Below are 57,671 nucleotides of genomic sequence, written 5' to 3'. Positions count from 1 at the left end.
TAAACGTTTGAAAGCATTTGAATCACATATCGATTAATTTTTTCTCATATTATTAGTGTACTTTATCAGCCAAACAGAGTTAAGTTTGGCTTTTGTTTATTGTGATTTAGTTCACAAAATCCAATGGAAAATAACGATCCAACCCTAATCTGAATGAACCGGAAAAATAGTTGTAGAACCTCCTAATATTGGGGTATTCAATTATTTTTTTCTTGGCTAGAATCCTAATGGCCAGCCAAGATGGTGTTTAATTTCCAGTGGTTCACGTATAAAAATAAAAAATGTACGTTGAGGAAATTATTCTTATGCTGATCTTGTTCAGGCAATGCTATAGTGGATAAAAGGTAATTTTTATTACACATAATAATAAAGCTCTGTAGCGTTATCTGAATAAGCCGCCGAAGAAGGAATCACCGCCTTCTTCGGTTTTTTATGTGTTTTTTCTTTCTTTTTCTTGAGTCCTATATAGTATTGTTTATTATTTGATCTGGGTTAATAATGATACTTGTGTCAATTTTTATCATGTGAAGCTTGGCACAATTAGCAGACTTGAGACGGATATGTATTTTTTTACCGTTTAAATTTTATAATTATCAATATCTTGTGTTTATGGTTTTGTGCTATTTTCGCTTTGTTATACAGGGGTTTGGGGTTGAGATGTTTGCTGAGAAGCTAAAAGTAATTATTCTAATAATAGGGGTAGCGAGTTTAGTCGGTTGTAATAGCATGAACCGGTTGAAAACAGAGGTTTTACATCCTTTTGCCAGTCCTGACGAGCTAATTGCCAAACGGGCTTTAAATCAACGTGATGGTAGTGCAAAAGATTATATTTATCTTTGGGGGCAAGCACAGAAAAATAATACCACTCAGGCGATGTATCCTCGGTCCATACTGACGCAATATTGTCATGAACAGGGCGGTAAATTTTCTCTGCTGTACAAAAGTACTTTTAATGCTGTAGCAGATGTGGCTCAACGCAAACGATTGAGCAGCAATCGAGGTGTTGTCCAGGGAAGTGGTGCCTATCAGTGTCGTATGGATGATCTGACAGAAAGCTGGATTGTTTCGATTGAGCCGATTTCTGAGCGGCAGGTTGATAAAACCAGCCAGACGCGCAGTGTTCGATTACTCACCCAACTTATGAGTCTTTCCAAAGCCCAAAATTTTTATCGTCCTAAAGCCAAGCTTGCAGCTGAAAAAAATATGGCTTCCTCGCTCAAAAATACCACTACTAATAAAGCTTCTGCTGCAAAGAATACCAAGGAACTTAAAGAATTAGCGGTCAAAGATATGGAGAGAAAAGAAGTAGAGCGCAAAGAATTAGAAAGAAGAGAGCTGGAGAAAAAAGAAGCAGAAAAAAGACAGCTGGCAGCATCAGCTCGCGCTGTGGTGGCAGAAACACCTCAGCAACAACAGATGAAAAGTTATGTGGCGGCACGTCGTGATATTAACAGCGGCAAGAATCTTAACAATGCCTGTAACAACGCACAGCGTGCCTATAATTATGGAAAATTGCAGGGTACAGAAGGGACACGTGTCTATACTGAATCAGGGATGCTGGTCGCGCGCTGCCTGAACAGTATTCCGGTCTATGCCAGCCGTTTCCCGAATGCTAAAGCTCAATCCAAGCGGATTCTGCAAAATTTAGCCAATAACTATAATCATAGTGGTGCAAAAAATATGTTAAGACAGATCAAGTAACTTTAAGATCTTTTCGTGAAAATTTTAGTGCCTGAAAAAGAGAGCGTGTATCTCTTTTTCAGGCGATCGAAATGAAAAATAGTTTGATTTATGCTTATAAGCACCAAGATAGAGAATATTAAAAATAGCTCTAAAACTGATAAAATATTTTGCTTTTATGGGGTTAGAAAAATGAATAATGACTGCTATGGTGATATTAAAAAATTTAGCAGGCCAGAAATAAAAAGAAGCTTTCATATCAGGTAGTAGTCATTATCGGGAATTTATTTATTATTTCTGTTGATTAAATTTAAGATTATTCAACCATATATAATGAGTTATATTGGTACATCCTTTGCTTAAAACTATTCAGTTTTGAATATAGAGGACAATGCGTTAAAAAATAAAAAACCAATTGATTTCAACCATATAAAATAATGAGATTTATCGCTTGAGAAAATATATTTTAAGTCACTTGATTTTTATGGGTGCATTTATAGCTTCACCAATGAATCATGCAGTGACTACGACTTACTTAAAGTCAGCAATTGATCTTAGCTCTATTGATAGGACAGTAGACCCAAAGCAGGATTTTTATCAGTTCGTAAATGGAAACTGGCTGAAAACTGCAAAAATTCCTGAAGATCAGGCCCTATCAGGTGCATTTGCCGAATTGAGTATGAAGTCAAGTCATCAGTTATTTACCATTTTTAATGAACTGGCTAAAAAGCAGCATCCGCAAGGCAGCAATGAACAAAAAGTCGCAGATTTATACGCCAGTTATATGGATAGCAAACGTCTGGAGCACATTGGGTTAGCAGGATTACAACAAGACTTGCAGCGGATTGAAAATATCAGGACTAAAAAAGATCTGGCAGAATTCTTTGCCTATGCAGAAAAAATTGACCTGAACTTGCCATTTTCTACCGATTTTCATCAGGACCGAAAAGCGTCTTCAAGGGCTTTGATGTTTGTGGGGCAGGGTGAATTGGGCATGCCTGACCGTGATTTTTATCTGAGCGAGCAACCACGCCACCAAGAACTTCGGAATACTTATCTGCTGTATGTTGCCAATACCTTAAATTTTGCCGGTCAGCCCAAGCCGATTGAAGATGCACGCACCATCCTGGCTTTGGAAAAGGCATTGGCAAAAATTAGCTGGTCAGCCACGGAGTTACGCCATGATGAGGTGAAAACCTATATCTTTGCACCTAAAAATGTTATTACCTTCATGCCTTCTTTTGACTGGATGAGTTATTTTTCAGAACTAGGCCTAAAAGGTATAGGAAAAGAGGTTGCTATCTCTCAGGTTGATTATTTACGACAACTGGACGAATTATGGAAGGTCATTCCGATCGAAACCTGGCAAACCTATTTGAAATTTAATTTGATCAACAGTTATTCACCATATTTAACTGAAGTTTTTCAGAAACATTATTTTGACTTTTATTATACTGCTTTAAATGGAATCCAAACGCGTTCTCCACGTGATGTATCTGCTCTTGAACTGACCAACGGCATTTTAGGGAATATTCTTGGCAAGCTTTATGTAGAAAAGTATTTTGATGAAACACAACGCCCGGCCATGCTGGAAATGGTGGAAAATATCCGTAAAGCATTTCATCTAAAACTTGATCAAGCCAGTTGGATGGGAGCGGATACCAAAAGAGAAGTGCGCCATAAACTGGATAGTATTAATGTCAAAGTTGGCTATCCAAAAACATGGCGCGACTATTCAGCCTTGGAAATTCGTAAAGATGATCTGATCGGAAATATCCAGCGTACCCGAATATTAAATTTTCAACGTGAACTGGACAAGGTAGGACAGGCCATTGATCCGGAAACCTGGTACATGTTGTCGCAATCGGCAAATGCCTACTATAACGCCCAACTCAATGAAATCGTGCTACCAGCGGCAATCTGGCACCCTCCATTTTATTATGATACAAGCCATGATCCTGCGGTCAATTATGGGGCCATAGGCGCTGTGATTGCACATGAGATTAGTCATGGTTTTGATGATAAGGGCAGTCATTTTGATGCAAAAGGTAAGGGTGGAGAAAAGTGGAACGAGCATGACCGTAAAAAATTTAATGAACGTACCAAAGCCTTGGTCGAGCAATATAAACAGTATGAAGCATTACCCGGATACAAGGTAAATGCTGAATTAAATACAAGTGAAAATATTGCAGATAACCTGGGGTTAGGTGTCGCACATATGGCTTATAGATTATCCCTTAAAAGTCAGCCAGCACCTGTCATTGATGGCTTTAGTGGGGATCAGCGCTTTTATATGGGTTGGGCACAGGTATGGCGCAGCAAGAGTAATCCTGAATATCTGTTGAATAGTCTGAATCTTGCCCTCCATGCCCCGGAACCCGTGCGTGGAAATGGCGCTGTACGTAATCAACAGAGTTTCTATGAGGCTTTCGAAATTAAAGAAGGTGACAAGATGTATTTACCTCCAGAAAAACGGATATCCATCTGGTAACAGAATGAGAAAAATAGGTCTGTCAACCTGAAAAGAAACATGCCTGTTTTTCTTGAAAAAGAACATTATGTAGAGCAAAAACCTGTTTCAAAACTGGCATATATGCTGCTTATAAAGACTTAAGTGTTCGATGATGAAATCCACACATATTGATAACTCAACTGCGCAATGAAGCGCGAGGATAACAAGCTTTGAAAGTTTTTCTAAAATCCGCCCTGGTAAGTGCCTTGCTGGCAGTTTCCTCTGCAAATTATGCTTCCGATCAAACCGTTGTTACAGCACTTAGCTCAGGGGTAAGCCAACAGCATTTTAATAAAAAAATTGCACCACAACAGGACTTCTATCAGCATGTGAATGGTCACTGGCTAGACAATGAAGAAATCCCTGCTGATATGCCAAACTGGGGTGCATTTACCATTTTGCGTGAAAATTCGACCCAGCAGTTGCATGATATTGTCGAAGAGTTAGCAAAAAGCAAAGCTGCTGTGGGTAGCAATGAACACAAGGTCGGTAGCTTATATGCGAGCTATATGGACACTGACACTTTAAATCGTAAAGGTCTTGAACCATTGGCGCCTGAGCTGAATAAAATTGCAGGCATTAAAAATCAAAAAGATTTTACTTTAGTCTTGGCAGAGTTTGCTAAACAACATGTCACAACACCGTTTGATTTTGGTGTGATTCCAGATTTAAAAAAATCTGACCAGCATGCATTGTTCTTTGGTCAATCTGGTCTAGGTTTACCTGACCGAGATTATTATTTAAAAGACGATGAAAAACTAAAAAAAGCCCGTGAAGCTTATGAACAGCATATTGTTAAAGTATTGACCTTGGCGGGTGAATCACAAGCGGATGCTGCCAAACAAGCGGCATCAATTTTGGCACTTGAAACTGCCATTGCCAAAATTCAGTGGGATAACGTGCAAAACCGTGATTACGAAAAAATGTATAACATCTATACATTAAAGCAATTACAACAGTTAACCCCGGCATTTGATTGGAAAACTTACTTTAAAGCGACTAGTTTAGATAAGAAGGCAAAAACCTTTATTGTGACGCAAGAAAGTTACTTTAAAGACCTTAATACTATCTTAAGCAGTACACCACTAAGCGTTTGGCAAAGCTATTTAAAATTCCATGTTATTAATGGCAGTTCACCCTATTTAAGCCAAGCTTTTGCTGATGCAAACTTCGATATGTACAGCAAAACTTTACGCGGTGTCATGGAGCAGCGTGCACGTTGGAAGCGTGGTGTGGACTTAACCAATACCGTACTCGGTGAAAGCTTAGGTCAAGTTTATGTGGCGAAGTATTTCCAACCTGAAAAGAAACAGCGTATGGAAAAATTGGTCGACAACTTGATGTTAGCCTTTGAGCAAAATCTGTCTCAACTTGACTGGATGGGGGCAGAGACCAAAGCACAAGCGCACCATAAGCTCAAAAACTTCCGTGTGAAAATTGGTTATCCAAACCAATGGCGTGATTACAGCAAGCTTGAGATTAAAGAGGGTGACCTGATTGGCAATTTACGTCGTGCAAACGATTTTATGTATGACATTCAGCTCGGTAAACTGGCTAACCCCGTCGATCGTGAAGAATGGCATATGACACCACAAACGGTAAATGCGTATTACAACCCAATGGGCAATGAAATTGTTTTCCCAGCAGCCATTTTACAACCGCCATTTTTTGATATGGATGCCGATGATGCTGTGAACTATGGGGCGATTGGGGCAGTGATTGGGCATGAAATTAGCCATGGCTTTGATGACCAAGGCAGTCGCTTTGACGCTGATGGCAATATGAAAAACTGGTGGACTGAAGAAGACGAAAAAAAGTTTAAAGAGAAAACCAAAGCTTTGGTGGAGCAATACAACAGCTATGAAGCGTTGCCGGGTTATTTCGTAAACGGTGAGCTGACTTTAGGTGAAAACATTGCTGATAACTCTGGACTTGCCGTGGCGTATAAAGCATATCAGTTGTCACTAGATGGTAAGCCAGCACCGGTGATTGATGGTTATACGGGTGATCAGCGTTTCTATATGGGTTGGACGCAAGCATGGCGTGCCAAAGTACGTCCAGAATTGACCCTGCAATTGTTAAAAACCGACCCACACTCGCCAGCACCGATTCGTGGTCGTGCAACATTGCTGAATCAAGACCCATTCTATGAGGCTTTTGGCGTGAAAAAAGGCGACAAAATGTATTTGGAAGCGGATAAGCGCGTGAAAATCTGGTAAGCATATTATTGGATGAATAGATCCTGAAAAAATCCTGATAGATGTCAGGATTTTTTTATGCTTGATAGTCGGTTACAGACTCATAACAGGTTCGCTGCCCTTTTCCATGCTACAAAATAGTGTTTTGTTCAAGCAGATTGAACGGGTAAAAAAGGAGAGGGTTATGGGCGTGAAAAGTTTATCTGGTCTTCGTGCATTTTTCATGGCAACCGTATTATTGGGTGTAACTCAGCTGACATTGGCTGGTCCGACAGTCAACCAGCTCAGTGACTGTTTGATGAAATCCACTACAGCCACGGATAAAACCACGGTCTTGCAATGGACCTTTGTGGCATTGGGTAATCATCCGGACTTAAAGGCTTTTAGCAATGTAACCGCTACTCAAAAGGAAGCATTAGACAAGAATCTGGCGACGGTGTTGCAGCGCATTTTAGTTGAGCAATGTTCAGCACAAACCAAGGCGATGATTCAGGCTGAAGGTTTACAGGCAGTTGGAGACAGTTTTCAGGCTTTGGGCAAAACCACAGGAGAGGAAATTTTAAAGAATCCTGAAATCAATAACCAGCTCAAAGGTGTGCTGCGTTATATCGATTTAAATCGTGTGGTACAGACTTTTTTGACACCGGATTTGCTGAATAAGGTGGGACTATGAACTGGGATTCTTAATCACCTCTCCCTAACCCTTTCCTAAGAGGAGAGGGAACTTTCAATACTAAATTTATAACGGCAAATAATTTGTAATGAAAGCTCCTTCTCCCTGAACGAGCTTAAAGCACTGCTTTAAGCGAAGTGCAAGAGAAGGCGGGGGATGAGGGTACTAGTCACGTATAAAAAACGACTTTGAGGGATTGATACACTTAAGAGTTTTGAAATTAATCTTTAGAAAATTCATGGCTTTAATGTGTTTTATAAATAAGTTATTATTTGGTCAATAATTAATATTTCAAAATGAGTTTTTGTATGGTAGATCCTTCATTGTCAGCTCTATTTAAAGTGATAAATAAGCCACTTAATGATCTTTATGATTTTGTAAAAAAAGAAACCAAATTTCATCTTGAAAAACAAAAGTTGAATGATATTTCTGGGAAGTTAGAAAGTAAAATAGAGAATATAAAGAAGGTAAAAACAATCTATAAAGGAGATGAAGCTATTGATTTAAATTTATTTTATTATCCACCCTATATTAATAGCGATAAGGGGTATATAAAAGCTGAAACTATAGAAGATATTTCATTAAAAAATTTCGTAATTGAGGGTGTTGCAGGTCAAGGCAAGTCAATTTTATTAAGATATTTGACTTATAGGGAATATCAAGGGGAAAAAAGAATCCCAATTTTTATTGAATTAAGAAAATTAAATGAAAAAGCTGAGATTTTAAGTCATATAAAAGAAGCAATTAGTTCATGGGTTTTTTCAGTTAGTGATGAATTATTAAATTGGGTGTTAAAATCTGGAAAAATTGTTTTATTGCTTGATGGTTTTGATGAGTTAAAAGAAAAAGATGTATCAAATGTAATTAAAGATCTTGAGAGTATTAGTCAACAATATCCACAAACTCAAATCGTAATAACTTCACGACCAGATAATGCCATTCAATCGAGTAATTTTTTTAAGGTACTAAGTATAAGACCTTATGATGATGATGAAATAATAGGTTTAATTAGAAAACTTGTAGATGATGATGACTCATTCGACAATCTTGTAAATGCTTTGCAAGAAAGCCCATTAAAAGTTGATGAGTTATTAAAAACTCCTTTAATGGTTACTCTTTTTGTAATGACTTATAGAGCAAAATTAATTATTCCTGACAGTCTTTCCAAATTTTATGAAGAGTTATTTAGTGTTTTAATTTATAAGCATGATCGAACTAAGCCAGGATACCAGAGAGAATTTAAAAGTAATTTAAATGAAAGTGAGCTACAAGAGTGGTTTGAAATTTTGTGCTTTATTTCTAAAAATGAAAATAAATTAATTTTTAATAGTAGACAGGATCTTTTGGAATGTATTAAAAAATCAATAACTAAGAAATTCCCAAAAGAAGATCCTTCAGCTTTATTGGAAGATATTAGTAAAAATTTATGTTTAATTATTCGTGATGGTAATAACTACAGTTTTATTCATCGCTCTATTCAGGAATTTTTTGTGGCTTCTTTTTTTAAGAAAAGGCCTCAAGACTTAGCTGAACAGACTTATAAACTATTAGATGAAAAAGGAAAAAAATATAAATCTGAGATTAGATTTTTATCAGAAATTGATAGTTATAGATATAAAAAGTATTTATTAAAACCATCATTAGAGTGTTTTTTTGAAATTTATCCTAACCTTGAATCTTTTAAAAATAGCTTAAATGTTTCTTTAGAGGAGGGGTATGATGTTTATCATTTGGAAGCAGATTTAGATAATTCACATGAAACTGTGAACTATGTAGAAGCAACAATTTCGATGGTAGATATTACTCAAACCTTAGATGATAAGCATGGTAATTATTTATATCATTTATTGTATGATCACTTAATTTCGTGTCGGGAAGCATCAAGTGCAATTTTTATTAATCTTAATAATTATGGTGTAAATAGATTTATGCAAACTATGCCAATTTTAGATCATGAAATCAAAATAAATAAAGTGTCAAAATTTTTTCGTAATGAAAATAGTAACTTAATTGATAATATTTATAAAAAATTTGAAAAACAGCTGCAAGAATGTAAAGTTGAAATTGATAATCAGGAAGATCAAAGTTTCCTAGATTTAATATGAAAAAAACCCGCTCTAAAGCGGGTTTTCTTTTAAGAAAAAATCAGATTAACCAATCAATTTCTTCATTAATCCGTTCACTTGCGCAGGGTTCGCTTTACCTTTTGCTGCTTTCATGACTTGACCAACCAGACCATTGAAAGCTTTCTCTTTACCAGATTTATACTCTTCAACCATCTTCTCGTTGGCAGCAAGCACTTCCTTAATAATCGCTTCAATCGCACCTGTATCAGTTTCCTGTTTCAAGCCTTTTTCAGCAATAATCTCGTCCGCAGATTTGCCTTCTTCCCACATAAAGCCGAATACTTGCTTCGCGATCTTACCGTTAATCGTGTTATCCACAATACGCGCGATCATACCGCCAAGTTTTTCCGCAGATACAGGAGAATCCGCCAAATCTAAGCCTGCTTTGTTTAGCGCCCCTGAGAATTCGCCCATCACCCAGTTTGCAGACACTTTACCTTGTGCAGCGCCGCCAGCAGCAGCGACGACTTCTTCGTAAAACTCTGACATTTCACGTGTAAGCGTTAAAACGTGTGCATCGTACTCAGTCACACCAAAGTCCGCCACGAAACGTGCACGGCGTGCAGCAGGAAGCTCAGGCATGGTTGCTTTAATGGCTTCGATTTGCTCATCAGCAATCACCACAGGCAACAAGTCTGGGTCAGGGAAGTAGCGGTAATCGTTCGCTTCTTCTTTAGAACGCATTGAACGCGTTTCCATCTTTACCGGGTCGAACAGACGCGTTTCCTGATCAATGGTGCCATCCCAGTCCAGAATTTCCATTTGACGTTCAATTTCAACATTGATCGCTTGTTCAATGAAACGGAATGAGTTGAGGTTTTTCAATTCACAACGTGTACCAAACGGTTGACCCGGACGACGTAACGACACGTTACAGTCACAGCGGAACGAACCTTCCGCCATATTACCGTCGGAAATGCCTAACCAGCGCACAAGCGTGTGAATCGCTTTGATATAAGCAACCGCTTCTTCAACCGAACGCATATCTGGTTCAGAAACAATTTCAAGTAGTGGCGTACCGGCACGGTTTAAATCGATACCAGACATGCCTTCAAACTGGTCATGAATCGATTTGCCTGCATCTTCCTCTAAATGCGCACGGGTTACGCCAATGCGTTTAACCGTGCCATCTTCAAGCTGGATGTCGATATGACCCAAGCCCACAATCGGGTTGTCCATCTGGCTGATCTGATAGCCTTTTGGAGAATCCGGGTAGAAGTAGTTTTTACGCGCAAACACAGAAGCCTGGTCGATGTAAGCATCGATACCCAGACCAAAGCGAATCGCAAGATCAACCACTTCTTTGTTCAATACCGGCAATACGCCCGGCATGGCCAAATCAACCAGGCTGGCTTGGGTGTTTGGATCATTACCAAAAACAGTCGATGAACCTGAGAAAATTTTGGTATTGGTGGCAAGCTGAGTGTGAATCTCGATACCAATAACGACTTCCCAGCCATCAATCAGGTTGGATTTCGGTTTAGCCGATTTTTGAGCTTGAGCCATTATGCGTTCTCCTCAGCAATTGCAGCGCGTTGTGTATGCCAATCTGTGGCCTGTTGATACTGATGTACCACAGACAACAATTGAGATTCTGACCAGTAAGTACCAATCAGCTGTAAGCCAACTGGCAAGTTGTTCTGGTCAAAACCGACAGGCGCGTTAATCGCAGGAAGACCTGCCAGGTTTACCGCAAGCGTATAAATATCGCCCAGGTACATTTCAACTGGCGTTAAATCCGCACCAATTTTATAGGCAGTCGTTGGCGCAGAAGGTGCTGCGATGACATCGACAGATTCAAATGCTTTGAGGAAATCTTGCTGGATCAGGCGGCGTACTTTCTGTGCTTTTACATAGTAAGCATCGTAATAACCTGCAGACAGGGCATACGTACCAATCAGGATACGGCGTTGCACTTCTGCACCAAATCCTTCTGAACGTGAACGCTTGTACAGGTCCATCAGGTCCACCGGGTTTTCTGCACGGTAGCCATAACGCACGCCGTCATAACGTGACAGATTCGAAGAGGCTTCAGCAGGCGCGATCAGATAGTAAGTCGGCACATAGCTTTCTGTCATATCGAGATCAATCTCAACCAGAATTGCGCCCATGTCTTCCAGTTTTTTTAAGGATTCTTCAACCCGTGCTTTTACGTCTGCATCCAGACCTTCCACATTGAAGTATTGCTTTGGAATACCGATGCGCAAACCTTTTACAGATGTGGCGTTCAGATTTGCCACATAGTCATCAACGTCTTTGTCCATTGAGGTTGAATCTTTGGCATCATGGCCGGCCATCACATTCATCAGGTAAGCACAGTCTTCTGCCGAACGTGCCATCGGACCGCCTTGATCCAGTGATGAGGCATAGGCAATCATACCGAAACGTGATACTCGGCCATAGGTCGGTTTAAGGCCGGTCAGGCCACAGAATGACGCAGGTTGACGGATAGAACCGCCGGTGTCAGTACCAGTTGCAAACGGAGCAAGATCGGCTGCTACAGCTGCTGCAGAGCCACCTGAAGAACCGCCAGGGACATGACCCAGGTTCCAAGGGTTAGCCGTTGCGCCGTAGTATGAGTTTTCAGAGGTCGAACCCATTGCGAATTCGTCCATGTTCACTTTACCTAAAGTGACCAGGCCCGCAGCTTTGCCTTTCGCTACTACGGTCGCATCGTAAGGAGAGATAAAATTGTCCAGCATTTTAGAACCGGCAGTGGTCTTGATGCCCTGGGTACAGAAAATGTCTTTGTGGGCAACTGGCACACCAGTCAGGGCAGAGGCATTACCAGATTTGATTGCAGCATCGGCAGCATCAGCTTCAGCCAATGCCTGTTCAGCAGTTACCGTCACATAAGCCTTGACCTGTGCATCAATTTTTGCAATGCGCTTTAAGTAGTGTTCAGTCAATTCGCGAGATGAAAACTGGGCATTTGCCAGACCTTCACTAAGTTCACGAATAGATAAGCGATGTAAATCTGTCATGAGAAATAATTCTTTACGTTTAATTTAATAAAAAGAATGAACTGGGTAGTAATTACTCAATCACGCGCGGTACGAGGTACAAGCCATCCTGAACAGCTGGTGCAACTGCTTGGTATTGCTCACGATGATTGGTTTCGGTAACCACGTCATCACGTAGCGGCTGAGGGTGGTCGAAAGGGCTTTTCAGGGGTTCAACACCATCGGTATTGATGCCTTTCAGGGTTTCCATCATGCCTAAAATTTTATTTAAACTTTGAGCATATTCAGCAGATTGCGTATCATTGAGAGATAACCGTGCAAGGTTGGCAATAGCTGAAACTGTTTCTGCACTTAAATCTGCAGAATGCTGTGCATCCGATGTAGACATAATATTACCTAATCAGTATTAAAAAAATTCAAATTATCATGCGTTATGATAAGCGATTGACTTGTCCAAATCATCACATTTAGTTAAAGTGGCCACCTTGCGTCCATATAAAGTTTAACTGAGAACGTCCCCGTGATTCTAAAACGACTAATAGGCTTGTTTTCGCCCGATCTTGCCATTGATTTAGGTACAGCAAATACACTTATTTATGCGCCAGGACGAGGCATTATATTAAATGAACCGACGGTTGTAGCCATCCGTCATAGTGGTTCACATAAAATTGTTGCGGCAGTCGGTCTTGAAGCGAAGCAAATGCTAGGTCGTACCCCAGCCAATATCTCAGCGATCCGTCCGATGAAAGACGGTGTGATTGCGGATTTTGAAGTCACTGAGACCATGCTGAATCAGTTCATTCGCAAAGTACATGAAAACCGTTTATTTACTCCGGCACCGCGTGTCGTGGTCTGTGTGCCATGTAAATCGACCCTGGTTGAGCGCCGTGCCATTCGTGAAGCCGTGTTTAATGCGGGTGCACGTGATGTGCGTTTAATCGAAGAGCCAATGGCAGCAGCGATTGGTGCAGGGATGCCAGTCGAGCAGGCTTGTGGTTCGATGGTGGTTGATGTGGGCGGTGGTACCACTGAAATTGCAATTATCTCGCTGCAGGGTTGTGTTTATGCCGATTCTTTACGTATTGGCGGTGATGTATTTGATGAGCAGATCATTAACTATGTGCGTAAAGCGCATGGCTGTGTGATCGGCGAAACCACGGCTGAAGTGATCAAAAAAGAAGTGGGTATGGCGTTGCCAGATGAAGGCGCTAAACCGCTTGAAATTGAAGTTCGTGGCCGTAACCTCGCAGAAGGTGTGCCTCGCGCAATCGTGGTTAATTCTGACGAAGTTACCCAAGCCATTTCTGATCCATTGCAAAATATCGTTGCTGCGGTGAAATCGGCACTAGAACACACGCCTCCTGAGCTTTCTTCGGACATTGCCGAACGCGGTATCGTGTTAACCGGTGGTGGTGCATTGCTGCGTAACCTGGACAAGCTGCTGGCTAAAGAAACCGGTTTGCCTGTTGTGGTTGCAGAAGATCCACTGTCTTGTGTGACACGCGGTGGCGGCAAGGTCCTCGAATTTTTCGACAACCCAAATCATGACATGTTATTCGTAGGCTAAGAAAAGGATCCGGCGGGTGCAAGCACATCTGTTTTCTCGACAACCGCCATCTTTTCGCTCTTTTATCATTGCATTGGTGACATGCCTGGTGGTGCTTTTCTTTGATTGGCGCATGCCACATGTTGTTCAACCTGCAAGGGATGTCTTGTACGCTGCTTATAATCCTATTTATGCGGTGGCCAGTTATCCGGTATTGTCGCGAGAGTGGTTAAATCAACAAACCAAGTCTGAAGCTCAGTTGCGCCGGGAAAATACCGCGATGCAGGCCGAGCTGTTACAGGCACAGGTACGCTTACAAAAAATCTCTGAACTTTCTGCCGAAAATACCCGTTTGCGCGGTCTATTGGACACACCGCTAATCATTGATGGACGTATCGAAATTGCGGAAGTGATTGGCACCGATGCCGATCCATTGCGGCATATTATCGTGATCAACCGGGGTGCTAAAAGCCAGCTAAAAGTCGGGCAAACGGTACTGGACGACAAGGGTATCATGGGACAGATTATCAATGTCTATCCGCATAGTAGCCGGGTCATGCTGCTGTCTGATAAAGAGCATTCACTGTCAGTGCGTCTGGAACGTACGGGCATGCGTGCCATTGTCTCGGGCACAGGTGATCTGGGACGTTTGAAAATGGAATATGTGCCGACCAGTGCCAATATCAAGGTCGGTGAAAAAGTCTATAGTTCGGGCTTGGGACAACATTTTCCGGCAGGTTATCTGGTGGGGCAGGTGTCTAAAGTACAACGGCATAATTCCGGAGAGTTTGCCCAGATTGATGTCACACCTGCCGCCCAGCTGGCCGGTGGACATCACGTGGTGGTGTTATTTTCCGATTCATTAGCGATGGAGCAACCGCATGTCAATCGCTAGGATGAAGTCTAGAAAGCATCGTGATCCTTTAATGGCTATTGTCATTTCGGTGATTGTAGCTTCCATTTTAATGGTCTATCCACTTTCCTATAATCTCTCGGGCTGGCGTCCGCTGTTCATGCTGATGATCATGCTATTCTGGGTGCTGTGCCAGCCAACCTGGTGCGGAATCTGGTTTGCCTTCGGCACCGGTATTTTTATGGATTTGCTGCTAGATGCCCCCTTGGGTCTGAATGCACTCAGCTTTATCATTATCGCCTTTTTAGCCCGTTTTCTGACCCGCGAACGCCGTATCCTGACCTTCAATAATCTCTGGGTGATTATGGGGCTGGCGATTGTGGCGTATTTGCTGATAATCTTTTTTGCCCAGATTATGGCCGGGATGCAATTTTCTTTTGCACGGCACTGGATTCCGATGCTCACCAGTATTCTGGTCTGGCCAGTAATTTATTATATGCTGAAAAAATGGCGCATATAGTTCTAGCTTCCAGCTCACCACGACGTCGCGAGTTGTTACAGCAACTCGGGCTACAATTTGATATTTATAGTCCAGAAATTGACGAATCGGTACAAGAGGGCGAGACAGTCGCTGCTTATGTCGAGCGTCTGGCACGAGCCAAAGCGGATGCCGTGGCCGAACGCTATCCGGATGCCATCATTATTGCTGCGGATACCAGTTTAGGGGTCGATCAGGAGATTCTGGGCAAACCTGAATCTAAAGAACATGCGATTGAAATATGGACAAAAATCTCTGGTCGATGGCATGATGTGTATAGTGGCGTCTGTGTTCGTACAAAGTGTGAAAAATACAGTATAGTGGTGCGTACACAGGTCGAATTTCAAATCCTGAGCGCTGCAGATATGGAAAGTTACTGGGCGACAGGTGAGCCTTTGGGTAAAGCCGGGGCTTATGCAATTCAAGGAATTGCTGCACGTTATATTCCAAAAATACAGGGCAGTTATTCCAATGTGGTGGGCTTGCCCTTATATGAAACAGTACAGTTATTACAGACGGTTAAGGCACTAAATTAACTGCTGAAAAAGAATTCTTATAATGTTTTGAGTGTATTTATGTCTGACGAGTTGTTGATTAACGTCACACCGATGGAATGTCGGGTCGCGTTAATTGAAAACGGCACGGTCAATGAACTGTTTGTCGAGCGTACCGCCAAGCGTGGTCTGGTAGGAAATGTCTATAAAGGAAAAGTGGTGCGGGTTTTACCCGGGATGCAGGCCGCTTTCGTAGATATCGGACTCTCGCGTACTGCATTTTTGCATATCAATGATATGGTCTGGCCACGCAATCAGCCAACCCCGAATGTTTTTGAGCTACTGCAACCGGGACAGACCCTCACTGTTCAGGTCATGAAGGATATGCTCGGTACCAAAGGCGCACGCCTGTCTACTGACCTGTCTATTCCTTCACGCTATTTGGTCTTGATGCCATATGGCAATCATATTGGGGTATCGCAACGGATTGAATCCGAAGAAGAGCGTAATCGTTTGCGTTCTATCATTGAGCGGATTCAGGTGGAGCACAAGCTGCCGGGCTCAGTGATTGTGCGTACTGCGGCAGAAGGGATTGAAGAAGAAGCCATCGCGCAGGATATGGCTTATCTGGCCAAACTCTGGGAATACATCCAGCGCAAGCAAAAGATTATTGCGGTACCTTCTTTGATTTTTGAAGAATTGCCTTTGCCGCAACGCGTCATTCGTGATCTGGCCAATGAAGAAACGGCCAAAATTTATGTAGACTCACGGGAGATTCATGCCAAGCTGCAGGAATTTGTCGAAGAATTCGTTCCGAACATGAAAAACCGTTTGCTGCATTATCCGGGGGAACGGCCAATTTTTGACCTGTATAATGTCGAAGAAGATCTGCAGAAGGCATTGCAAACCCGGGTTGCGCTCAAGTCTGGTGGCTATTTAATGATTGACCAGACCGAAGCCATGGCTACGATTGATGTCAATACTGGCTCTTATGTTGGTGGCCGTTCGCTGGAAGACACCGTCTTTAAAACCAATATGGAAGCGACGCAGGTTATCGCACGTCAGTTACGTTTGCGTAATCTCGGTGGCATTATCATCATTGATTTTATTGACATGCAGGAAGCGCAGCATCGTGAAGAAGTGATGAAACAGTTTGAACGTATGCTGGAACGTGATCATGCCAAAACCAAGATTACTCAGGTGTCAGAACTTGGCTTGGTGGAAATGACCCGGAAACGGACCCGTGAATCGCTGGAGCATCTGCTGTGTGAGTCTTGTCCGACCTGTCAGGGGCGGGGTTATGTTAAAACAGCCGAGTCAGTATGTTACGAAATATTCAGGGAAATTCTACGCTATGCCCGTGCTTATGAGTCACAGAGTGGCTTTACTGTTGTCGCGCATCCAGCTGTTATTGATCGCTTGTTAACAGTGGAAGCGCCGGCTGTCGCTGATCTGGAGCATTTTATTAATCGCGTGATTAAGTTCCAGGTGGAAAATCTCTATACGCAAGAGCAATACGATATCATTCTCAGCTGAAATTGTAACAGAATATCGTTAAACACTTGTTACATCTGAAATTTTACATCGGGGCCTTTATTTACAATACTAGATGCATGAATTAGCCAAAGCCGTTTCTCCCAGTTTCAGGCTTAGCAAAAGGAGTGTGTGATGAATATGAGTAAAGCAGTAATCAATAAAGGCCTAAAACACGTATTAGAACCAAAGACTGTACATGCAGGCTATATCGTAGATGAACGCGGTAATGAAGTTCAGATTACCGCAAGTATGATTCGTAGTGCCTGTCATCAATTACTGCAACAGTGCCGTACCATTAAAAGCTGATGATCTTGTTTTCGGTTTTCTAAGCGGGCAAAAATCATTTGAAGAGATTTTCTTCTACCTAGGAAAATCCTCCAAAAATTCTAAAAAAATCAGAAAGATTTAAAAAATAAAGAAAAGGGACCAATCTGGTCCCTTTATTCTTTGGCAAGGACTGGCAAAAATTATCATTCTCTTTGTCAGCCTGGCTATTTTATTTATTCATCTGCGGTTAGCTCACCGCCTGTAACTTTGGGGCGGGTTCGCCCTGTATAATGAATTCAAATCGTTGAATTTCTTCTTCAAGATGCGTTAGCAAATTCTGCATTTTCGGCAAGGCATTCCGACATGCGGTCAAGCCAACTTCCAGTTTGTCTAAATAGCTGGTCATGGTGATATTGAGTGCCTGACCATCGAGCACAATGGAGGCAGGATACAGCGCTTCAAGGCGCGCACCATTCCAGTAAAGTGGTTCTTGTGGTCCTGGCACATTGGAAATAATCACGTTAAAAGCCTGACGTGTCGGCATTAAACCGGATGCAATATTCAGACCTGCTGCACCATAAACAAAGGCACTATAGTTTAGAATCTGATTGGCATTCATACGTTTAAAGCGCTCTTTGGCACTGAGTACACTGCGACGTACGATCTTGAGCCGTTCCAGCGGGTCTTCTTTATGGGTACCCAGATTGGCCAGAATCATGGTAATACGGTTGGATATATCGGAATCATCACTGCGCAGCGAAGCCGGAACCATAGCAATTAACGGTTTTTTCGGCAGGGCATCTTGTGATAATAAATATTCACGTAATGCCCCAGAGCAAATGGCGAGGACAATGTCATTAATGGTCACGCCTAATGTCTTGGAAATATGGCGTAAACGTGAAAACTCAAAAGACTGGGCGGCAAAACGACGAGAAGCACTGACGCGTTGATTCAGAATACAGCTTGGCGCCTGAAAGCTGGACACATAATCTGGATTACGCCCCATATCTTTCATGACGGTTTGCGACAGCTCATAAGCGACTCGCGGCACGCATTCCAATTGTCCTTTAATGGCTTGCAAGACATTTTTAAAGCCATTCACTTTGGGTGCTTTCAGGCGTTTGGCACGTGGCCCTTCTACACACCACGGCGGTACAATACTCTTGGCATGGGGGTCAAATGAAAGTGATTTTTCTACCAGACGCATGCCGGCAATTCCATCCACCATGGCATGATGGATCTTGAAATACATGGCAAAACGGTTACCTTCAATACCTTCAATGATATGGCAGGTCCATAAAGGTTTGGCGCGATCAATCAGGGCACTATGTTCTTGTGAAATATAGGTGAGCAGTTCACGGATACGGCCCGGTTTTGGCAGCGCAATATGACGAAAATGATGATCTAAATCAAACTCTTGGTCTTCATCCCAAAATAATCCGTTTAAATAGTTGTTAAAAGGTGGAATAGGGGTAGATTTTGAATTTTGAATATCCCTCACCAGATTCTGAATAAAAGAAGTGGGTGCATTATCGGGAATCTGGAATAAAAATAGCCCACCTACATGCATAGGCTGCTGTCGTTTTTCTAAAGTCAAGAAAATAAGATCAATCGGGTGTAATGGACGCATAGCGTAAATTGCCTCACTGCAGTTTCTTCAGCTGCTCTGATCCGAACAACCTTGTTAGAATTATTAATATAGACATTACAAAGTATAGCGGTTTTGTCGTGGAAAGGTACTGATTTTTCTGTAGATGTTTCGTTTACAAAAAAACCACCGATGAGTCGGTGGTTATGCTAGATCACTTTTTCAAGTTGCCGGCATGCAGCCCGCATTCTTTGTGGGTGGCCTCTTCCCACCACCAGCGACCTTCACGTTCATGCTGATTTGGCAGGACAGGGCGGGTACAGGGTTCACAGCCAATTGAAACGAAACCTTTTTCATGCAGGGCATTATAAGGCACTTCCATCATGCGGATATAACTCCAGACATCAGCACTGGACCAGTTTGCCAGAGGATTGTATTTGATTAGCTGCTTTCCGGGACCGGAAAAACCTGGATCTGCCTGAACTACAGGAATTTCATTGCGTGTGCCCGGGCTTTGGTCTTTACGCTGACCGGTAATCCATCCGTCCAACGTGGCCAGCTTTTTACGTAGTGGCTGAACTTTGCGGATTCCACAACATTCCTGGTGACCATCCCGGTAAAAACTGAACAGGCCTTTTTCAGTAGTCAGTTGCTGGATAGCCTCAGTTTCCGGGAAACAGATCTCAATATCAATATTATAATGCTGACGAACCTTTTCAATAAACTGATAGGTTTCTGCATGTAAACGGCCAGTATCCAGACTGAATACCCGGAACGGCTTCCCCAGATGAGAGGCCATATCAATCAATACCACATCTTCGGCACCAGAAAATGAAATCGCGATTTCACCTTGCTGGCTCAGGGCAAGTGCCAAAATTTCATTAGGTGATTTGTCTGCATATTCGGAAGCAAGTGCATCGATACGATCAATAGTAGGAATAATGGTCATGAGAGTCCTGGCGATATAGGCTTGGAAAAGACATGGCCTATATAAATTAATTTCACCTCTATTTTAATAGAATTGATTAACCAGACTTATCACTAAAAAATAAATAGTTATGAAAAAAATAGATTTAAAAAAGTACGGTGCAAAATCTGTTTCTTCAGCTATCATAATGCAAATTTTTTCAATACAACTCAGAGGGGATGTTCATGGAAGTCGTATGTCTAGATTTAGAAGGCGTGTTGGTTCCAGAAATCTGGATTAACTTTGCAAAAAAAACCGGTATTAAAGAGCTTGAAGCGACGACTCGTGACATTCCTGACTATGATGTACTGATGACTCAACGTCTGAATATTTTAAAACAGCACGGTTTAGGCTTGAACGATATTCAGGAAGTGATTGCAGAAATGGGTCCTTTTCCAGGAGCAAAAGAATTTGTGAAATGGGTGAGCACACACTTTCAATTGATTATTCTTTCAGATACCTTCTACGAATTTGCTCATCCACTGATGAAACAGCTGGATTGGCCAACTATTTTCTGCCATAAACTGGAAACAGATGAAGCAGGAATGATCTCTGCTTATAAACTTCGTCAGCCGGACCAAAAACGTCAAGCGGTAAAAGCATTACATGGCTTGAACTTCCGTGTGATTGCAGCAGGAGATTCTTATAACGATACCACGATGCTAGGGGAAGCAGATCATGGTTTCTTATTTGCCGCACCTGAAAACGTTATTGCCGAATTCCCGCAATTCCCGCCAATTCGTGGTTATGATGCCTTGAAAGAAGCGATTCGTAATGCTTCAGTACGCGATATTCCAGCTTAATGAATCAACTGTTAATAAAAAAGGCATCTAAGAGATGCCTTTTTTATGGGATTCGTTCAATTAGAAACGGTAACCAATTTTCATTGCATAAGCCATAGCAGTGTTATCTTTAAACTCGGCTACAATATTGTTAGCTGTTTGCGCATGTGCATCTCCTAACCACATATAGCGTACACCACCTTGTATAAAGGTTTGTGCGGTTGGGCTATATTGCGCGCCAACACCCAGACCCCAGTAACCTTTAGTAGGACCAAGAGTCGTAACCGGGTTACCTGCGCCAGTGTCATAGTTCACCATCGCCGTACCTGACCATTTTTCATTAAACTTACGGCCAACACCGACATTTGCAGACCATTGGTCATCGCTATAGCTGATCAAGTCTTGACCCAATTCGCCTAACATTTCTGGACTCACTGTAAATTGATCCCAGTGAACCCAACGGACATTGGCAAATGCAACGGTATTGGCTGCGATACCTGTTTGTAAGTCTAAATTTACAGATTGAGGGGTTGTTGCATTAACCGTGCTTTGTCTAAAGCCTTTAGTTGCATATATTGCTTTACGTGGATCTGTATCAGACATAAATGATGCATATATTGGCAGGTTAGATGTTTCAGTCGATTTCGCATCATGTGAAATTTCAGAACGATAGGTAATCGCTGCTTTTAACGCAATTTCTGGAATTTGATAGGCAAAACCCGCTAACCAGCCATACGCTTCTTTGGTATCAACGTTAATGTTATAGCCTGTATTTTTATAGGTTGTACCACGCAATTTAATATCCGCTTCTACCGTTTGCCATACTGGGCCTGCGTAGAAATTCCAGTTTTGATTTGGCTGGTAACCAAATAAAGCAGTTAAATTCTCAGTTCTAACTTCAACACTGGTGCCTTCAGTTACTTTAAGCAATGGATGAGTTTCAGAAAAACTTGTGGTTTCTGTATTGTAAGTTGCATCTGCACCAAAAGGTTGGTCATAAATTAGACCTAAAGAAAGATGATCTGTTGCTTGTACTTTTAATGCAGCAGAAGGGAAATAGTAATCATCGCCCATATCGGAAATTTTTTGACCGCCCAATTGTGCGATCGCTTGACCTCGAACAGTTGGATCAATGACAGTAATGCCTGCTTCTGCATAATTACCAGGCTGTAAAAAAGCATGAATTGACTGACCAGAACGGTCTAGGCCAGCTGCTTGAACTGCTGAGAGGGAGAAAGTGCTAAGTAAAATAGCTGAAGAAATTTTAGTGAGCTTCATGGTACGGTCCCTGATGCCATCTGTAACAAAAATGTGCAGGAAAAGTAACATAAATTTAAAAAGAGTAAATACTCAGGTTCGCATGAGAAATGAACTGGAACGGTTAAATATAGGGATTGCTTAGAGTATTTATACTAGAATTTTAAGATTAAATAGATGAAAAATAACAAAATAAAAAAGATAAAAATTTCTATAGAAATGAAAGTGAGTAAAATATTGATTGGCGGTAAAATAAACAAATGCTATGCAAATGTATAAAATTAGGATTCAAACATAAAAAACCACCCGGAAGTGGTTTTTTATTTTATGAAAACTTAGAAGCGGTAACCCATTTTCAAGCCATAAGCAATTGCGTCATTGTCTTTAAAGCTACCTACATTTGGATTTGCTACAGTCAGAGCATCAGCATCGCCCAGCCAGAAATATTTCATTCCGCCTGCAATGAAATAGTTTGGAGCAGGAGAGAACTGAACCCCTACACCCACATTCCAGTAACCTTCTGTTGGACCAAGCGTTGTAACAGGATTACCTGCACCAGAGTCCCAGCCTACAGAGACATTACCTGCCCATTTTGCATTGAATTTACGGCCTACGCCCGCTGTAGCAGACCATTGATCTTCATTATATTCAACAAGATTCCCACCCTCTAACGAGGTCAAGAGAGCTTTAGTTGGAGCTAATGCTGGTAAAGCAGGAAGAGCATTTCCCGCAGCAGCAAGTTGATCTAAAGCTTGGCCGAATTGAGTTGGTCGAATTGCGAATCCATCCCAATTTACCCATCGAACATTTAAGAAGGCAACCGTGTCAGCCATGATCCCTGATTGTAGGTCTAGGTTAACAGATTGAGGAGTAGTAACATCAGTTTTGCCAGGAGCATAAGCAAATAATTGAGTAGGTAATACTCCAGGAATGCCGAAGCCTGGTACTACTGTATTAACATTCTCTCTTGAAGCAAGTTGGTGTTCGATTTCTGAACGGTAAGTCAAAGATGCTTTCAAGGCAATTTCAGGAATTTGGTAAGCCAGACCTGCTAACCAGCCTGTACCACCATCTTTTTTCATGGTGGCATCATATCCAGTTAATAATCCATAAGCGGTACCACGTAAAGATACATTACCTTTAGCTTCTTGATAAACTGGGCCTGCATAAATATTCCAGTTTTCAGTTGGCTGGAAACCAAACACGAAACTTAAATTTTCTGTCGTCACTTCAGCCCGGGTGCCATCATTACCTGTAGGATTAAAGGCAACAGAGCGGTCTTTATAGTCTGCTTCAGCACCAAATGGCTGATCAAAAATAAGACCAAAAGAAAAGTTGTCTGTTAACTGGAGCTTCAACGCAGCTGATACAGAATGATAATCACCCGCCATATCACCTGTTGCCTGATTGGTACCTACACCTAGTGTAGGTGAGTTTAGGGATGGTGCGTTAGAAGTGGTACCAGATACAGAAGGATCTAATACAGTAATACCCGCTTCAAAGTAATTACCTGGCTGTAAAAACGCTGCGATAGATTGCCCCGAACGATCCATTGCAGCAGCAAATGCACCTGTCATAGGTACAGTCGCGAGAATCATTGCAGTAGTTAATGTCTTTAATTTCATTTACGTCTTTCCTTGAGGTACAAATTTATATCTAGCGTTGTTGTTTGCACTTAAATTTAATTCTTTGGAGAGTTTGGTTACTAAACCGCAATCATTTGTTACTCCATGTGCCAAAAATACCACAAATAAAATAAGAGTAAATGCTCTAGTTTGAACAATCAGTTCAAAAAAACATCAAAATAGAGTAAAAGTACTAATTAGCAGCTTGAGTTTAAATTTTAAGTGATTGAAATTATTATTTTTAATTGGAGATAAATTGATTTTTAAAAAAATTAAATTTAATGAAAGATTGCACAACTAATTTGTTAATTAATTCGCATATTTCTACCCTTTCAGTCTGCCCAGTTTGAACGAGAACGACAAAATTCTGTTACATGAGCGTTACATATACGCACCTCCAAAATGTATGAAGAAGAGTGTTTAAGACAGATAAAGTAGCTCATTAGGGTGAAACTTATATAATATATTTATTAGAATCAAAGGAATACTTGGACTAATTAATTGATTTTTTCAGGGGTGGCAGTGCAATGGGGTACCTTAAATCTTCTACCATGAAAGCCAGTTTCAATTTGTTACTACATTAGATGGGTGAATACAGAGAGGGATATGTGCAGCTTAGACTGAACCGTGTATTGTGTAGAAATACACGATTGTAATAGGCAAACACACGTTGCAGATTGCAGAAAGTCTTGCCCATATAATGATGGTTAGAAGTTAGATGTTTAATCCTTGAAATAAGGAGACGAAATGGCCTGATTCAGAGGTCAGGTTTTAAGCCTTTAATAGGTTAAAAGAAGAATATAAAAATTAGATAAAATAAATACTTAGTGCATTATGTCGGATAAGTCCTGATACTGACTAGAATTCAAAAGAATCAAAAGCCATGTGATCGGGTAGGTGAACGATATCGCCACCTTTTTCTGATGACTTAAGCAGATATTTATCTCAGACAGTCATGCATGCATATTTTTAGAAAAGGCTCAGCTGACAGGAGGGTCAATTGTTGAAACTGAATATTTTTTGCAGATTTTATCTAGATAGCAGTCTGGCGATACTCCCCATTTTAGCTCTACTGACAGGCTGTCAGAATACAGCCCCTTTGATCAAACCAGAGCCTGTCTTGCCAGCACACTATCCATTTCAGCAGGGCGGTACATATCATGCTTTGCCGTGGTCTGATTATGTCAGTGATCCTACTTTAGTGAGAATTGCCCGTCTTGCCCTGACCTATAACTATGATCTGAAAATTGCAGCACTCCGGATCCGTGAAGCCCAAGCTGCCTATGGTATTCAGCGTTCAGAATTGTGGCCGAGTATATTGGGAAGCAGTAGTTATGAACGCAGCAGGGTACCAGCAGATTTATCTCCTGTGGGCCGTGCTGTAACCACAGAACAGTATACGGTAGGTGTGGGAATAAGCCACTGGGAACTGGATTTGTGGGGACGTATACGCAGCCTGAATGAAGCAGCATTACAGCAGTTTTTCGCTTCTGAATATAATCAGCTGGCGGTACGAAACAGCATTATTCAGCAGTCGATTCAGACCTATCTGACCCTGGCTGAACTAGAAAAACGGATTTATTATGCCGAAGGTTCTGTGCAAAATTATGAAAAATCTGTACGTATCTTTAAACGGCGTTACGAGGTTGGGGCAGGTTCAAAAGTAGAATATATGCAGGCACAAACCTTGCTCAGTAATGGCCGGGCGTTGCTAACCCAGCTGCAAAATGTTCAGGACATGACAGCCAATTATTTGATCCAGTTGATAGGTCAGCCTGTAGAAGTCCCAAGATTAGGCCTGGATCAGCTGAATTTTAAGCCAGTCGTATTACAGACCGGACTTCCGTCGGAGTTACTGCTGAACCGGCCAGATATTCGGGCTGCTGAAGCTTTACTGTATTCCCAGCATGCCAATATCCAGGCTGCCCGTGCTGCATTTTTTCCGCGTATTGCGCTCACGGGGAGTTTTGGAACAGCCAGTACAGAACTGGAGGGTCTGTTCAAATCCGGTAGTTCAGTATGGTCGATTGCTCCCAGTATCACTTTGCCCATATTTACCGCAGGTCAGTTAAAAAATAATGTCATCTTGGCGGAGGTGAGACAGGATATTGCTGTGGCTGACTATGAAAAAACTGTACAGAATGCCTTCCGGGAAGTGGCTGATGCTTTGGTTGATCAGCGCTATTTAAGCCAGCAACTGCAAATACAGGATCAGGGACTGGCTGCTTTTCGGGAAACAGCACGACTGGCACAGTTACGCTATGATAATGGTGCCGTGGGTTATCTCGATGTGCTAGATGCACAGCGAAGTTTGCTGACGGCAGAACAGCAGTGGATTGAAACCCAAAGTGCCTTAATGCAGTCTTATATTTCCCTGTATTTTGCACTGGGCGGTGATAGCAGACTGGTACAGCCAGGCTAAATTTATTTGTTGAATACACTTATTATAAATTGAACAAAATAAAAGAATTAATGTTTTGATTTTACTAAAAATTATAAAAAGGGTGAGTAACAGCCCGATTGAATGTGTTGAGTAAGCAGATCTATGAATATAAAAAAAATATCCATTGTGGGAGCAGTCGTTGTCGCCATCTTGGTGGGCTACCTGATCTGGAAAAACATGAATCAGCCTGATACCGATGGGTTGGTCAGTGGGAATGGACGGATTGAGGCGACTGAAGTCAATATTTCCAGTAAGTTCGCTGGCCAGTTAGAAGAAATTCTGGTGCGGGAAGGAGATTTTGTCGAGCCGGGGCAGATTCTGGCGCGAATAAAAGTTTCTACCCTTGAAGCTCAACTGCGCGAAATTCAAGCCCAACAGCGTCAGGCTGAAGATGGTATTGCGACCGCTGAAGCGCAACTGGCAATGCGTAAAAGTGAAAAATCAGCCGCCGAAGCGATGGTGCTGCAACGTGAAACAGAACTTATTGCAGCAAAAAACCGTCTGGCACGGACGGAAATTCTAGCCAAGGAAGGCGCATCTTCCAGGCAGCAGCTGGATGATGAGAGGGCAGATGCCAAGCGTGTAGCAGCAGTACTCAGCGCAGCCCAGGCGCAAGTGGACAGCGCTGAAGGAGCTATCGTGGCCGCACGCAGCCAGGTTTCGAGCGCACAATCTCAGGTCGATGCTATCAAAGCAACCATTGACCGGATCAATTTCGATATTGAGGATGCCCAGCTTAAGGCACCCTTGAAGGCACGGGTGCAGTTCCTGGTCGCACAACCAGGCGAAATGATTGCTGCGGGGGGGCGGGTCATGAACCTGATTGATCTGTCCGATGTCTATATGACGTTTTTCCTGCCGGAAACCGTGGCTGGCCGTATCGCAATCGGTACTGAAGTCCGGATTGTGCTGGATGTGGCCAAAAATCTGGTAATTCCTGCTCGGGTGTCTTTTGTTGCCGACACGGCCCAGTTCACTCCAAAAACCGTAGAGACTGAAAGTGAACGCCAGAAATTAATGTTCCGTGTCAAGGCGAAAATTGATCCTGAATTGCTGAGAAAACATATCCAGCAAGTCAAAACCGGTCTTCCGGGCGTGGCCTATATCAAACTTGATTCCAATCTGCCCTGGCCGGCGTTCTTAAGAAATCAGGTTAAATCATGATGCCGCAATTTGTTGCCGGAGCGGCAGTTGCCGAAATCCAGCAGGTCAGCCTGAAATATGGCAAGACCCAGGCTTTACAGGACATTTCCCTGTCGCTTCCTGCGGGCTGCATGATTGGACTGATCGGACCGGATGGCGTGGGGAAATCCAGTTTGCTGGCTTTACTGGCCGGTGCCAAGGTCGTTCAGGCGGGCCGCCTGATCGTGCTTGGTGGAGATATTGCTGACCCGAAACATCGCAGAAAAGTTTGTCCGCATATTGCCTACATGCCTCAAGGTCTGGGCAGCAACCTGTCCAAAAACCTATCTGTTGAGGAAAACCTGCAGTTTGTTGCCCGATTGTTTGGGCATAGTCGTACAGAAAGTCGTAAACGCATTGATGATCTGACTAAAAGTACAGGACTATTTGAATTTCTCGATCGGCCGGCAGGAAAATTGTCCGGAGGCATGAAACAGAAACTCGGATTGTGCTGCTCCCTGATTCATGATCCGGATTTTCTGATTCTGGATGAGCCCACCACGGGAGTCGATCCCTTGGCACGGGCACAGTTCTGGGAGCTGATTAACCGTATCCGCCAGGTTCGTCCCCAGATGAGTGTGATTGTCGCTACTGCCTACATGGATGAAGCCCAAGGTTTCGACTGGCTGGCGATGATGGATGAAGGCAAAATCCTGAAAACCGGAACTCCGCAAGAACTGTTGACGCAGACGGAGAGTAACAGTCTGGAAGATGCTTATATCAAGCTATTACCGGAAGAAAAGAAACAGGGCTATACCCCTGTAGTGATTCCACCTTTACCAGATTACGATTCGGATGGCTATGCGCTGGAAGCGAAGGATCTGACAGTCAGGTTTGGTGATTTTACCGCAGTAGATCATGTCAATTTCCAGATTCGGCAGGGTGAAATTTTTGGTTTTCTGGGATCGAATGGCTGTGGTAAAACCACCACCATGAAAGTACTGACCGGATTGCTCGAAGCTTCAGAAGGGCAGGCCTGGTTATTTGGCCAGCCAGTGGAAGGCAGTAATATTGAGACCCGCCGCCGTGTTGGCTATATGTCACAGTCTTTCTCTCTCTATAGTGAACTGACCATTACCCAGAACCTGGTACTTCACGCAAAATTGTTTCATGTGCCGGCTGAACAGATTGACACGCGTGTACAGCAGATGCTGCAGCGTTTTGACTTGGCCGAAGTGAAAAACAAGCTGCCTGATGACTTGCCGCTGGGTATCCGTCAGCGTCTGTCTCTTGCTGTGGCACTGGTACATAACCCGGAAATCCTGATTCTTGATGAACCGACTTCGGGGGTAGACCCGATTGCTCGTGACAATTTCTGGCGTTTTTTAATCTCCTTGTCTCGCAAGGACGGGGTTACCATCTTTATTTCAACGCATTTCATGAATGAAGCACAGCGCTGTGACCGGATTTCCCTGATGCATGCCGGCCGGGTTCTGGACAGTGCTGCACCCGCACAGTTGATCAAAAATAGGCAGGCTGCCACTCTGGAGGAAGCATTTATTGGCTACCTAATGGATGCTGGAGCAGCCAGCCAGACGCCACCTGAACAGGAGCTAGAAGGCAGTATTTCCAATGACCAGACAGTGAAAGAAGAAACCAGGATATCCAGCCGATTTAGCCTGCAACGTATGCTCAGCTATGCTTGGCGTGAATCGCTAGAGCTGGCACGTGATCCGATACGTGCCACCATGGCACTGGTCGGGTCGATTATCCTGCTGTTTGTGATGGGGTATGGAATCACCATGGACGTAGATAATCTGACCTTTGCAGTACTGGATCGTGACCAGAGTGGTCTTAGCCAGAATTACAGCATGAGCATTGCGGGTTCACGTTATTTTGTTGAAAAGCCGCCGCTGCAAAACTATGAGGATCTGGATCAACGCATGCGCAGTGGCGATATCGCTTTGGCCATCGAGATTCCACCTGATTTTGCCCGGGATGTTAACCGGGGAGAGGAGGTTAAAATTGGCGCCTGGATTGATGGTGCCATGCCACAGCGTGCGGAAACAGTTAAAAACTATGTACAGGGCATTCATACTCACTGGTTGATGCAGCAAGCTTTAGAGCGAAGTGGATATCGAATATCCAATACCGTAAATATAGAAACCCGATTCCGCTACAATCCCGACATCAAGAGTCTGCCTGCAATCGCGCCGGCTGTATTTCCGCTGTTAATTTTATTGATTCCCGCCATGCTGACAGCACTTTCGGTAGTACGGGAAAAAGAACTCGGTTCGATTGTCAACCTGTATGTGACTCCGGTGACCCGCAGTGAATTTCTGATTGGCAAGCAAATCCCTTATGTGGTGCTGGCCATGCTGAACTATTTTCTGATGTGCCTGATCATTGTGGCGATCTTTGATGTACCCATCAAGGGCAGCTTCCTGACGCTGACCATGGCATCCTTCCTGTTTATTATTTTTTCTACTGGTATGGGACTGCTGGCTTCTTCATTGACCAAAAGCCAGATTGCCTCGATGTTTCTGGTGTTGATCGGTACGCTTATTCCTGCGGTGCAGTTCGCCGGTATTATCAACCCGGTTTCCTCTCTGGAAGGTTTTGGTCGCTGGTTTGGTGAAATCTATCCGACCACGCATATGGTGAATATCAGCCGGGGGGTGTTTAACAAGGCATTGAGCTTTAATGCACTGCATCAGGATTTTTGGGTGATTCTGCTGTCGGTGCCTGTGATTATGGGTGCAGCAATTCTTGCCCTAAAAAAACAGGAGTCCTAGCATGGTCAGCCAGAAAATAAAGAATATCTATCTGCTCGGTTGCAAGGAACTGTGGAGTCTATGGCGTGATCCGGTCATGCTGATTCTGATTGTCTATACTTTTACCGTCGCCGTCTATACGGCTGCAACCGCTATGCCTGACAGTCTGAATATGGCACCCATCGCAATTGTGGATGAAGATCATTCAACCTTGTCGGAGCGGATAAGCTCGGCTTTTTATCCTCCCTACTTTCTACCCCAGACGACTGAACTGAATCATATGGATGCCGGAATGGATGCCGGAGAATTTACTTTCGCCCTGAATATTCCGGTCAATTTTCAGGAAGATATACTGGCAGGGAGAGAGGCAACGATTCAGGTCAATGTTGATGCCACGCGGATGACTCAGGCCATGGTCGGGGCGGGTTATATTCAGCAGATTATACTGTCCGAAGTCAATGAATACGTTCTGCGTCACCGTGAAATAAGCACCCTGCCAGTAGAACTGGAAATGCGGGCACGTTTTAACCCTGTACTTGACCAGAAATGGTTTGGGAGCGTGATGCAAATCATCAATAACGTGGCAATGCTGTCCATTATTCTAACTGGTGCGGCTTTAATCCGTGAACGTGAACACGGTACGATAGAACATCTGATGGTCATGCCGGTCACCGTATTTGAAATTATGATGTCCAAAGTCTGGTCGATGAGCCTGGTGGTTTTGCTTGCAGCATTTTTAGGTTTGAAACTGGTGGTACAGATCATCTTGAAGGTACCGATAGAGGGGAATCTGTGGCTGTTCTTTTTCGGAGCATTATTAACCTTATTCGCGACTACTTCGATGGGTATTTATTTGGCGACCATGTCCAAGTCAATGCCGCAATTTGGCCTTTTGATGATGTTGACTCTGATCCCGATGCAAATGCTGTCTGGTGGAATGACGCCACGTGAAAGTATGCCTGAAGTACTGCAAAATGTGATGCTGATTGCTCCGACCACACACTTTGTCGAACTTGCTCAGGCCATTTTGTATAGAAATGCCGGGCTAAGTGTGGTCTGGCCTGCATTTCTCTGGCTCATTGGCATTGGCACGGTATTTTTCTATGTAGCATGGAAACGCTTTAAGGACACTATTCATACCATGGCTTAGCCATACATCGAATATGTCATATGTTGAAAAAGTATCTGTAGGGGGGTGGGCAAGCGGATATTGTATAGGGAGGGCAGACCAGTGGACTTGTCTTGCTAAATTATACTCTAAAGCAATAGCATTGGCTCTGAGCGTATTTGATAGAGCAGTGTCGGGGGAAGGCCATTCTATAAAAAAACGGGCCAATCTAAAAAAATGAAAATAAATGGTACGCCCTGCGGGACTCGAACCCACGTCGGTCGCTTAGGAGGCAACTGCTCTATCCAGTTAAGCTAAGGGCGCAAAAGAAGGCTAATGTACTGCAAAAAACACAAAAAAAAAAGTTATTGCCGAAGCAATAACTTTAAAAATCAGGAATAAGAAGATTTTTCCGTTATTTTTTTGAATGCAGCAGTTTGAATACGATATACATCACCACGATCCAGACAGGAATCATATAGACAGATTCTTGAAAACCTTGTGTCCACATGATGTACAGGATGGTGGCGATAAAGGCCAATACCAGTATATTGCTTGCAGGGGACCAGAGCGCCGGGAATTTGGTTACGATGCCCTGTTTCTTCATAGTCTGGATAAACTTGAGATGGGTCAGACTGATCATGGCCCAGTTGAGTACAAGTGCACCGACTACAATATAAATCAGGTGGCTTAAGGCATCTTCAGGTACGAAGTAATTAAGCAGTACACAGCCAAAAATCAGTACAGCAGAGAATAATACGGCAGGAATCGGCGTACCTTGTTTATTCACTTTCATGAATACTTTAGGTGCGTTTCCTTGCTGAGCCAGACCATACAACATACGGCTGTTGGCATACATACCACTGTTATACACAGACAGCGCTGCAGTCAGGATAATAAAGTTAAGCAGATGTGCCGCCCAGTCGATACCCAGCTGGCTGAAAATCATCACGAACGGGCTTTTGTCCAGACCACCGAGCTCCAGCTGGTTCCAAGGCACCAAAGACAACAGAATGGTCAGTGCACCGACATAGAAAATCAGAATACGGAACACGACCTGATTAATGGCTTTCGGAATGGTTTTTTCCGGATTTTCAGCTTCTGCTGCAGCCATACCGATCAGTTCAATACCACCAAAAGCAAACATCAGGAAGGCCAGCATATAGAACAGACCTTCAAAACCATTCGGGAAGAAACCACCCGCGGTCCAGAGGTTGCTAAAAGAGGCACCTGAAGAAGCATCAGCTGTCAGGATCAGATACAAGCCAAAGACAATCATCGAAATAACCGCAGTTACTTTAATGATAGATAGCCAGAATTCCGATTCACCGTAGAATTTCACATTGCCGAGGTTGACCAGTGTAATCACGATAAAGAAAAACAGTACCGATGCCCAGGCTGGAATATGAGGCCACCAGTAGTTGATATATTTCGCAACAGCGGTGAGTTCGGTCATGGCCACCAGGATATACAAAATCCAGTAGTTCCAGCCCGCAAGGAAACCGGGGAATTTGCCCCAGTATTTATAAGCAAAATGGCTGAATGAACCTGCGACAGGTTCATGAACAATCATCTCACCCAATTGACGCATGATTAAAAATGCAATCAAGCCACCAATGGCATAGCCCAAAATAATGGAAGGACCCGCAGATTGGATCACCTGTGCGGAACCTAAGAATAAGCCTGTGCCAATTGCGCCGCCCATGGCGATCAATTGAATATGACGGTTCTTTAAGCCACGCTGAAGTTGTGAAGACTCGTTATTCAAAGTGTTCAGCCCGACAATGGAAAATAAGTATGAAGATTGTAAAGGATGAAAGTTAAGAAACCTAGTACAAGCATTTGAATGAAATATTATTATGGTGTTTATAATAAAAAATTATAAAAAACGAATTAAAGAAACCATATATGAATCAATATATTAATTTTATTTTAATTATAACTGATGAGTTTTCTGTTTTTTTGCCTGCATACAAATGCCGGTTTTTTATACTTAGGTCGGAACACTGCACTCACTTGGCCTGAAACTGATTATACTCTTGGTACAAATATTCCATAAGCACTACCACAACAAAGACAATTCAAAGGATGAAATAAGTCATGAGTTCTGCAGTCCAAATCAAGATTCCTGCAACCTATATGCGTGGAGGAACCAGCAAAGGTGTTTTCTTTAAGCTGGATGATCTGCCTGCACAGGCACAACAGGCTGGCCGGATTCGTGATCAGCTTTTGCTACGTGTGATTGGTAGCCCCGACCCTTATGGGAAGCAGATCGATGGCATGGGGGGCGCCAGTTCCAGTACCAGTAAAACGGTCATCCTGTCGAAAAGCCAGCAAGCCGATCATGATGTCGATTATTTATTTGGTCAGGTATCAATTGAGCGCCCTTATATCGACTGGAGCGGTAACTGCGGCAATCTGACTGCGGCAGTCGGGGCATTCGCTATTTCCAACGGGCTGGTCGAGGCTGAACGTATTCCTGAAAACGGGTTGTGTCAGGTACGCATCTGGCAGGCCAATATTCAGAAAACCATTATTGCACATGTACCGATACAGAGTGGACAGGTACAGGAATTGGGTGATTTCGAACTGGATGGCGTCACCTTTCCTGCAGCTGAAGTGCAGATCGAGTTTCTGGACCCTGCCGATGATGATGCAGAAGGCGGTTCCATGTTTCCGACAGGCAATCTGGTCGATACATTGGAAGTTCCCAATATTGGCAGTTTCGAAGTAACGATGATTAATGCCGGCATTCCAACCGTATTTTTGAATGCTGGAGATCTCGGCTATAAGGGCACCGAGCTTCAGGATCATATTAATAATGATGTAGCAGCCTTGACAAAATTTGAAACGATTCGTGCCTATGCTGCGAAGAAAATGGGGCTGATTCAGGATATTGCAGAAGCAGTTACCCGACAACACACCCCAAAAATTGCATTTATTGCCCCATCTAAAACTTATACTTCGTCCAGTGGCAAGACGGTCACCGAATCTGATACCGATATTCTGGTTCGTGCCTTGTCTATGGGTAAACTCCATCATGCCATGATGGGCACAGCTGCTGTGGCCATTGGTACGGCAGCTGCCATTCCCGGAACATTGGTAAACCGGGTCGCAGGCGGAGTAGAGCGTGAAGCGGTGCATTTCGGTCATCCTTCCGGGACTTTGAGAGTGGGTGCTCAAGCAAGTTTTGAAAATGGTGAGTGGAAAGTGAAGAAAGCGATTATGAGCCGCAGTGCCCGTGTATTGATGGAAGGCTGGGTGCGCGTACCAGAAGATGTTCTCGTTTAAAAGCGGTGCATACTTTTAGCCTGAATAAAACCACCGGTTCTGCGGTGGTTTTTTATGGTTTAAAATCTCTGACTTGCTTATTTGATGTTGAATAGCAAATTTCAGCAGAACAATTCGATTTATGGCTGAAAATTCAAGGCATTTCTAGGTACAATGCCTGATCAGCGTACAGGCATTTATTCGCTTGTCATTTTATTCTTCTGGACTACGTATTCGAGGCGAATGTGTCATCTATCACTGACGTATCAACCCATGCACTCACACAAGCACAACACCGCATTCAACAGGATTTATTGACCGCTCTGGAAGCCTTTGCCATTCCGGAACCGTTAAGGTCGGCAGTCCATCATGCTGTGATGCTGGGTGGCAAGCGGGTACGTCCAGCGCTATGCTATGCCACCGCTGCATTAAAACCCAACCAGAATAGTGCTGCAGTGCGTCGTGCAGCGGTTGCGATCGAGTTTATTCACTGCTATTCACTGGCCCATGATGATCTGCCGTGTATGGACAATGATTTGTTGCGCCGTGGCCAGCCAACCTGTCATGTGGCTTATGGAGAAGATACAGCACTTTTGGCAGGTGATATCCTGCAGTCTATGGCTTTCGAAATCTTGGGTAGCCGTCTGTTTGATCAGGGGCCAGCGGTAGAAGCTTCCATTGTACTGAAACAGATGCAGATTCTGGCAACCGCTTCTTCGAAAATGGTGAATGGTCAGGTTTTAGATTTACAGTCTGAAGGCAAAAAAATCGATCAGCAGGCACTGGAAACCATCCATCGCAATAAAACTGGTGCTTTGATTAGTGCCGCGATCATGATGGCGGCGGTGACAATCTTTGAAGGTACCGATCTGGCCATTCCTAAATTACGTGAGTTTGGACAGGCGATTGGTCTGGCCTTCCAGGTACAGGATGATATTCTGGATATTATTTCCGATACCGAAGTCTTGGGGAAAACTGCAGGTAAAGATGAACAGGTTGAAAAATCAACCTATCCGGCATTGATGGGTCTGGAGCAGGCCAAAGCCTATGCCCAGCAATTACACGATCAGGCAATCAATGCCTTGAACCATTTTGAAGATCAGGCGGAAGAGTTGATGCAAATTACCCGGTTCCTGCTCACGCGCAAAAGCTGATTGGAACATTCTTCTGAGGTATAAGAGCATTCCATAAAAAAGAGGACTTCAAGTCCTCTTTTTTAGTTGCTACAGAATTATTTGCTTTCGTTGTAAAGGCGTTCCGCTTCTTCAAAACGGTCAGTCACTTCTGCTGTTGGCGCTTTACCCATCAGGCTCACCACCACAATCGCCAGCATTGAACAGATAAAGCCAGGAACGATTTCATACAGTCCAGTGTCAGCAAACAGGTTCTTCCAGAAAATAACCACGACTGCACCTATGATCATCCCTGCCAAAGCACCATTCAAGGTCATGCGTTTCCAGAACAGTGACAGGATAATCAGCGGACCAAAGGCGGCACCAAAACCTGCCCAGGCATACGCCACCAGCCCCAGTACTTTGGATTCAGGATTACCCGCCATCCAGATCGCCAGCAAGGCAATCAGCAGTACCATCAAACGGCCAACCCAGACCAGTTCTTTTTGCGAGGCATTTTTACGCAGGAAAGACTTATAGAAATCTTCAGTCAGGGTGCTTGAGCAGACCAAGAGCTGACAGCTTAAAGTACTCATTACTGCGGCAAGAATGGCAGCAAGCACCACACCTGCAATCCATGGGTTAAACAGGATTTTGGTCAGTTCCATAAATACTGTTTCAGGATTGGCATTCACTGCAGTTGCCAGTTCTGGATGCTGCTGGAAATAGGCGATCCCGAAGAAGCCGGCTGCCACCGCACCACCCAGACATAGAATCATCCAGGTCATGCCGATACGGCGTGCATTTGGAATTGACTTGACCGAATCTGCTGCCATGAAGCGTACCAGAATATGCGGCTGGCCAAAGTAACCCAGACCCCAGGCGAGCAGGGAAATAACCGCAACAACGCTCAGATCACCCAGAATATTCATTGCTTGAGGACGGGCAGCTTCCAGTGCCAAAGTCACCTGGGACATGTCTGAAAATGCCATCAACGTCACGATTGGCGTCAGCAACAGGGCAAAAATCATCAGACCTGCCTGAATGGTATCGGTCCAGCTCACCGCCAGGAAGCCACCAATAAACACATAGCTGATGGTGGCAATGGCACTGATCCAGAGCGCGGTACTGTAAGACATGCCAAACATGCTTTCGAACAGACGTGCGCCTGCAACCATGCCGGAAGCACAGTAAATCGCAAAGAAAATCAGAATGACGAATGCAGAAACCACACGCAGGATTTTTTTCTGGTCATTGAAGCGATTCGAGAAATAATCCGGCAGGGTCAGGGCATTGTGCTGGACTTCGGTATGTACGCGTAAACGGCCAGCGACCAGCAGCCAGTTGAGCCAGGCACCAATAATCAGACCGATGGCAATCCACATTTCAGACAGGCCGGAAAGATAAATTGCACCGGGCAGACCCATCAGTAGCCAGCCACTCATGTCGGAAGCCCCTGCAGAAAGTGCAGTTACGAAACTCCCTAAACGTCGGCCCCCTAAGATGTAATCGGAAAAGTTGCTTGTCGCACGATAAGCGATCAGGCCAATCACCACCATGGCGACAATATAAAAAAGAAAGGTAATTAAGGTTGGATTTAGGGAGCTCATACGGTATCCATTTTTAAGTTGGACAGTAGATCGAAATAAGGATTGTGACAGATGCGAGAAACTTTAATCCGAAAGTCAGGCAACATCGAATCCAGGAGATTTCAAAAATAAACGCGAAATTTAACCATAAATTCACAATCTTTGCTGAGATTTTCTTATTTTCAAGAGAAATAGGCAACCAATTGGCTGCCTATTATGAAGTATTTATTAAATCTAGTTAGGACGTCCCATCACACCACGAATGGTATTCAGCACATCAGCAGGCAGTACCACAGTCTTGGCATTTGGCGATTTGGCCATATCTTGCATGGCTTTAATATACTGTTCACCGAGTAAATAGGCGACCGGAATTTCATTATCACCAATGGCGGAAGTCACCATGTCAATTGCACGTTGTGAAGATTCAGCCAGTACCACTTGCGCTTCAGCATCACGACGAGAGGCTTCCAGACGGCCGTCCGCTTCCAGAATCGCGGCCTGTTTTTCACCGTCAGCTTTGGTGACTGTCGCACGACGCTGACGTTCCGCAGCTGCCTGTTCTTCCATCGCAGTCTGCATGGTGATAGAAGGTTTAATATCCTGAATTTCCACAGTCTTTAGGGTAATACCCCAGTCCGAGATATCATCGGAAATACTGGATTTTAAGCGTGCCTTGATATGGTCACGTGAAGACAAGGCATCATCCAGATCCATTTCCCCGACAATCGAACGCAGTGAAGTCTGTACCAGGTTCTGAATCGCCCAAGAGTAGTTTTCAATCCCGTACACGGCTTTTTCCGGTGTGGTCAGGTTGATATAGGCCACAGCATTCATCAGCAGGACAGCGTTATCACGGGTAATCACTTCCTGTGAAGGAATATCCAGAACGATATCTTTGGTTGTGACTTTATAGGCAACTTCATCTACATAGGGAATGACAAAATTCAGGCCAGGATTTAGCGTGGTATGGTATTTCCCCAGACGCTGTACGATCCATTTGTAGCCTTGCGGCACAATCCGCACCCCTTTAAAAATGGTAATTGCCACAAAGGCCAGAAACGCGATAACAATGATAGAACCACCAGACATAGCTTATTCACCTTATTGATTTTGATAATGTGTGCTGTGAGGTTGTACGACCAGGTCGTTTCCAAGAATATCCACGACGCGAACACGGTCACCGACCTGAACTGGGTCCAGAGTTCGGCATTCCCATTCATCAGAGCCTAAAACTGGCATTGGAAAGCGTACCCGGATTTGCCCATGATCCAGATTGATCTGAATCACCATACCAATCTGGCCAATCGTTGCCTCACGCGACAGACCCGCTTTAGTCTTGTCAGTGGAAAGCGGTTTGATAAACTTGAACCAGAGCAGCGTACACAGTACAGAAAGTATGATCCAGGTCAAGATCTGGGTGGTCAGTCCCATCATCGGGAACATCCAGTACAGGACACCAACCATGACGGCACCAATCCCGAACCAAAGGGCAGCAAATGCGGGCAGCAGTAATTCTGACAGGATCAGAAGGATGCCTAATACAAACCAGTGCCAAGGTTCAAGAACTAATTCCATATCGTGACCTATATCGCTAAGTATTTAATTAATCATCATCTTTATATGATTGATCTTCAATGTAGCAGATGCGGCCGCAGATGAATATAAAAAAATCGTGCATCAAAATTTAGCCTGACGCGGCGGTTTAAGTGCTGCAGGAGACTGCTTGAAATCAGTAATTGCTTTTTCAATGGCACGAATTTTCAGCTGGGCTGCTTTTTCACCTTCCAGAATGGTCGCATTGCTGGCTTTCAGGTCTAAAGTACCGATATGGCCGACTTTGGGCTGGATCACCACATTGGCCTGACTCAGTTCCTCATGAATGCTTTGCTGTCCCATAATATTCAGGGTCTGATCCAGTACACCCCACATGTTCAGGGCTTTATTGCCATCTGGACGGGCAGAAATATCCACAGCAATCACAATATCAGCTCCCATATCTTTGGCGGTCTTGACCGGAATCGGACTGACCAGGCCGCCGTCGACATATTTGGTGCCGCCAATCACGGCAGGCACAAACACATTCGGAATACTGCAGGACGCGCGAACTGCCTGGCCGGCATTGCCTTTAATAAAATCTGCCTTGCGGCCATTGTCCAGACGAGTGGCAACAGCAGCAAAGCGAATCGGGAACTGCTCAATCGGTTTGTTCGCTACATTCTTGTTGACGAAATCCTGCAATTTTTGTCCGGCAATAATCCCTTGCCGGTTCAAGGTTAAATCGCGGATATCCGACTCTTTAAAATTTAGGGCAATCTGCTGTAACTGATAAGGGGATTTGCCGCTGGCATACAGACTGCCGACAAAACTGCCGGCACTGGTACCGGTGACGATTTTCGGTTTAATGCCATGTGATTCGAGTACTTTAATCACACCAATATGGGCAAAACCTTTGGCACCGCCACCACCGAGAGCAAGTGCGACGACGGGTTCGCGGGCTTTGATAGGCGTGGTAGTGGTGGGTGTTTTAGTGGCTTTGTCACAGGCTGCAAGACTTAAACCAAGACAGCCAATCAAGGCATAATGGGCTAACTTCATTATAAAACTGGTGATTAAATCAACAAAATTTAGGCTATCACATCAAAAAAAGCCGTATTTGCCTAGTCTTTTTTCAAAAGCTTTTGTAACGGCTTGGCTACCCACTCTGGATTTTTGGCCGAGAATTTTCCTTCATAATACTGATAAATCTTTTCCAGATCATATTCATAGTCACCGGTCAGATGGTATATACCCAAGATGTGAATGGTCTTGATGTCATAGTCAAAGGAAAACATCACAATCGGCAAATGCGCCGCTTTGGCAATATGATAAAAACCACTGCGGATTTTTTCAGGACCCTTGCGTGAGCCTTCTGGTGCCATACCGACCCAGATTTGAGGTGATTTTTCAATAATCTCGACAATCTGTCGGGTATGACCTTGTGGACTATCCCGCACGACTGGAACGACCCCAATCCATTCCAGAACCGGCTTGAGGGGAGTGCGAAATAGGCTATCTTTACCAAAAATCGTAATCTGAATACCGAGACCGAGCAGGGCGTTAAAACCGAGCCAGGCATCAATATTTGAAGTATGCGGAGAAATAATGGCCACAGCTTTGGGCAAATCGGGAAATTCTCCTTCCAGACGCCAGCCCTGAGCCAAGAAAAGTTGCCTGAAAAAAGTCCGGCTCAGTTTGCTGCCACGAGCCGGGACATGCGGCGGTAACCGGGGGAAACGTGTCTGGGTCATTACTTCTGTCTCTTCCTGAAACTAATTTTTCTTTATTTTTGATTATATTAGACTGTTGTAAAATCCGGATCATTGGCAAAATGTATGGCATCTTAAATGCCGTTAATGCATTTTCACCCTAAGGACTTGGCCTGCATATGCGGAATATCTATATCTTACTGTTTTCGCTGTATTGGGCACAGGGGCTTCCGGTCGGATTTATGACGCATGCCTTGCCGGTCATTCTGCGGGCTGAAGGGGTATCACTGGCGCATATCGGGGGCTTTGGCCTGCTGATGATACCGTGGTCGATCAAAATATTCTGGGCGCCTTTAGTTGATCGGCATGGATCGAGTGCCAAAGGTCATTACCGTAGCTGGATTATTCCCTTGCAATGGCTGTCAGTTACTGTCTTGATTGGACTTTCTTTTCTACCCATTCAGGCTTTGAACCAGCCGCTATATTTACTGCTGTTTTTTATCATGCTTTTGCTGATGAATGGTATTGGCGCCACGCAGGATATTGCGACCGATGCACTGGCAGTCAATATTCTGAAAAATGAGCAGCAACACTGGGGCAATACCTTTCAGGTGATTGGTTCGCGTCTGGGATTCATTGTCGGAGGTGGGGCCATATTATGGCTGCTCGATTTGCTGCAATGGCAAAGTACTTTTCTGTTGCTGGCTGCGCTGGTTTTTGTTAATACTTTACCGATTTTACTTTTTAGAGAACCTCAGCATTCAAAAATTATCACGCCAGCTGATAAAGGACCTGCACTCAGCAATATAAAAACCTATTTTCAATACTTTTGGTCAGATTTAACCTTGGCGAGGTGGCTTCTGGTTTTACTGACCTTTAAAATCGCCGATGGTTTATCCGGGCCTTTATTAAAACCGTTAATGGTAGATCTCGGGCTGAGCTTTAGCCAGATTGGCCTTTATGTCACCATGTTAGGTGCATTTGCGGCACTGATTGGGGCCGGATTGGCTGGCTGGTGTCTGAAATACTGGTCACGTAGCCGGAGTTTACTGATTTTCTCTGTTCTGAAAGTCATGACTTTAATGGCTTATGCCTGGCTGGCTGCCCAGTATGAAATCCAAAATAAAGTAGAAAACTGGATCATTTATCTGATTAATGCCGCCGAAGATATGATCTCTGCCATGCTCTTGGTGGTCATGCTGACCTTGGTCATGCAATACAGTCGCAAGCATCTGGCCGGTACTGATTTTACCTTTCAGGTGGCGCTGATGGCCACAGTGAGTGGTGGGTTATATAGTCTGAGTGGGATATTCGGGGATTATTGGGGGTATGCACAGTATTTAACATATATTGTATGGATCAGTGTGTTTTTATTATGGCCTATCGTATTTTGGGGTAGAACACAGCAAGACTCCTGATCATTGCAACGCATCAATTAAAGCCGTATTAAAAACAATCAAATTATTTTAAAAGTGTCGTTAATACATATTTTAGCTAAAAGTATGAGATAAAAATGATTTCAAACTGAGTCTAAAATTGTTAAATTTCTGATGTTTTTATACGGCTTATTATGTAGGTATAGTAAAAAATCATAAATCCAGTAAAATCATGTAACATGATAAGGATGGTTTTTAACTATGCATATTGTTCGTGAGTGATCTCGCGAGATAATAAAATAAGTCAATTTATAATTATAGATATTCCCCACGCTTTAGATTTTAGTGGGAATCAGTGAGCTTTCAAAGCCAATGAACGTTTGTTCAATATGGAGAATTTAATGAATCAAGTTTTAACACGAAAGTTTTTAGTTAAGGGATTAGCAGTCGCAGTAACAACCTTGATGATGGGGACGGTTGCACATGCTGAAACACAAGAGCAAAAAGAAATTAAGCAGCTGCGTCAAGAAGTTGAAGCACTAAAAGCATTAGTAACACAGCAGCAACAAGTTCAGCAAAATCAAGCCGTGCAGATTGAACAAGTTAAAGCAGCACCACAACCATCAGCAGCTGCACCGAAAGCACTAAGTACAAAATCAGATACTGAAGTGAAGCTATATGGTTTCGTTCGTGGTGATGCAAACTATATCATTGAAGGTTCAGCAGGAGACTTCTCTGACGTTGCTAAAACCAATGGTCAAACCAGAGACAAGTTAGTCGCAACCGCAAAAACAACACGATTGGGTTTAGATTTTAAAACCAGTGTTAACGGTGCAGAGGTTGGCGGTAAACTTGAAAGTGATTTTGCAGGTACTAACGATTCATTCCGTATACGTCAAGCATATTTAACCTATGAAAATTGGTTGATTGGTCAAACCCAATCTAACTTCTTGTCAAATCATGCACCGTTTATGATTGATTTCAGCACCAACGTCGGTGGTGGTACTACCCGTCTACCAATGGTTCGTTATGGTTTTGATTTGACACCAGCAACGCAATTGTTCTTGGCGGCAGAAAAACCAAACTCAAGTGCTGCACAGACTGAATTCAATGCCCAAGGCCAAAGAGTAAGTGTTGAACACATCAAATCAAGCGTACCAACATTGACTGCTAAATTGGCACACAACTTTGATGACAAAAAAGGTAATGCGTCTGCGCGTGCTTTAGTTGAAGTTTATAAAGATGAAGACACTAATAAGCGTAAAGCAGGTTGGGGTCTAGCAGCAGGTACAACCTATCAAGTAATTGATCCTTTAAAAGCGACGCTGGATGTCAGCTATACCAAAGGTGTAAACGGTATTTTGTATGGTACCAATGCCAATGCTGCATTCGTAGATGATGAAGGTAACCGTAATATTGAGCAAAATGAAATTTGGGCGGTACAAACGGGCTTAACGTACAGTATTTTACCTAACTTAAAAACCTCACTTGGTTATGGTGCATTGTTTGCTGATAAAGACTCAGACTATGCAGACCTCAATGAGGCTGCAAACAAAGAGGTACAACAAGCATGGTTAAACTTGGTGTATTCACCAGTTAAACCGCTTGAGTTTGGTGTTGAGTATGTCAACGGTGAGCGTAAAACCTTTAATAATGAAAAATTCAAAGATAACCGTATTGGTTTAATGAGTAAATATAGCTTCTAATTGATGATGTGAAGCTAAATATAAAAAATCCCACCACTTGGTGGGATTTTTTATATCAATACCTTGGGAGAAGGTTATTTTGAATAAAGCATAGGGATTTTTGTACAGGCTTAGAATACAAATTCTAATCGAGAGTTTTATTTTCCTATCAAAAAGCGGTGCTTCAGCATCAATTTTTTATGCTTAAAACAACAAAACTTAGCAATTTTAGGTCTAATCTACCCAGTTTCGGGCTGTTACCATGACTGAAAGCTTCAACATTTTGATTTGAACATTATGACGATCCAAGCCGTTTTATTTGACCTTGACAATACCTTGACCCACCGTGATCTGACTACACAGGCCTATAGCCGTTATCTGGCAGAATATTATGCTCCAGCATTGGCACAGGTCGATTCAGATAAAATTATCGAGATTGTAAGACGTATTGATAATGGCGGTTATCCTAAAAAGGAACTGCTGACGCATGGCAGTATTGGCGCTTCGGCTGCTTATGCCTTATTGCAGGAATTGTCTTGGTTAAATCCTCCGAGCATAGAGGAACTGGCCCAGTTCTGGTTTCGCCAGTTTGGTCGTTTCGCTGTAGAAATGCCACAAGCAATACAAGTATTAAAACAGCTGAAAGATCAGGGTTATCAGCTAGCCATTGTTTCCAATGGCGGACATGATACCCGTTTGAATACGATTCGGGGTTTGGGTATTGAAACTTATTTTGATGAAATTATCAGTTCAGGACTGGTAGGCTTTAACAAACCACAGCCGGAAATATTCCAGATCACCGCAGAACGTCTAGACGTGCAACCAGAACGATGCCTATATATTGGAGATCATCCGGTCAATGATGTACAGGGAGCAAAAAATGCCGGCATGAATGCCTTATGGATGCAGGGCTTTCATGCCGATGCCGAACATATTCAGCATAAAATTCAGCATCTGCCGGAAATTTTTGCCCATTTGCAGTTATTAAATCGCGCTTAAGTTACTCTTAAACAGTCAAGTGTTTCGGACCATTGCGTAGAGTCGCAGCGCGGGCATTGCTGGTCGGCACTCGAAAGAGTTTGTACCTGTCCACAGTAAATACAGGCATATAACTCATTGGCCTTGGCCTGTTTGACAATAGAACAGCTTTTAGGAAAAAGAGGAAGACCGGGCCTTACTTCATCATCGCTAAATAATAACACACTGAATTTACCGTCAGTTTCCAGTAAACCTGTACGAACCTGACCGAGATGCTCAACACCTTGCTGGCGCATTTCGGCAAAGAATTCATCATGCGACATTTTACCTTTTTTAATCTCTTCAACGACCAACAGTCCATCTTCTACAATATAAATGGGTTTACCTTCCAGTAAGTCTTCAAACCACTGATATTTCATCATGAGCCAGGTGGTCAGACGATACATGATAATAATGACCGACATCACCAGAACTGCCTGAATCAGGGGAATATCTTCGGTAAACATCGGGTCACCGGCAATCGAACCCAAGCTCAAAATGATAGCGACTTCAAAGATGGAAAGTTGCCGTACCCCGCGTTTTCCGGTCAGGCGCAGAAACAGGATAATCATGGTGTACATCAGGGCACAACGCAGCAAAATTTCTGCGGTAAACGCCCAGGTGGTGTCATGTATAAATATCGTGGCCCAGTCCATTTAGATTCTTGATCCTCATTTTGCTCTTTGGCTCGAGTCTAGCAATATCAGTATTTTATTTGCTGCTGTGATTGTGTAAGTTTATGAATAAAAATAGATTCTATTTAAAAAAGAAGCTTGAGCTTAATAATCCAGCTATTGAATATAATAAAAATAAGATAGATATTTCATGTAAAAAATGCATAAAAAATCAGCAAATCAACTTTGAAGAAGATCACATTCTTTTTTGGCTATTTTTAAATCTATAAAATTATTATCCATTTGAAATTTATCAATATAAATTCAGAATAACTTATTTTGAATATCTAAGAGTGTTTAGAAATTTGTAAGCAAATCACTTCATTTCTATAAAAATCTGTAGTTTGTAGCCTGAAAAAATAGAGTGATTACACTACTTTAATAAACTGTTTTTAAATTAGAAATTTGATTTTGATTTCCACCAAGGGACGTATTGTGAAAAAAATATTCACACTTTTAACGGTTATGGGTTTAAGTACAGCGGTCTGGGCAGATGCGGATTGGGATTATACTCAGCCTGAGCAATGGTCGACTTTGAGCCAGAAATATTCGGCCTGTAATGGTCTGAACCAGGCACCAATCAATATTGAGCGAACAGTGAAAGCAGAACTGGAACCGCTCAAGTTTAGCTATAACACCATGATCCATGCGATCGAAAATAAAGGTCATACTGTTCAGGTGGATTTTGCACAAGGTGGTGAATTGCAACTGGATGGCGATACCTTTGTGCTAAAACAGTTTCATTTGCATAGCCCGAGTGAAAACCTGATTAAAGGCAAAAGCTATCCACTAGAAATCCACTTTGTCCATGCCAATGCCAAAGATGAGCTGGCTGTCGTGGGGATGATGTTTGAACAGGGACAGGAAAGCCAGATGCTCAAACATATGTGGAACCGCTTACCGAAAAAGCAGGGCGAGAAAGTGATTTTGAAAACCCCACAAGCGGTGAATCAGATGTTGCCTAAGAATCTGGATTATTATCGCTTTAGCGGCTCGCTGACCACACCGCCGTGTTCGGAAGGCGTACGCTGGCTAATTCTGAAAGATATTCAGCAGGCTTCTGCCAAGCAGATTTCGGAATTTGCCAAATTGATGGGGCATCCGAACAACCGTCCGGTGCAGTCATTGAATGGCCGTGTAGTGCTGGAATAATCAATATGAGAGCGAAAAAGCAGATTTTGGTCTGCTTTTTTTAATTCTGATACAAATTTCGAAAGGGCATACTGAAAAGGACTTTGTGACGAAAGCTGAAAGATTTAATATGGATATTATTTCTTCTTTGACTTTCTCCTGCCATGCTCTTTGACTTGAAAACCATGATTCAGCCGTTCACAGCGCTTTCGCCACAGCAGAAGAAGCTGGATCATCTGATTGATAAAATCGAGCAACAGAAACAGGAATTACACCAATGGCAACAGGCTGAAGAAGATCTGCAGCAATATACCCATAAAACCTTCATGCCGGTCTATCATGAATTGCATGGTGTACTGTTCAAGCAGTTGGAACAGCTCTGGAAGCACCTGCAGGAAACCACATTTTCCAAGGCTGAACTGGTGGTGCTGGATGAAAAGATTCAATACCTTGCAAATTATCTAAAAGACTCTCAGGCAATGTCGGTGCAACAAGCTCATAAAGTGAATGAAATCTTCACTTACTATCAGCAACGTGCCGAACATGCCCAATTCAGAAAAAGCCAAAAGAAAATTAATGAACTGGAAACATTCTTTAAGAGTGAGAATCCCTCAGATTTTGCAGATGCAGAAGTATTTGAAGAATGGGAATCAGATCATTTTCAGCAGGCACGTGAGCAAGCCAGGTTAAAACGCCAGCAGGAAAAACAGGCACAGGTTACAGCGATGGCAGAGCAGTCATTGAAAACCGTATATTTAAAAATTGCTGCCATCATTCACCCTGACCGTGAAGTGAATGATGTCAAAAAAATCAAGAAAACTGAATTATTGCAACGTGCCAATGAGGCTTATGCAGAGCAGGATCTGTTTACGTTACTGAAAATGCAACTGCAGATTGAACAAGATCAGGAAGTTTCACAAAAAGGTTTAAGCGCAGAGCAACTCAAGTTTTATCAACTGGCTTTGGATGCACAGAGCCAGAAATTACAAGAGCAGATTGATGCCTTGATTCATAGATTGGTCTGGTCATCGAAAACCAGAATTGCGGTGAAAAAGGGGAAAGGGAAAGTTCAAATTGCTGATCTGTATAAGCAGATTGACGAAGATACTTCAGCCATCAAACAGCAGATTAAAGTAGAAAAAGAACGCCTGATGTATATCAAAAAGGTGAGTGGCTTGGAGATGTTTTTAAGGCATGGGATGCTTTAACTTAATTAGAATTGCCTCTCCCTTGCGCAGCAGTGCTGCTCATCACTTGCGCTTCGTTTTAAAGCAGTGCTTTAAAACTTGCTCAGGAGAGGGGAAATCCATTACAGAATAACTTTAAGCTAGAATTTCAATATTGGAATTAAATAACAATAATTAAAGTCACAATGAAAGTTTCTTCTCCCTTTGGGATGAGAAGCACTGCTTCGCAAGGGGGAGAGGGAAAATAACAATGAAAATAGATCCTCAATTATTAGAATTCGCCAAATCAATGCGCCACACCGCCACCGATGCAGAACACTTCATGTGGCAACTGCTACGTGCCAAGCGTTTTATGAATCTTAAATTCCGTCGTCAGCATGTGATCAAACCCTATATCGTAGATTTCTACTGTCATGAAATTGGTTTAGTGATTGAGCTGGATGGTAGTCAGCATGGAACAGATGAGACAAAAGAATATGATGCTGAACGCACCAAGTTTTTAGAGGCTTTGGGTTTAACCGTTGTGCGGTATTGGAATCATGATGTGTTGAGAAGGATGGATGTCGTGTTGGAGGATTTGTGGCAGAGATGTTTTGAATTAAAAAGCAAAATCACCTCTCCCTAACCCTCTCCTGAGAGGAGAGGGAACTCCATTCTGGATTTCACATAGGCATGAAATCAGGTGACGGCTCCCTCTCCCTATGGGAGAGGGCTGGGGTGAGGGTTTCAACTATGAAAAAATTATCTTTAAGTGATGGTCTAGCATTTTGAAAAATAATAGAAAAATGTATTATCACAAGGAGTTATGTTATTGGGATAATTAAATGGAAAATTTTTTCTTGGAATTACAAGAATTTAATCCTTTAGACATTTTAGAATTATTAGATAAAAGAAAATTAAATGATAGTTCAAAAAAAGGAGAAATTTGGGAAATCACAAATGAGATCAAACCAATTGATTTATTTTGCTATTTATCAGCAAAATATGGTGATCCCAATGGAATTTTAACAATATTAAAAAATGATCATTCAGATAATTTAATTCATTGGGATTGGATGTTAGATTCCCCTAAAGGACTAGTTCATATTCAAGGACATAATTTCAGAACAGAAATACATGTTAGTGGTGAAGTTATCGAGTCAGGACTAAATAAGTTCGATTTCATTAGCCAAATCAAAGCAGATTTTAAAAATTATGGACAAGGTATATCCATAACTAAAAAGTCATTGGAAAAATGGACTGAATTTATTAATCCGTATTATCGTATTAAGTCTACGATTGAACAAAGTTTTATAAAGTTAAATGAGCTGAATTTAAACTTAGAGCAAGATCGTATAGATTTAAAGATCACTCAAAATCAATTGGAGTTTGAGGAAGTTCAAGAAAGATGGACACAAACACTTCAAAAATAAGATTTTGCAGTTGGGCAAGTTTTCGGTTTAAGAGCTATGTTGCCTGTTATGGCAGAATCTTTTGTAAATTTCTTATTATTTATATTAGCTAAGCCTGAAATTAAATCAAATGACAGACTCTATCAAACTACTCTTAGACAGCCTATAGATATCAGAGTTCAATCATTGCATTTAAATTGTAATGGATTTTCATCTAATGTTGATTATACAACAGAGGAGTGTAAAAAGTTTCATACTTTGATGAATGAAAGAAATGATCTGCTTCATGGTAATGTAAATATCAATAAGCAGGCATTTGGAAATGTATATTTTGATAAACAAATGCCTATTTTTGATCAATATGAAGATTTTTGGGAAAAAAGTATAGGTGTATCTATTCGGACTATGAATATTCAATCAATTTATGGCGAATATGAAGTTGTGAAAAATTTTATAAATTATATTTTAAGTAAATTAAATGAGAAAATTAAAGAGCAAATAGAACATCTTTTAGAAACATCTAGATTAGGCTTTAATGAGGAAACCAAAAGGGTAGGTATTTTATTTCCACCTTATCTTGTTGATATGAGAGGATTTACCAAATAAAAAAAGGGCTGAATAATCAGCCCTTTATACACAAATTAGATCAAACTAACAACACATTAAAGCGCCGCAATCTGTTCCATATTCGCTTTAATCTTCGCTAACTGGTCAGCAAACTCAGCAAGCTTCACTTTCTCGCCTTCAACCACAGCAGCAGGAGCTTTTGCCACAAAACCTTCGTTAGAAAGTTTGGTCGCAATCTGGTCATGTTGCTTTTGAACCTTGTCCAAGTCTTTTTGTAGACGACCCAATTCCGCTTTAGGGTCAATTAAGCCCTTCATTGGAACGTATACCGATACGTGACCAACGACAGATGATGAAGACAATGGTGGTTGTTCGCCATCAGCCAAGAAGGTAATGCTTTCAACTTTCGCCAATGCTTTGAACAACGGTTCAATACGTGCAATCTGTGCTTTTTCAGCATCAGTGGTATTTTGTAGCAGAACAGGCAATAAGCGCGCATTCCCTAGCCCCATTTCACCACGGATGTTACGCACCGCACCAATCAAACCTTGCAGCCATTGCATATCTGCTTCAGCCTGATCATTAATCAATGCTTGCTCAGCAACAGGGTACGGCGCCAACATAATAGTTTCGCCAGTGATACCGAGTTTCGGCGCAAGTGTTTGCCAGATTTCTTCAGTCAAGTATGGCATTAACGGATGCGCAAGACGTAAAGATGCTTCCATCACCGAAAGAAGAACACGACGTACTTCAGCTTTACGCTCTTCAGATACATTTTCATCGTTTAGAACTGGTTTGGTTAACTCAACATACCAGTCACAGTATTCATTCCAGATGAACTCGTAAATCGCTTGAGCAGCCAGATCTAAACGGTAGGTTGCAAATGCGGTTTGCACCGCTTGTTCCGCTTTTTGCAGACGGCTTACGATCCATTGTTCAGGCAATTCCCAAAGGTCTTGACGTGCTTCTGAACCAATGGTTTGACCTTCGACATTCATCATCACGAAACGCGTTGCGTTCCAGATCTTGTTGGCAAAGTTACGGTAACCTTCAACACGCTTCATGTCGAACTTGATGTCACGACCGGTGTTGGCAAGTGCACAGAAGGTGAAACGAACTGCGTCAGTACCGTAAGACTGAATCCCTTCAGGGAATTCTTTACGGGTCGATTTTTCAATCTTCGCTGCCTGTTTCGGGTTCATGAGTCCTGTAGTACGTTTTTGTACTAATGTTTCAAGATCCACACCGTCAATCAGGTCTAATGGGTCAAGTACGTTACCCTTAGATTTAGACATCTTCTGACCTTCGCCATCACGTACCAGACCGTGAACATACACAGTCTTGAACGGAACTTGAGGCGTACCATCTTCATTTTTCATGAAGTGCATGGTCAGCATGATCATGCGGGCAACCCAGAAGAAGATGATGTCAAAACCTGTCACCAGTACATCTGTCGGGTGGAAGGTATTCAAGAAGTAGTTGGCTTTGTCTTTTGCTTCGTCGCCAGTCCAGCCTAAAGTCGAGAATGTCCAGAGACCTGAAGAGAACCATGTGTCCAGTACATCTTCATCCTGATTCAACTCAATATCGGCAGGAATATTGTTTTTCGCACGAACTTCTTCCTCGTTACGACCTACATAAACGTTGCCTTCCGCATCGTACCAGGCCGGAATGCGGTGACCCCACCACAATTGACGCGAGATACACCAGTCCTGGATATTATTCATCCACGCCATGTACATGTTGCTGTACTGCTCAGGCACGAACTTGATACGGCCATCTTGAACCGCTTCAATCGCAGGTTTCGCAAGCGGGGCAATTTTTACATACCATTGGTCAGTCAGTAATGGCTCAACAATCACGCCTGAACGGTCACCGCGAGGTGGCTTTAATGTATAAGGTTGGATCTGGTCTAACCAGCCTTCAGCTTCAGCCTGTTCAACGATCTTCTTACGTGCTTCAAAGCGTTCTAAACCAATGTAATCTGCAGGCGCAGGAATGGTTTTAGAAATCTGCTCACCCGCTTTCGCAATATATTCAAACTCAGCCAGTACTTCAGCATTTTTGTTGAAGATATTGATCAGTGGCAGGCTACAGCGTTTACCCACTTCATAGTCATTAAAGTCGTGTGCAGGCGTGATTTTTACACAACCGGTACCGAATTCTTTGTCGACGTATTCATCTTTAACGATTGGAACCGCACGACCAGTAATTGGCAGGATGATGTTTTTACCCACCAGATCCGTATAACGCTCATCATCAAGCGCAACAGCAACAGCGGTATCGCCTAACAATGTTTCAGGACGTGTTGTCGCCACAACGATATAATCTTTACCATCGTGTGTACGCACTGACTTGTCTTCAAAGAAATATTTGAAGTGCCATAACGAACTTTGTTCTTCTTTATCTGACTCTACTTCCAGATCAGAAAGCGCAGTTTGCAGTTTAGGATCCCAGTTCACCAGACGCTTGCCGCGGTAGATCAGGCCTTCTTCATGCAGTTTGACAAATACTTCTTTTACCGCATTTGACAAGCCGTCATCCATCGTGAAGCGTTCACGTGACCAGTCTACAGAAGAACCTAGGCGACGGATTTGACGGGTAATGTTACCGCCAGACTGTTCCTTCCATTCCCAGACTTTTTCGATGAATTTTTCACGACCCAAGTCATGACGGCTGATACCTTCAGCACCCAACTGACGCTCAACCACCATTTGCGTTGCGATACCGGCATGGTCCGTACCTGGCTGCCAAAGCGTATTTTTACCAGACATACGGTTATAACGGGTCAACGCATCCATGATGGCATTGTTGAAACCATGACCCATGTGCAGGCTGCCAGTGACGTTTGGCGGCGGAATCATGATACAGAATGATTCGCCTTTTTGAGACGGCTTGAAGTAACCGCGCTCTTCCCAGGTTTGGTACCATTTTTTCTCGATCTCGGTCGGATCGTAGGTTGTCGCGATATTTTGCGCTGAGTCAGTCATAGTCTAAACAGATCAAAAGTGAATGAAAAATTGCATCTATTGTAGCAAAAAAAATAGTACATGCGGCAGCTTAACCAAACGCAAACTTTAGCCAATTGGCATGTATAACAACTCAACGTATGATAGAACCATAAAAAACGCGACTCATCGCAGCATATCAAAAAAAGGATAATAAGATGAGCTATAACATTTCCCTCAAGCTTCGGCCCGAAACCCATCAGCGCTTTAAAGAGATCCATTCCAGATTAAATGCCGGCGAGCAAAACAGTCTCGCCAGACCCTTAGGTGAAAATCTGGCCGATATGGCCTGTGAAATTATTGACCAGATTTTTGGTGAGATTGTGCAACTTGCCAATTCGCCGAACAGTGAGTCTGAAAAAGTGATTCAGCAGATCATTCATACTACCCGTAAATATATGCCCTGGTCGGTCTCCTTATTTGACAATGAACGGCTCATGCCGATGGTGAATTACCTGCATCAAATGACGTATGAGCAGGCCGGTGATGCTTTTGTCCGTTATCCGGTGGAAAAGATGCTGGTGATGGAGCTGCTCGGCTGTATGGACCAGATGAAAAATGGTAATCACCAGTATGTAACACCGGCCTTAAAAGCCTTTACCCAGGTCATTGATCAGGGCGTGACACATTTGATCCGTCAACCGAAAAAAATGTTGAAATTTAATGTGGTCGTCGATAAAACCTTGAATGGGGTGATTCATTTAACCACCCAGTTAGGCTATAAACGTTTTGATAAACTCAGTCACATCTATGATGCTGATACCATGAGTTATTATTTTGAACATTTACTGGCATTTCTGGAAGACGAAATGCCTCAGCGCATCCATTAAAACAAGGGAAACAGGATTTCATGGCGAAAGTTGAAGACTTAAAGGGAAAAGTGGTCTGGATTACCGGAGCATCTTCAGGAATTGGCAAGGCGATTGCACAACAATGTGCTGCACTGGGCGCACAGGTGGTATTGACTGCACGCCGGCATGAAGAGCTGGAAAAGGTACGTCAGCTTTTAAACAATCCTGAACAGCATATTTCTATCACGGCTGATATCACGGATGAAAGCCAGGTTCGTCATGCCTATGATCAGGTTTTGCAGCAAAAAGGCCGGATTGACTGGCTGATTAACAATGCCGGACTCAGCCAGCGTGCCCTGATTCAGGACACCACCATGCAGACTGAACGTGCCATTATGGAAGTGGATTATTTCTCACAGGTATTTTTGACTAAAACCGTACTGCCCACTTTTCTGGAACAAAAATCCGGACGTATTATCTTTATTTCCAGTGTGGCAGGTTTGCTCGGTACCCAGTATCGTGCGTCCTATTCGGCGGCAAAAGCTGCAATTCACATGTGGGCCAACAGCCTGCGTGCGGAAGTTGCTGCGCAGGGCGTGCAGGTTTCGGTGGTTTTCCCGGGCTTTGTCAAAACCAATGTATCCCTGAACGCCTTAAACGGTGAAGGAAAACCGCAAGGACATCCGGATGAAGCGATTGAAAATGGGCTGTCCGCGGAAGATTTTGCGGCTCAGACTGTACAGGCTTTGCAGAACGGCGAAGAATATATCGTGATTGGCGGCAAGAAAGAAAAACTGGGGGTACTGGTTTCACGTATTTCACCAAAAGTTCTGTACAAGATGATCCGTAAAACCAAAGTAAAATAAATCATCCAGAGTAAAAAAGGGCAGGAGCGCCCTTTTTTATGTCTCTTAAAATATCAATAAAAACAACAATACTTAAAAATGCAATTTATTTCTGGAGGATTGCCCGTACGGGGAATGCAGCCGCTAACATGGATATGCAGAAAATTACCTTTTCACTCTGGTACTTAAGCTAAAAGACGGTATGTTAATTAAAAATAACAGCCAACTGGAATAAGCTCATTCGATGAAAACACCGGTGCCAGACTATCTCAAGCATGTTTTAACTTCCTGCCGTGACAATGATAAAGGTGCCCTGGCAGATTATATTCCTGAGCTGGCAGCAGTAGACCCGGATAAGTTTGCTTTGGCACTCTCTACCGTAGATGGCACGATCTATTCAACCGGTGATGACGAAGTTGAGTTTACCATGCAGTCCATGTCCAAGCCCTTTGCCTATGCTCTGGCTTTGCAGAAAGTCGGCTTGACCAAGGTCATGGAAAAAGTAGGCGTGGAGCCTTCGGGCGAGGCCTTTAACCAGATTTCGCTGGAGAAGGATTCCAATATTCCGAAAAATCCGATGATCAATTCGGGTGCAATTACCACCCATTCCCTGATTCCCTATAAACGAACAGTATCCCGTGCGGAACAGTTACGCCGCTTTTTAAGTGGGCTGGCGGGGCGTGAGCTGAGTTTTGATACCGAAGTATATACCTCTGAACTGAAAACAGCATTTCGTAACAGATCCCTGGGTTATATGCTACGTACAGTGGGGGTACTGGAAGAAGATCCAGAAGCGATTGTAAATGGTTATATCAAACAGTGTTCAATTAAGGTGACAGTCAAAGACCTGGCTATGATTACCGCGGTACTTGCCAATGGCGGGATTCAGCCACAAACTGGTAAAAAATTGCTGGACCGTTCTGTGGTGCGGCAAGTCCTGAGTGTGATGCTTACTTGCGGGATGTATGATGCTGCCGGTGACTGGCTAACCACGGTGGGTATTCCGGCTAAAAGTGGGGTCGCAGGCGGTATTATCGGCGTGTTACCGGGACAGGTGGGGATAGCTGTATTTTCTCCACGCATTGATGAGCATGGACATAGTGCGCGCGGCGTCGAAATTTTTGAACGTATGTCCCGGGAAATGGGACTGCATTTGATGGAAGGAACGCCCTCGGCACAAACCATTTTGCAAAGCCGTTATCTCACCGGTAAGAGGGATCATGTGGTGGTGTACGAGCTGCGTGGCGTATTACAGTTTACCGAATCGGAAATGCTGCTACGTATATTGCAAGATGAACCGGAAGGCAAAAAACGGATTGTATTGGATCTGACCAATTTGACCTTAATTCATAATGTCGGTGCCCGGATGTTATTTGAAGGCGTGGCCCGTTTGAAGAAGGATGGCCATCCAGTGGTGGTGGTTGACTCTGAAGGGATTTTGAGTGAAGCACAGATGAAGGGCAATAAAAGGGTGGTGGTCAAAGAAAAACTGGATAAGTATCTAGAAAAGTTTCAATAAATATTTTTCTATCATCTTGATTGAAAGCAAGGTTTATCATCCTCGCCAGGAAATTTAAAAGCCCCGAGAATTCGAGGCTTTTTATTGGGTGTTATTTACTTAATATGCTCTGCAATATCGCTAAAGATGACACCTAAGCCGTGTGCGCCGGCATCCGGATAGCCCAAGCTACGGTCACCGACAGTTCCGGCACGTCCCATACGTGCCACGATATCTTTGGTTGATTCCGCACCTTTTACCGCAGCCGCTGCACCCAACACAAAGTTTTCTTTAAATGTTTTGTCGGTATTGGCAGACCATGAATCTGCACAAGGAACCAAAGCATCAATCAGGGTTTTATCACCCACCACAGCGCCACGACCAAATGAACGCTCACCAGTAGTTTGAATACCTTTCACTGCTGCTTGCAGCATCTCGGCAAAATCTGCCACAGTTAATGTGGTTTTGCCTTGAATGGCTTTACTCGCTGCACGAAACGCTGAACCCCAGATTGGACCCGATGCACCACCACAATGCTCCATGATAATCATTGAACTGTTCAGCAAAAATTCATCCATATGCTGCGCTTGGATCAGGCTTTGCCATTCGCGTTTCAGTTGTTTAAAACCTTTAGCCACACTCATGCCAAAATCACCATCGCCTGCATGGGCATCCAGCTCGCAGAATGGCACTTCATTTTTGATAATGCAGGCAGCCATCACATCGACCACATAACGCATATTTTCTATCGTGAACTGTTCATTTTGAATTTCAGCATGTTCAGGCTGAGTTTCGATTTCCGTATTTATGACATCTTCTGCTGCGGCATTTTTTGTTGCGAAAATTAAAGGCTGTGCTGCTGAGCCATCCATTTTAAGAGCAGGCGTGTTGGCTTCTGCATCTAAGTAGCTTTTTAGCTCATCATCAACTGCCAGAAGAGACACCGAAGCACCGTTCATGTCGATACTGGTCATGTAGTTGCCGACAAAAGTACGGTAAATCTTGATGCCTTTACGGGCCAAATGTTCGCACACATCGTTATTAAACACATACAGTTCTTGCATTGGTGTTGAACCAAAGCCGTTGACTAGAACAGCAACTTCAGTCAGATCAGGACGATCGAGGAACAGGTCGTCAATAATACGTTGTGCCAGTTCTTTGGATGGCAGAATTTTTTCACGGCGGATACCCGGTTCACCGTGGATGCCGACGCCGTATTCCATTTCATTATCGGCTAGGGTAAAGGTCGGTGTACCTTTGGCAGGAACGGTACATGAGCTATAGGCGAAACCAAGACTAATCACTTTATCCGCTGCTTTTTGAGCTACAGCTTTGACTTCCGCAAGCTCTAAACCTTTTGACGCTGCTGCACCTGCAATTTTGTGCACGAAAATGGTACCAGCAACACCACGACGACCCACAGTATAGAGGCTGTCTTTGACTGCAATATCATCCGCCACTTTGACGTAATCCACTTTAATACCATCTTCCGCAGCCAATGCTGCACCATTCTGGAAATTCATCATATCGCCAGAATAGTTTTTGATGATCATGAGCACGCCTTTGTCAGTTGCGACATGCTGTAAGGCTTTATAGACCTGAATTTGAGAAGGCGATGCGAATACGTCACCACATACGGCAGCATCTAACATGCCTGTACCGACAAAGCCGGCGTGTGCAGGCTCATGGCCACTGCCGCCGCCACTGATCAGTGCCACGTTATTGTGTTTTTGTTTACGTGAAATGATTTTATGGGATTCGGTAAATTGTAGTTCAGGGTGCGCAAGTACAAAGCCTTTGCACATTTCGACAACCAGGTTTTCAGGGTTGTTGATGAGTTTTTTCATGGAGGAAGGCCTTCACGTATTCTGGGAGATGTCTAAAGTCTTATTATTATGGAAATGTTTAAAATTTGCTGACTTAAAAATGTAAAAACAGATGATTTTGGGGTGAGCGGTTAGAAAAGGGGCAGTTTCAGATTTTTTATTGGTTGTTAAATTTTACCTCTTCCTAGCCCTCACTTGCGCTTCGTTTTAAAGCGATGCTTTAAAACTTGCTCAGGAGAGGGAACTCCCATTATTGAATGTATGTTGATATTTAATTAGCACTGAAAGCTCCCTCTCCCATTGCGAGAGGGTTGGGGTGAGGGTAATGAATTGATCCTAGACAGTATTGTGGACAGTCGGTCCCTCTAAACTCTTAAAATGTTTCTGTTCAAAGGTTTCTGGGCTTA

46 protein-coding genes and 1 tRNA gene (1 of these 47 running past the window's edge) are annotated in these 57,671 nt (G+C 43.2%); 30 read left to right on the top strand and 17 right to left on the bottom strand.

The features are described from left to right. The 6 genes from sbmA to H9629_RS11485 form a co-directional block, all read left to right on the top strand. Positions 1-37, top strand: the 3' end of a protein-coding gene (gene sbmA, locus H9629_RS11510; protein ID WP_191731123.1) for a peptide antibiotic transporter SbmA. 1,157 nt of this gene lie to the left of the window's left edge; only the last 37 of its 1,194 coding nucleotides appear in the window; its start codon lies beyond the left edge, outside the window; the stop codon is at positions 35-37. Between the two features lie 689 nt (positions 38-726). Beyond that, positions 727-1,701 (top strand): hypothetical protein, encoded by a 975-nt coding sequence (locus tag H9629_RS11505; RefSeq protein WP_064101599.1) that lies wholly within the window; start codon positions 727-729, stop codon positions 1,699-1,701. Positions 1,702-2,164: 463 nt separating this feature from the next. After that, a complete protein-coding gene (locus tag H9629_RS11500) occupies positions 2,165-4,171 on the top strand; it encodes a M13 family metallopeptidase (protein ID WP_225215798.1) in 2,007 nt (668 codons plus the stop codon). A gap of 191 nt (positions 4,172-4,362) precedes the next feature. Then, on the top strand, positions 4,363-6,411 hold the full coding sequence (locus H9629_RS11495; RefSeq protein WP_191731109.1) for a M13 family metallopeptidase: 2,049 nt from the start codon (positions 4,363-4,365) through the stop codon (positions 6,409-6,411). Between the two features lie 163 nt (positions 6,412-6,574). Next, positions 6,575-7,063 carry a hypothetical protein gene (locus H9629_RS11490; RefSeq protein WP_191731108.1) on the top strand — a complete coding sequence of 163 codons (489 nt, stop codon included), beginning with the start codon at positions 6,575-6,577 and terminating at the stop codon, positions 7,061-7,063. 308 nt (positions 7,064-7,371) lie between these two features. Next, the gene (locus H9629_RS11485) at positions 7,372-9,168 is read left to right on the top strand and encodes an NACHT domain-containing protein (RefSeq protein WP_064095718.1); all 1,797 of its coding nucleotides are present in this window, start codon (positions 7,372-7,374) and stop codon (positions 9,166-9,168) included. A 45-nt stretch (positions 9,169-9,213) separates the two neighbouring features. Here H9629_RS11485 and gatB read toward each other — a convergent pair whose 3' ends face one another. Genes gatB through gatC form a run of 3 tightly spaced genes read right to left on the bottom strand, consistent with a single transcriptional unit; the run spans position 9,214 to position 12,540 of the window. Then, positions 9,214-10,695 carry an Asp-tRNA(Asn)/Glu-tRNA(Gln) amidotransferase subunit GatB gene (gatB, locus tag H9629_RS11480; RefSeq protein ID WP_191731107.1) on the bottom strand — a complete coding sequence of 494 codons (1,482 nt, stop codon included), beginning with the start codon at positions 10,693-10,695 and terminating at the stop codon, positions 9,214-9,216. Continuing rightward, a complete protein-coding gene (gene gatA, locus H9629_RS11475) occupies positions 10,695-12,173 on the bottom strand; it encodes an Asp-tRNA(Asn)/Glu-tRNA(Gln) amidotransferase subunit GatA (protein ID WP_064101593.1) in 1,479 nt (492 codons plus the stop codon). Before gatA ends, gatB begins: the two co-directional genes overlap by 1 nt. 52 nt (positions 12,174-12,225) lie before the next feature. After that, a complete protein-coding gene (gatC, locus tag H9629_RS11470; protein WP_064095715.1) occupies positions 12,226-12,540 on the bottom strand; it encodes an Asp-tRNA(Asn)/Glu-tRNA(Gln) amidotransferase subunit GatC in 315 nt (104 codons plus the stop codon). 132 nt (positions 12,541-12,672) lie between these two features. Between gatC and H9629_RS11465 the strand changes: the two genes are divergently transcribed. From H9629_RS11465 to H9629_RS11440, 6 genes are all read left to right on the top strand, one after another. Next, positions 12,673-13,719: a rod shape-determining protein gene (locus H9629_RS11465; protein ID WP_064095714.1), complete on the top strand. Its 1,047-nt coding sequence runs from the start codon at positions 12,673-12,675 to the stop codon at positions 13,717-13,719. A 16-nt stretch (positions 13,720-13,735) separates the two neighbouring features. Continuing rightward, on the top strand, positions 13,736-14,593 hold the full coding sequence (mreC, locus tag H9629_RS11460; protein WP_064101592.1) for a rod shape-determining protein MreC: 858 nt from the start codon (positions 13,736-13,738) through the stop codon (positions 14,591-14,593). Further along, positions 14,580-15,071 carry a rod shape-determining protein MreD gene (mreD, locus tag H9629_RS11455; RefSeq protein WP_064101591.1) on the top strand — a complete coding sequence of 164 codons (492 nt, stop codon included), beginning with the start codon at positions 14,580-14,582 and terminating at the stop codon, positions 15,069-15,071. Before mreC ends, mreD begins: the two co-directional genes overlap by 14 nt. Then, a complete protein-coding gene (locus H9629_RS11450) occupies positions 15,059-15,625 on the top strand; it encodes a Maf-like protein (RefSeq protein WP_144724652.1) in 567 nt (188 codons plus the stop codon). The genes mreD and H9629_RS11450 overlap by 13 nt, the downstream gene beginning before the upstream one ends. 39 nt (positions 15,626-15,664) lie before the next feature. Continuing rightward, positions 15,665-17,119, top strand: a complete 1,455-nt coding sequence (gene rng / locus H9629_RS11445) for a ribonuclease G (protein WP_064101589.1) — start codon at positions 15,665-15,667, stop codon at positions 17,117-17,119. Between the two features lie 132 nt (positions 17,120-17,251). Next, complete coding sequence (locus H9629_RS11440; RefSeq protein ID WP_171255259.1) at positions 17,252-17,425, top strand: PA1571 family protein; 174 nt, start codon at positions 17,252-17,254, stop codon at positions 17,423-17,425. 208 nt (positions 17,426-17,633) lie between these two features. Here H9629_RS11440 and H9629_RS11435 read toward each other — a convergent pair whose 3' ends face one another. Both H9629_RS11435 and H9629_RS11430 read right to left on the bottom strand, forming a co-directional pair. Then, positions 17,634-19,016: a WS/DGAT/MGAT family O-acyltransferase gene (locus H9629_RS11435; RefSeq protein ID WP_064095709.1), complete on the bottom strand. Its 1,383-nt coding sequence runs from the start codon at positions 19,014-19,016 to the stop codon at positions 17,634-17,636. Positions 19,017-19,188: 172 nt separating this feature from the next. After that, positions 19,189-19,923: a phosphoadenylyl-sulfate reductase gene (locus H9629_RS11430; protein ID WP_064101588.1), complete on the bottom strand. Its 735-nt coding sequence runs from the start codon at positions 19,921-19,923 to the stop codon at positions 19,189-19,191. A 203-nt stretch (positions 19,924-20,126) separates the two neighbouring features. On the opposite strand from H9629_RS11430, the gene thrH reads away from it, so the two are divergent. Further along, positions 20,127-20,744 carry a bifunctional phosphoserine phosphatase/homoserine phosphotransferase ThrH gene (thrH, locus tag H9629_RS11425; RefSeq protein WP_191731106.1) on the top strand — a complete coding sequence of 206 codons (618 nt, stop codon included), beginning with the start codon at positions 20,127-20,129 and terminating at the stop codon, positions 20,742-20,744. A 60-nt stretch (positions 20,745-20,804) separates the two neighbouring features. On the opposite strand, the gene H9629_RS11420 is transcribed toward thrH, so the two are convergent. Together H9629_RS11420 and H9629_RS11415 are read right to left on the bottom strand one after the other, a co-directional pair. After that, a complete protein-coding gene (locus H9629_RS11420; RefSeq protein ID WP_191731105.1) occupies positions 20,805-22,001 on the bottom strand; it encodes an OmpP1/FadL family transporter in 1,197 nt (398 codons plus the stop codon). A gap of 314 nt (positions 22,002-22,315) precedes the next feature. Further along, positions 22,316-23,605: an OmpP1/FadL family transporter gene (locus H9629_RS11415; RefSeq protein WP_064095706.1), complete on the bottom strand. Its 1,290-nt coding sequence runs from the start codon at positions 23,603-23,605 to the stop codon at positions 22,316-22,318. A gap of 1,000 nt (positions 23,606-24,605) precedes the next feature. On the opposite strand from H9629_RS11415, the gene H9629_RS11410 reads away from it, so the two are divergent. The 4 genes from H9629_RS11410 to H9629_RS11395 all read left to right on the top strand — a co-directional run bounded on the left by H9629_RS11410 (position 24,606) and on the right by H9629_RS11395 (position 31,094). Next, positions 24,606-26,027 carry an efflux transporter outer membrane subunit gene (locus H9629_RS11410; RefSeq protein WP_404793932.1) on the top strand — a complete coding sequence of 474 codons (1,422 nt, stop codon included), beginning with the start codon at positions 24,606-24,608 and terminating at the stop codon, positions 26,025-26,027. Between the two features lie 123 nt (positions 26,028-26,150). Beyond that, positions 26,151-27,212, top strand: a complete 1,062-nt coding sequence (locus H9629_RS11405) for an HlyD family secretion protein (protein ID WP_064101585.1) — start codon at positions 26,151-26,153, stop codon at positions 27,210-27,212. Continuing rightward, the gene (rbbA, locus tag H9629_RS11400; protein WP_225215796.1) at positions 27,209-29,965 is read left to right on the top strand and encodes a ribosome-associated ATPase/putative transporter RbbA; all 2,757 of its coding nucleotides are present in this window, start codon (positions 27,209-27,211) and stop codon (positions 29,963-29,965) included. The genes H9629_RS11405 and rbbA overlap by 4 nt, the downstream gene beginning before the upstream one ends. A gap of 1 nt (position 29,966) precedes the next feature. After that, on the top strand, positions 29,967-31,094 hold the full coding sequence (locus H9629_RS11395; protein WP_064095703.1) for an ABC transporter permease: 1,128 nt from the start codon (positions 29,967-29,969) through the stop codon (positions 31,092-31,094). Between the two features lie 206 nt (positions 31,095-31,300). Here H9629_RS11395 and H9629_RS11390 read toward each other — a convergent pair. Together H9629_RS11390 and H9629_RS11385 are read right to left on the bottom strand one after the other, a co-directional pair. Further along, positions 31,301-31,376, bottom strand: a tRNA-Arg gene (locus H9629_RS11390). A 91-nt stretch (positions 31,377-31,467) separates the two neighbouring features. Next, positions 31,468-32,820 (bottom strand): amino acid permease, encoded by a 1,353-nt coding sequence (locus H9629_RS11385; RefSeq protein WP_064095702.1) that lies wholly within the window; start codon positions 32,818-32,820, stop codon positions 31,468-31,470. 332 nt (positions 32,821-33,152) lie between these two features. Between H9629_RS11385 and prpF the strand changes: the two genes are divergently transcribed. Both prpF and H9629_RS11375 read left to right on the top strand, forming a co-directional pair. Continuing rightward, positions 33,153-34,343, top strand: a complete 1,191-nt coding sequence (gene prpF / locus H9629_RS11380; protein WP_191731104.1) for a 2-methylaconitate cis-trans isomerase PrpF — start codon at positions 33,153-33,155, stop codon at positions 34,341-34,343. A 224-nt stretch (positions 34,344-34,567) separates the two neighbouring features. Continuing rightward, positions 34,568-35,476 carry a polyprenyl synthetase family protein gene (locus H9629_RS11375; RefSeq protein WP_064095700.1) on the top strand — a complete coding sequence of 303 codons (909 nt, stop codon included), beginning with the start codon at positions 34,568-34,570 and terminating at the stop codon, positions 35,474-35,476. A 77-nt stretch (positions 35,477-35,553) separates the two neighbouring features. Here H9629_RS11375 and putP read toward each other — a convergent pair whose 3' ends face one another. From putP to H9629_RS11350, 5 genes are all read right to left on the bottom strand, one after another. Beyond that, complete coding sequence (gene putP / locus H9629_RS11370) at positions 35,554-37,044, bottom strand: sodium/proline symporter PutP (protein WP_064101583.1); 1,491 nt, start codon at positions 37,042-37,044, stop codon at positions 35,554-35,556. A gap of 213 nt (positions 37,045-37,257) precedes the next feature. Further along, a complete protein-coding gene (locus H9629_RS11365; protein WP_004279377.1) occupies positions 37,258-38,112 on the bottom strand; it encodes an SPFH domain-containing protein in 855 nt (284 codons plus the stop codon). Between the two features lie 12 nt (positions 38,113-38,124). Then, positions 38,125-38,598 carry an NfeD family protein gene (locus tag H9629_RS11360; RefSeq protein ID WP_064095698.1) on the bottom strand — a complete coding sequence of 158 codons (474 nt, stop codon included), beginning with the start codon at positions 38,596-38,598 and terminating at the stop codon, positions 38,125-38,127. 102 nt (positions 38,599-38,700) lie between these two features. Next, a complete protein-coding gene (locus H9629_RS15630) occupies positions 38,701-39,618 on the bottom strand; it encodes a patatin-like phospholipase family protein (protein ID WP_064101582.1) in 918 nt (305 codons plus the stop codon). 62 nt (positions 39,619-39,680) lie between these two features. Next, entirely contained in the window at positions 39,681-40,310 is a 630-nt protein-coding gene (locus tag H9629_RS11350) for a 1-acyl-sn-glycerol-3-phosphate acyltransferase (protein WP_064095696.1), read from the bottom strand. Between the two features lie 137 nt (positions 40,311-40,447). Between H9629_RS11350 and H9629_RS11345 the strand changes: the two genes are divergently transcribed. The 3 genes from H9629_RS11345 to H9629_RS11335 all read left to right on the top strand — a co-directional run bounded on the left by H9629_RS11345 (position 40,448) and on the right by H9629_RS11335 (position 44,328). After that, a complete protein-coding gene (locus H9629_RS11345) occupies positions 40,448-41,686 on the top strand; it encodes an MFS transporter (RefSeq protein ID WP_064095695.1) in 1,239 nt (412 codons plus the stop codon). Between the two features lie 359 nt (positions 41,687-42,045). Continuing rightward, positions 42,046-43,350, top strand: a complete 1,305-nt coding sequence (locus tag H9629_RS11340; protein ID WP_064095694.1) for a DcaP family trimeric outer membrane transporter — start codon at positions 42,046-42,048, stop codon at positions 43,348-43,350. Positions 43,351-43,626: 276 nt separating this feature from the next. Beyond that, positions 43,627-44,328 (top strand): HAD family hydrolase, encoded by a 702-nt coding sequence (locus H9629_RS11335; RefSeq protein WP_064101581.1) that lies wholly within the window; start codon positions 43,627-43,629, stop codon positions 44,326-44,328. Here H9629_RS11335 and H9629_RS11330 read toward each other — a convergent pair. Continuing rightward, positions 44,325-45,002, bottom strand: coding sequence for a DUF421 domain-containing protein (locus tag H9629_RS11330; RefSeq protein ID WP_064101580.1), 678 nt, complete (start codon positions 45,000-45,002; stop codon positions 44,325-44,327). The genes H9629_RS11335 and H9629_RS11330 overlap by 4 nt on opposite strands. A gap of 483 nt (positions 45,003-45,485) precedes the next feature. Here H9629_RS11330 and H9629_RS11325 point away from each other — a divergent pair, with 483 nt between their 5' ends. The 5 genes from H9629_RS11325 (at position 45,486) to H9629_RS15375 (ending at position 49,335) form a co-directional block, all read left to right on the top strand. Then, positions 45,486-46,172: a carbonic anhydrase gene (locus tag H9629_RS11325; RefSeq protein ID WP_064101579.1), complete on the top strand. Its 687-nt coding sequence runs from the start codon at positions 45,486-45,488 to the stop codon at positions 46,170-46,172. Between the two features lie 143 nt (positions 46,173-46,315). Continuing rightward, positions 46,316-47,359 (top strand): coiled-coil domain-containing protein, encoded by a 1,044-nt coding sequence (locus H9629_RS11320; protein ID WP_064101578.1) that lies wholly within the window; start codon positions 46,316-46,318, stop codon positions 47,357-47,359. A 229-nt stretch (positions 47,360-47,588) separates the two neighbouring features. Next, a complete protein-coding gene (locus tag H9629_RS11315) occupies positions 47,589-47,963 on the top strand; it encodes an endonuclease domain-containing protein (RefSeq protein WP_064095689.1) in 375 nt (124 codons plus the stop codon). Between the two features lie 199 nt (positions 47,964-48,162). Continuing rightward, positions 48,163-48,750 carry a hypothetical protein gene (locus H9629_RS15380; protein WP_225215795.1) on the top strand — a complete coding sequence of 196 codons (588 nt, stop codon included), beginning with the start codon at positions 48,163-48,165 and terminating at the stop codon, positions 48,748-48,750. Positions 48,751-48,786: 36 nt separating this feature from the next. After that, on the top strand, positions 48,787-49,335 hold the full coding sequence (locus H9629_RS15375; protein ID WP_225215794.1) for a hypothetical protein: 549 nt from the start codon (positions 48,787-48,789) through the stop codon (positions 49,333-49,335). A gap of 56 nt (positions 49,336-49,391) precedes the next feature. Here the strand turns inward: H9629_RS15375 and H9629_RS11305 are convergent, their stop codons facing one another. Beyond that, positions 49,392-52,286 carry a valine--tRNA ligase gene (locus H9629_RS11305; protein WP_064101577.1) on the bottom strand — a complete coding sequence of 965 codons (2,895 nt, stop codon included), beginning with the start codon at positions 52,284-52,286 and terminating at the stop codon, positions 49,392-49,394. Between the two features lie 176 nt (positions 52,287-52,462). Here H9629_RS11305 and H9629_RS11300 point away from each other — a divergent pair, with 176 nt between their 5' ends. The 3 genes from H9629_RS11300 (at position 52,463) to H9629_RS11290 (ending at position 55,459) form a co-directional block, all read left to right on the top strand. Then, positions 52,463-53,134: a hypothetical protein gene (locus tag H9629_RS11300; RefSeq protein ID WP_191113037.1), complete on the top strand. Its 672-nt coding sequence runs from the start codon at positions 52,463-52,465 to the stop codon at positions 53,132-53,134. Positions 53,135-53,154: 20 nt separating this feature from the next. Then, on the top strand, positions 53,155-53,961 hold the full coding sequence (locus H9629_RS11295) for an SDR family oxidoreductase (protein WP_064095686.1): 807 nt from the start codon (positions 53,155-53,157) through the stop codon (positions 53,959-53,961). A 223-nt stretch (positions 53,962-54,184) separates the two neighbouring features. Next, positions 54,185-55,459 carry a glutaminase gene (locus H9629_RS11290; protein WP_064101575.1) on the top strand — a complete coding sequence of 425 codons (1,275 nt, stop codon included), beginning with the start codon at positions 54,185-54,187 and terminating at the stop codon, positions 55,457-55,459. Between the two features lie 95 nt (positions 55,460-55,554). Here the strand turns inward: H9629_RS11290 and dhaK are convergent, their stop codons facing one another. Continuing rightward, complete coding sequence (dhaK, locus tag H9629_RS11285; protein WP_191731103.1) at positions 55,555-57,285, bottom strand: dihydroxyacetone kinase subunit DhaK; 1,731 nt, start codon at positions 57,283-57,285, stop codon at positions 55,555-55,557. Positions 57,286-57,671 lie beyond the last annotated feature (386 nt).

The organism is Acinetobacter pecorum, assembly GCF_014837015.1.
GTDB lineage: Bacteria > Pseudomonadota > Gammaproteobacteria > Pseudomonadales > Moraxellaceae > Acinetobacter > Acinetobacter pecorum.
This window is presented reverse-complemented; position numbering and strand designations above follow the sequence as displayed.

What these genes read in the sequence shown, in the direction of transcription:
- H9629_RS11505 (WP_064101599.1), top strand. Translation starts at nt 727, where the DNA reads ATGAACCGGTTGAAAACAGAGGTTTTACATCCTTTTGCCAGTCCTGAC.
- H9629_RS11500 (WP_225215798.1), top strand. Translation starts at nt 2,165, where the DNA reads ATGGGTGCATTTATAGCTTCACCAATGAATCATGCAGTGACTACGACT.
- H9629_RS11490 (WP_191731108.1), top strand. Translation starts at nt 6,575, where the DNA reads ATGGGCGTGAAAAGTTTATCTGGTCTTCGTGCATTTTTCATGGCAACC.
- H9629_RS11485 (WP_064095718.1), top strand. Translation starts at nt 7,372, where the DNA reads ATGGTAGATCCTTCATTGTCAGCTCTATTTAAAGTGATAAATAAGCCA.
- gatB (WP_191731107.1), bottom strand. Translation starts at nt 10,695, where the DNA reads ATGGCTCAAGCTCAAAAATCGGCTAAACCGAAATCCAACCTGATTGAT.
- gatA (WP_064101593.1), bottom strand. Translation starts at nt 12,173, where the DNA reads ATGACAGATTTACATCGCTTATCTATTCGTGAACTTAGTGAAGGTCTG.
- gatC (WP_064095715.1), bottom strand. Translation starts at nt 12,540, where the DNA reads ATGTCTACATCGGATGCACAGCATTCTGCAGATTTAAGTGCAGAAACA.
- mreD (WP_064101591.1), top strand. Translation starts at nt 14,580, where the DNA reads ATGTCAATCGCTAGGATGAAGTCTAGAAAGCATCGTGATCCTTTAATG.
- H9629_RS11450 (WP_144724652.1), top strand. Translation starts at nt 15,059, where the DNA reads ATGGCGCATATAGTTCTAGCTTCCAGCTCACCACGACGTCGCGAGTTG.
- rng (WP_064101589.1), top strand. Translation starts at nt 15,665, where the DNA reads ATGTCTGACGAGTTGTTGATTAACGTCACACCGATGGAATGTCGGGTC.
- H9629_RS11440 (WP_171255259.1), top strand. Translation starts at nt 17,252, where the DNA reads ATGAATATGAGTAAAGCAGTAATCAATAAAGGCCTAAAACACGTATTA.
- H9629_RS11435 (WP_064095709.1), bottom strand. Translation starts at nt 19,016, where the DNA reads ATGCGTCCATTACACCCGATTGATCTTATTTTCTTGACTTTAGAAAAA.
- H9629_RS11430 (WP_064101588.1), bottom strand. Translation starts at nt 19,923, where the DNA reads ATGACCATTATTCCTACTATTGATCGTATCGATGCACTTGCTTCCGAA.
- thrH (WP_191731106.1), top strand. Translation starts at nt 20,127, where the DNA reads ATGGAAGTCGTATGTCTAGATTTAGAAGGCGTGTTGGTTCCAGAAATC.
- H9629_RS11420 (WP_191731105.1), bottom strand. Translation starts at nt 22,001, where the DNA reads ATGAAGCTCACTAAAATTTCTTCAGCTATTTTACTTAGCACTTTCTCC.
- H9629_RS11415 (WP_064095706.1), bottom strand. Translation starts at nt 23,605, where the DNA reads ATGAAATTAAAGACATTAACTACTGCAATGATTCTCGCGACTGTACCT.
- H9629_RS11405 (WP_064101585.1), top strand. Translation starts at nt 26,151, where the DNA reads ATGAATATAAAAAAAATATCCATTGTGGGAGCAGTCGTTGTCGCCATC.
- rbbA (WP_225215796.1), top strand. Translation starts at nt 27,209, where the DNA reads ATGATGCCGCAATTTGTTGCCGGAGCGGCAGTTGCCGAAATCCAGCAG.
- H9629_RS11395 (WP_064095703.1), top strand. Translation starts at nt 29,967, where the DNA reads ATGGTCAGCCAGAAAATAAAGAATATCTATCTGCTCGGTTGCAAGGAA.
- prpF (WP_191731104.1), top strand. Translation starts at nt 33,153, where the DNA reads ATGAGTTCTGCAGTCCAAATCAAGATTCCTGCAACCTATATGCGTGGA.
- putP (WP_064101583.1), bottom strand. Translation starts at nt 37,044, where the DNA reads ATGAGCTCCCTAAATCCAACCTTAATTACCTTTCTTTTTTATATTGTC.
- H9629_RS11365 (WP_004279377.1), bottom strand. Translation starts at nt 38,112, where the DNA reads ATGTCTGGTGGTTCTATCATTGTTATCGCGTTTCTGGCCTTTGTGGCA.
- H9629_RS11360 (WP_064095698.1), bottom strand. Translation starts at nt 38,598, where the DNA reads ATGGAATTAGTTCTTGAACCTTGGCACTGGTTTGTATTAGGCATCCTT.
- H9629_RS15630 (WP_064101582.1), bottom strand. Translation starts at nt 39,618, where the DNA reads ATGAAGTTAGCCCATTATGCCTTGATTGGCTGTCTTGGTTTAAGTCTT.
- H9629_RS11350 (WP_064095696.1), bottom strand. Translation starts at nt 40,310, where the DNA reads ATGACCCAGACACGTTTCCCCCGGTTACCGCCGCATGTCCCGGCTCGT.
- H9629_RS11345 (WP_064095695.1), top strand. Translation starts at nt 40,448, where the DNA reads ATGCGGAATATCTATATCTTACTGTTTTCGCTGTATTGGGCACAGGGG.
- H9629_RS11340 (WP_064095694.1), top strand. Translation starts at nt 42,046, where the DNA reads ATGAATCAAGTTTTAACACGAAAGTTTTTAGTTAAGGGATTAGCAGTC.
- H9629_RS11335 (WP_064101581.1), top strand. Translation starts at nt 43,627, where the DNA reads ATGACGATCCAAGCCGTTTTATTTGACCTTGACAATACCTTGACCCAC.
- H9629_RS11330 (WP_064101580.1), bottom strand. Translation starts at nt 45,002, where the DNA reads ATGGACTGGGCCACGATATTTATACATGACACCACCTGGGCGTTTACC.
- H9629_RS11325 (WP_064101579.1), top strand. Translation starts at nt 45,486, where the DNA reads ATGGGTTTAAGTACAGCGGTCTGGGCAGATGCGGATTGGGATTATACT.
- H9629_RS11320 (WP_064101578.1), top strand. Translation starts at nt 46,316, where the DNA reads ATGCTCTTTGACTTGAAAACCATGATTCAGCCGTTCACAGCGCTTTCG.
- H9629_RS11315 (WP_064095689.1), top strand. Translation starts at nt 47,589, where the DNA reads ATGAAAATAGATCCTCAATTATTAGAATTCGCCAAATCAATGCGCCAC.
- H9629_RS15380 (WP_225215795.1), top strand. Translation starts at nt 48,163, where the DNA reads ATGGAAAATTTTTTCTTGGAATTACAAGAATTTAATCCTTTAGACATT.
- H9629_RS15375 (WP_225215794.1), top strand. Translation starts at nt 48,787, where the DNA reads ATGTTGCCTGTTATGGCAGAATCTTTTGTAAATTTCTTATTATTTATA.
- H9629_RS11305 (WP_064101577.1), bottom strand. Translation starts at nt 52,286, where the DNA reads ATGACTGACTCAGCGCAAAATATCGCGACAACCTACGATCCGACCGAG.
- H9629_RS11300 (WP_191113037.1), top strand. Translation starts at nt 52,463, where the DNA reads ATGAGCTATAACATTTCCCTCAAGCTTCGGCCCGAAACCCATCAGCGC.
- H9629_RS11295 (WP_064095686.1), top strand. Translation starts at nt 53,155, where the DNA reads ATGGCGAAAGTTGAAGACTTAAAGGGAAAAGTGGTCTGGATTACCGGA.
- H9629_RS11290 (WP_064101575.1), top strand. Translation starts at nt 54,185, where the DNA reads ATGAAAACACCGGTGCCAGACTATCTCAAGCATGTTTTAACTTCCTGC.
- dhaK (WP_191731103.1), bottom strand. Translation starts at nt 57,285, where the DNA reads ATGAAAAAACTCATCAACAACCCTGAAAACCTGGTTGTCGAAATGTGC.